Annotated in this window: 44 protein-coding genes and 1 pseudogene; 21 read left to right on the forward strand and 24 right to left on the reverse strand. The window is 59.9% G+C overall.

Annotated elements, in window-relative coordinates; all coding sequences use genetic code 11:
- Positions 1-48 precede the first annotated feature (48 nt).
- Genes E4P00_RS13455 through hmgA form a run of 4 tightly spaced genes read right to left on the reverse strand, consistent with a single transcriptional unit; the run spans position 49 to position 4681 of the window.
- A complete protein-coding gene (locus E4P00_RS13455) occupies positions 49-1410 on the reverse strand; it encodes an aromatic acid/H+ symport family MFS transporter (RefSeq protein WP_248131719.1) in 1362 nt (453 codons plus the stop codon).
- A 22-nt stretch (positions 1411-1432) separates the two neighbouring features.
- Positions 1433-2095 (reverse strand): maleylacetoacetate isomerase, encoded by a 663-nt coding sequence (gene maiA, locus E4P00_RS13460; RefSeq protein WP_216090783.1) that lies wholly within the window; start codon positions 2093-2095, stop codon positions 1433-1435.
- Positions 2096-2107: 12 nt separating this feature from the next.
- Positions 2108-3394, reverse strand: coding sequence for a fumarylacetoacetase (fahA, locus tag E4P00_RS13465; protein ID WP_078820349.1), 1287 nt, complete (start codon positions 3392-3394; stop codon positions 2108-2110).
- A 3-nt stretch (positions 3395-3397) separates the two neighbouring features.
- Positions 3398-4681: a homogentisate 1,2-dioxygenase gene (hmgA, locus tag E4P00_RS13470; protein ID WP_216090782.1), complete on the reverse strand. Its 1284-nt coding sequence runs from the start codon at positions 4679-4681 to the stop codon at positions 3398-3400.
- Positions 4682-4801: 120 nt separating this feature from the next.
- On the opposite strand from hmgA, the gene E4P00_RS13475 reads away from it, so the two are divergent.
- A complete protein-coding gene (locus E4P00_RS13475; RefSeq protein ID WP_248131721.1) occupies positions 4802-5581 on the forward strand; it encodes an IclR family transcriptional regulator in 780 nt (259 codons plus the stop codon).
- A 1-nt stretch (position 5582) separates the two neighbouring features.
- Here E4P00_RS13475 and dacB read toward each other — a convergent pair whose 3' ends face one another.
- The 6 genes from dacB to E4P00_RS13505 all read right to left on the reverse strand — a co-directional run bounded on the left by dacB (position 5583) and on the right by E4P00_RS13505 (position 12259).
- Complete coding sequence (gene dacB, locus E4P00_RS13480; RefSeq protein ID WP_248131723.1) at positions 5583-7040, reverse strand: D-alanyl-D-alanine carboxypeptidase/D-alanyl-D-alanine-endopeptidase; 1458 nt, start codon at positions 7038-7040, stop codon at positions 5583-5585.
- A gap of 168 nt (positions 7041-7208) precedes the next feature.
- Positions 7209-9623, reverse strand: coding sequence for a TonB-dependent receptor (locus E4P00_RS13485; RefSeq protein ID WP_248131725.1), 2415 nt, complete (start codon positions 9621-9623; stop codon positions 7209-7211).
- Positions 9624-9732: 109 nt separating this feature from the next.
- The gene (locus tag E4P00_RS13490) at positions 9733-10005 is read right to left on the reverse strand and encodes a GIY-YIG nuclease family protein (RefSeq protein WP_032877650.1); all 273 of its coding nucleotides are present in this window, start codon (positions 10003-10005) and stop codon (positions 9733-9735) included.
- Between the two features lie 37 nt (positions 10006-10042).
- The gene (locus E4P00_RS13495) at positions 10043-10513 is read right to left on the reverse strand and encodes a nuclear transport factor 2 family protein (protein ID WP_032877651.1); all 471 of its coding nucleotides are present in this window, start codon (positions 10511-10513) and stop codon (positions 10043-10045) included.
- Positions 10514-10604: 91 nt separating this feature from the next.
- A complete protein-coding gene (locus E4P00_RS13500; RefSeq protein WP_032877653.1) occupies positions 10605-11240 on the reverse strand; it encodes a response regulator transcription factor in 636 nt (211 codons plus the stop codon).
- A 200-nt stretch (positions 11241-11440) separates the two neighbouring features.
- Positions 11441-12259 (reverse strand): response regulator, encoded by an 819-nt coding sequence (locus tag E4P00_RS13505; protein WP_248131727.1) that lies wholly within the window; start codon positions 12257-12259, stop codon positions 11441-11443.
- A 382-nt stretch (positions 12260-12641) separates the two neighbouring features.
- On the opposite strand from E4P00_RS13505, the gene E4P00_RS13510 reads away from it, so the two are divergent.
- The 9 genes from E4P00_RS13510 (at position 12642) to E4P00_RS13550 (ending at position 20992) form a co-directional block, all read left to right on the forward strand.
- Positions 12642-13265 (forward strand): DUF1120 domain-containing protein, encoded by a 624-nt coding sequence (locus E4P00_RS13510; RefSeq protein ID WP_248131729.1) that lies wholly within the window; start codon positions 12642-12644, stop codon positions 13263-13265.
- 15 nt (positions 13266-13280) lie between these two features.
- Complete coding sequence (locus E4P00_RS13515) at positions 13281-13904, forward strand: DUF1120 domain-containing protein (protein WP_248131731.1); 624 nt, start codon at positions 13281-13283, stop codon at positions 13902-13904.
- Positions 13905-13932: 28 nt separating this feature from the next.
- On the forward strand, positions 13933-14553 hold the full coding sequence (locus tag E4P00_RS13520; RefSeq protein ID WP_078820341.1) for a DUF1120 domain-containing protein: 621 nt from the start codon (positions 13933-13935) through the stop codon (positions 14551-14553).
- 15 nt (positions 14554-14568) lie between these two features.
- Positions 14569-15189, forward strand: a complete 621-nt coding sequence (locus tag E4P00_RS13525) for a DUF1120 domain-containing protein (protein WP_078820340.1) — start codon at positions 14569-14571, stop codon at positions 15187-15189.
- 3 nt (positions 15190-15192) lie between these two features.
- Positions 15193-15876 (forward strand): DUF1120 domain-containing protein, encoded by a 684-nt coding sequence (locus E4P00_RS13530; RefSeq protein ID WP_078820339.1) that lies wholly within the window; start codon positions 15193-15195, stop codon positions 15874-15876.
- A gap of 32 nt (positions 15877-15908) precedes the next feature.
- Positions 15909-16613 carry a fimbria/pilus chaperone family protein gene (locus E4P00_RS13535; RefSeq protein ID WP_032877660.1) on the forward strand — a complete coding sequence of 235 codons (705 nt, stop codon included), beginning with the start codon at positions 15909-15911 and terminating at the stop codon, positions 16611-16613.
- A gap of 120 nt (positions 16614-16733) precedes the next feature.
- Complete coding sequence (locus E4P00_RS13540; protein ID WP_248131734.1) at positions 16734-19172, forward strand: fimbria/pilus outer membrane usher protein; 2439 nt, start codon at positions 16734-16736, stop codon at positions 19170-19172.
- A gap of 10 nt (positions 19173-19182) precedes the next feature.
- Positions 19183-20322 (forward strand): DUF1120 domain-containing protein, encoded by a 1140-nt coding sequence (locus E4P00_RS13545; protein WP_248131736.1) that lies wholly within the window; start codon positions 19183-19185, stop codon positions 20320-20322.
- A gap of 25 nt (positions 20323-20347) precedes the next feature.
- Entirely contained in the window at positions 20348-20992 is a 645-nt protein-coding gene (locus tag E4P00_RS13550) for a DUF1120 domain-containing protein (RefSeq protein WP_223017610.1), read from the forward strand.
- On the opposite strand, the gene E4P00_RS13555 is transcribed toward E4P00_RS13550, so the two are convergent.
- The 6 genes and pseudogenes from E4P00_RS13555 to E4P00_RS13580 all read right to left on the reverse strand — a co-directional run bounded on the left by E4P00_RS13555 (position 20989) and on the right by E4P00_RS13580 (position 26754).
- A complete protein-coding gene (locus E4P00_RS13555; RefSeq protein WP_248131739.1) occupies positions 20989-22254 on the reverse strand; it encodes a CynX/NimT family MFS transporter in 1266 nt (421 codons plus the stop codon). The genes E4P00_RS13550 and E4P00_RS13555 overlap by 4 nt on opposite strands.
- A pseudogene (locus E4P00_RS13560) lies at positions 22244-22399 on the reverse strand (GntR family transcriptional regulator); the annotation flags it as partial. The gene E4P00_RS13555 and the pseudogene E4P00_RS13560, both read right to left, overlap by 11 nt.
- 185 nt (positions 22400-22584) lie before the next feature.
- Complete coding sequence (locus E4P00_RS13565) at positions 22585-23349, reverse strand: amino acid ABC transporter ATP-binding protein (protein ID WP_005785051.1); 765 nt, start codon at positions 23347-23349, stop codon at positions 22585-22587.
- A gap of 11 nt (positions 23350-23360) precedes the next feature.
- Positions 23361-24458 carry an amino acid ABC transporter permease gene (locus E4P00_RS13570; RefSeq protein ID WP_032877666.1) on the reverse strand — a complete coding sequence of 366 codons (1098 nt, stop codon included), beginning with the start codon at positions 24456-24458 and terminating at the stop codon, positions 23361-23363.
- 10 nt (positions 24459-24468) lie between these two features.
- On the reverse strand, positions 24469-25650 hold the full coding sequence (locus tag E4P00_RS13575; RefSeq protein ID WP_005785047.1) for an amino acid ABC transporter permease: 1182 nt from the start codon (positions 25648-25650) through the stop codon (positions 24469-24471).
- Between the two features lie 72 nt (positions 25651-25722).
- Positions 25723-26754, reverse strand: coding sequence for an amino acid ABC transporter substrate-binding protein (locus E4P00_RS13580; RefSeq protein WP_032877669.1), 1032 nt, complete (start codon positions 26752-26754; stop codon positions 25723-25725).
- A 347-nt stretch (positions 26755-27101) separates the two neighbouring features.
- Between E4P00_RS13580 and E4P00_RS13585 the strand changes: the two genes are divergently transcribed.
- Positions 27102-27758, forward strand: a complete 657-nt coding sequence (locus E4P00_RS13585) for an alpha/beta hydrolase (RefSeq protein ID WP_078820336.1) — start codon at positions 27102-27104, stop codon at positions 27756-27758.
- 95 nt (positions 27759-27853) lie between these two features.
- A complete protein-coding gene (gene rhlB, locus E4P00_RS13590; RefSeq protein WP_078820335.1) occupies positions 27854-29320 on the forward strand; it encodes an ATP-dependent RNA helicase RhlB in 1467 nt (488 codons plus the stop codon).
- A 65-nt stretch (positions 29321-29385) separates the two neighbouring features.
- Here the strand turns inward: rhlB and E4P00_RS13595 are convergent, their stop codons facing one another.
- From E4P00_RS13595 to E4P00_RS13630, 8 genes are all read right to left on the reverse strand, one after another.
- On the reverse strand, positions 29386-34116 hold the full coding sequence (locus E4P00_RS13595; protein ID WP_248131741.1) for an RHS repeat-associated core domain-containing protein: 4731 nt from the start codon (positions 34114-34116) through the stop codon (positions 29386-29388).
- A 60-nt stretch (positions 34117-34176) separates the two neighbouring features.
- Positions 34177-36192, reverse strand: coding sequence for a hypothetical protein (locus tag E4P00_RS13600; protein WP_248131743.1), 2016 nt, complete (start codon positions 36190-36192; stop codon positions 34177-34179).
- A 129-nt stretch (positions 36193-36321) separates the two neighbouring features.
- Positions 36322-36774 carry a molybdopterin synthase catalytic subunit MoaE gene (gene moaE, locus E4P00_RS13605; protein WP_078820332.1) on the reverse strand — a complete coding sequence of 151 codons (453 nt, stop codon included), beginning with the start codon at positions 36772-36774 and terminating at the stop codon, positions 36322-36324.
- Between the two features lie 2 nt (positions 36775-36776).
- A complete protein-coding gene (gene moaD / locus E4P00_RS13610) occupies positions 36777-37019 on the reverse strand; it encodes a molybdopterin converting factor subunit 1 (RefSeq protein WP_032877676.1) in 243 nt (80 codons plus the stop codon).
- The gene (gene moaC / locus E4P00_RS13615) at positions 37016-37489 is read right to left on the reverse strand and encodes a cyclic pyranopterin monophosphate synthase MoaC (RefSeq protein ID WP_078820331.1); all 474 of its coding nucleotides are present in this window, start codon (positions 37487-37489) and stop codon (positions 37016-37018) included. Before moaC ends, moaD begins: the two co-directional genes overlap by 4 nt.
- A gap of 124 nt (positions 37490-37613) precedes the next feature.
- Positions 37614-41342 (reverse strand): autotransporter serine protease, encoded by a 3729-nt coding sequence (locus E4P00_RS13620; protein WP_248131746.1) that lies wholly within the window; start codon positions 41340-41342, stop codon positions 37614-37616.
- Between the two features lie 290 nt (positions 41343-41632).
- Complete coding sequence (locus E4P00_RS13625) at positions 41633-43027, reverse strand: PhoH family protein (RefSeq protein ID WP_032877681.1); 1395 nt, start codon at positions 43025-43027, stop codon at positions 41633-41635.
- Between the two features lie 340 nt (positions 43028-43367).
- On the reverse strand, positions 43368-44492 hold the full coding sequence (locus E4P00_RS13630) for a polysaccharide deacetylase family protein (RefSeq protein ID WP_078820329.1): 1125 nt from the start codon (positions 44490-44492) through the stop codon (positions 43368-43370).
- A gap of 120 nt (positions 44493-44612) precedes the next feature.
- On the opposite strand from E4P00_RS13630, the gene yaaA reads away from it, so the two are divergent.
- The 9 genes from yaaA to E4P00_RS13675 all read left to right on the forward strand — a co-directional run bounded on the left by yaaA (position 44613) and on the right by E4P00_RS13675 (position 57515).
- Entirely contained in the window at positions 44613-45392 is a 780-nt protein-coding gene (gene yaaA / locus E4P00_RS13635) for a peroxide stress protein YaaA (RefSeq protein WP_248131748.1), read from the forward strand.
- 877 nt (positions 45393-46269) lie between these two features.
- Positions 46270-47586, forward strand: a complete 1317-nt coding sequence (locus E4P00_RS13640; protein ID WP_248131750.1) for a nucleotide sugar dehydrogenase — start codon at positions 46270-46272, stop codon at positions 47584-47586.
- 81 nt (positions 47587-47667) lie between these two features.
- On the forward strand, positions 47668-49149 hold the full coding sequence (gene alg8 / locus E4P00_RS13645; RefSeq protein WP_164699511.1) for a mannuronan synthase: 1482 nt from the start codon (positions 47668-47670) through the stop codon (positions 49147-49149).
- A gap of 37 nt (positions 49150-49186) precedes the next feature.
- Complete coding sequence (locus E4P00_RS13650; protein WP_005785015.1) at positions 49187-50353, forward strand: alginate biosynthesis protein Alg44; 1167 nt, start codon at positions 49187-49189, stop codon at positions 50351-50353.
- 83 nt (positions 50354-50436) lie between these two features.
- The gene (algK, locus tag E4P00_RS13655) at positions 50437-51885 is read left to right on the forward strand and encodes an alginate biosynthesis TPR repeat lipoprotein AlgK (protein ID WP_248091233.1); all 1449 of its coding nucleotides are present in this window, start codon (positions 50437-50439) and stop codon (positions 51883-51885) included.
- Complete coding sequence (locus E4P00_RS13660) at positions 51882-53369, forward strand: alginate export family protein (RefSeq protein ID WP_032877688.1); 1488 nt, start codon at positions 51882-51884, stop codon at positions 53367-53369. The genes algK and E4P00_RS13660 overlap by 4 nt, the downstream gene beginning before the upstream one ends.
- Complete coding sequence (algG, locus tag E4P00_RS13665) at positions 53369-54937, forward strand: mannuronan 5-epimerase AlgG (RefSeq protein ID WP_078820327.1); 1569 nt, start codon at positions 53369-53371, stop codon at positions 54935-54937. Before E4P00_RS13660 ends, algG begins: the two co-directional genes overlap by 1 nt.
- 11 nt (positions 54938-54948) lie before the next feature.
- A complete protein-coding gene (locus tag E4P00_RS13670) occupies positions 54949-56397 on the forward strand; it encodes an alginate O-acetyltransferase (protein ID WP_032881093.1) in 1449 nt (482 codons plus the stop codon).
- Positions 56398-56405: 8 nt separating this feature from the next.
- Positions 56406-57515: a mannuronate-specific alginate lyase gene (locus tag E4P00_RS13675; protein ID WP_005785006.1), complete on the forward strand. Its 1110-nt coding sequence runs from the start codon at positions 56406-56408 to the stop codon at positions 57513-57515.
- The last annotated feature ends 156 nt before the right edge of the window (positions 57516-57671 follow it).

The following is a 57671-nucleotide window of genomic DNA, read 5'->3' on the forward strand; positions in this document are numbered from 1 at the left end:
GCACAACAGCAGACCCGGCGCGACGGGGAAACTAATTGAGAACGCCCCCTAGGTGCGATTGAGAATATCGCCAGGCACTGGCGTTTTTAGCGTAGTGGAGCCCGGCGCCCGCACCTGAATAATCAACAGCGCCGCAATCACCGCCGGAATCGCACAGAAGAAGAAAATCTGCTCCACCGGTATATGCATCGCCAGCAACATACTGCCGAACAGCGGCCCCAGGATTGATCCAAAACGCCCTACCCCCAACGCCCAGCCTGTGCCGGTGGCGCGCACCTGCGCCGGGTAGAAATTGCTCGCAAAGGCATTGAGGGTCAGTTGCCCGCCGATGATGCAGAACCCGGCGGCGAACACGCAGGCCACCAGGTAACGGGGATTGTCGTGGTTCAAGCCCAGCAGGATAGTGCACAACGCAGCCACCGCCAGCACCCCGGACAACAGTCGCACCTTGCTTTTCAGGCGGTCGGCAAACCAGGCCATGAGGATGGCGCCCAAGGTGCCGGCAAACAGGAACATGGACGTGACCAGGTTGGCTTCGTTCAGCGCCAGGCCGCTTTCGAGCAACAGCGATGGCAACCAGCTGATCATGAAATACAGCAAAATCAAGCTGACAAAAAAAGTCGCCCAGATCAGCAGCGTCGGGCGCGCGTAGCCGTTGCGAAACAGCTCCACCACCGTCAGTTTGCTGCCTTGTTCCTGCAGGTTTTCAGCTTCGGTCGCGGGCGGCGGTTGCCAGTCGGGCAGCATCCGCGCCGTGACTTTGCGCAAACGCAGATACGGCGGCGCATCGCGCAACAGGCGTGGCAAGGATTCGGGCAACAGCCACACCAGGAACGGGAACAGCAGCAACGGCGTTACCCCACCAGCCAGGAACACCGCCTGCCAACCAAAGCTGTCGATAAACCCGGCCGCCACAAAGCCGCCTGCCGCGCCGCCGAACGAAAAGCCGCAGGCCGCCAGGGTCACCATCAAGGTGCGCATGCGCGGCGGCGAATATTCAGACATCAATGCCATGGCACTGGGCATTGCGCCTCCCATGCCGATGCCACAGATAAACCGCGCCGCCATCAGTGTGGTGAGGGAATTGGCAAACACCATCAGTACGGTCAGGCTGGCGTAGATCAGCACACAGGCCAACAGGATGCGCCGCACGCCGAAACGATCCGCCAGCGGTGTCACCAGCAGCGAGCCGAGGGTCAACCCGAGCAGGTTGGCGCTGAACACCGGCCCAAACGCAGCTTTTTCCAGGCCCCAATCCTGAGCCAGCGCCGGCACTACATAGCCCAGCACCTGGGCGTCGTAGCCATCGGTGACCAGCAGCAACGCCAGCAACACGAGAATCAACCACTGGTAGCGCGACACCGGACGGGCGTCGAGTGCCGCGCGAAAGCTGGCAATCTGATTGTGCATCGCAAGGTACCTTTATTTTTTATTAGGTTGGCACGATCAAAGGTGGGAGGGGCGGTGTGTCAGGTTGATTGGCGGGGTGGGCCTGTACGAAGGCCGGATGCTGCGCCGCCAACGCTGCCACTCGCCCAATGCGCGGGTAAGCCACCAGCGGCACCTTGAAACGTTCGGCCGCATACAGCTGTGGAATCAGAAATGCATCCGCCATGCCTGGCTGCTCGCCAAAGCAGAAGCCCTTATCTCCAATCAACTGCTCCACCGCACCCAGCCCCTGGCTGACCCAATGGGCGATCCATTCAAGCAACTGCGCTTCATCGTGCCCCCACTGACGCAACAGGTTCTGCGTGCTGGAGTTGTGCAGCGGGTGGATATCGCAGGCGATGATCGACGCTACCGCCCGTTCATGGGCACGGGCTGCCGGATCGCTGGAGAGCAGTGGCACCTGTGGATAACGCTCCTCCAGGTATTCGATGATCGCCTGCGACTGGATCAACGTCTCCCCTTGATCAGTACGCAACGCCGGCACACGTCCTTGAGGGTTGATCGCCAAGTACTCGGGCTGGTGATTGGCGCCGCCTGCCGGGACCAGCAGGTTGACTGGCAGCGCGGTGAAATCCAGGCCCTTGAGCGCCAGGGCAATACGTACCCGATACGACGCGGTGGAACGGTAGTAAGTATAGAGTTCCATGACCCTGCCCTCTTAACGTGCCGCAACCACAGTACCGCGGCATTCACCGAAGCCGATGCTGGCAAAACCTTCGCGGCGGCAACGGCCACGCAGGATGATTTCGTCGCCGTCTTCAAGGAATTTACGTACCTCGCCCGAGGCCAATTCAATCGGCTTCTTGCCGCCTTCGGTAATTTCCAACAGGCTGCCGAACTGCCCCGGCTGCGGCCCGGACAAGGTGCCTGAACCAAACAGGTCGCCGGCCTGCAACTGGCAACCGTTGACGCTGTGGTGCGCAACCATTTGCGCCACTGTCCAGTACATATGCTCGGTATTGCTCAAGGTCAGGCGATGGGCGGGCAGGTTCTGCTCGCGCATTGAGGCGGTGGTGAGCAGCACTTCCAGCTCGATATCAAAGGCGCCGGCGTTCTGATCACGTTTATCCAGCAGATACGGCAGCGGTTGCGGGTCGCCCTCGGGCCGCGCCGGTTGCGCTTTGCGAAAGGGCTCCAGCGCTTCGGCGGTCACCACCCATGGCGAAATACTGGTGATAAAGCTTTTCGACAGGAACGGGCCCAGCGGCTGGTATTCCCAGGCCTGGATATCTCGCGCCGACCAGTCATTGAGCAGGCAGAAACCGGCGATATGCTCGGCCGCATCGCCGATGGCAATCGCTTCGCCCATGGCATTGCCCTGGCCGATCCAGATGCCCAGCTCCAGTTCGTAGTCCAGGCGTGCGCAGGGGCCGAACGTCGGTTCGGACTGGCCGGCCGGCAGTGTCTGGCCTTTGGGGCGCCGGACCTGCGTGCCCGACGGGCGAATGGTCGACGCACGGCCGTGGTAACCAATCGGCACGTACTTGTAGTTGGGCAACAGGGGGTTATCCGGGCGAAACAGTTTGCCGACGTTCTGCGCGTGCTCGATGCCGACGTAGAAGTCGGTGTAGTCATTGATCTTCGCCGGCAAGTGCATCTGGCAATCGGCGGCGCGGTGCAGCACCTGCGCTTCGCGCTGTTGCAGCTGGCTGCCTTCGGCCAGCAGCTCCAGCAGGCGCTCGCGTAACGCCACGCGTGGCCCACGGCCAAGTTCAAAAAAAGCGTTCAATTGGCCACCCGCTGTTGCCTCAACGGCACGCCGGGCATCACCGTCAAATTCATCCAGCGCGGCGTGCAGGTCGAGGACCATGTCGCCGATCGCCACGCCACAGCGCGGGGCCGAGCCGTTGATACTGAACACGCCCAGGGGCAGGTTCTGCAGGGGGAAATCCGCGTGACCGTTGGCCGAGGCCACCCAGCTGCGGGTCTGCGTTGGTTGCGTCATGGGTTATCTCCGATTCGGGTTGAAGGTGGCGGGCAGTGAGGCCCAGCACGCGTCGTAAGCAGGTTGCAGCTGCGGGCACTCCAGGGCGAACTGGGTCGGGCGCAGCACTTGGCTGGTTTCGAACATGAAGGCCATGGTGTTATCGATCTTGTGCGGCGCCAGGTCCGCATTGATGGCCTTGGTGCAGGTCTCGCCATCCGGGCCATGGGCGCTCATGCAGCTGTGCAGCGACGCGCCGCCGGGCAGGAAGCCTTCGGCCTTGGCATCGTAGGCGCCCTGGATCAGGCCCATGTATTCGTTCATCAGGTTGCGATGGAACCATGGCGGACGGAAGGTATTCTCGGCCACCATCCAGCGCGGCGGGAAGATCACGAAGTCGAGGTTGGCCAGGCCATGCACGCTGGTAGGTGAGGTCAGCACGGTGAAGATCGACGGATCCGGATGATCGAAACTCACCGTGCCGATAGTGTTGAAACGACGCAGGTCGTATTTGTACGGCACGTTGTTGCCGTGCCAGGCGACCACGTTGAACGGTGAATGGTCCAGCTCACAGCCCCACAGCTCACCGAGGAATTTCTGTACCAGCGTGGTCGGTTGCTTGAGGTCTTCGTAGCGGGCCACCGGCGTGAGGAAGTCACGCGGGTTGGCCAGGCCATTACTGCCGATGGGGCCCAGGTCGGGCAGGCGCAGCGGGGCGCCGTGGTTCTCGGCAACATAACCGCGTGCGTGTGCATCCAACAGTTCGATACGGAATTTGAGGCCACGGGGCAGCACGACAATTTCCAGCGGCTCGACGTCCAGCACGCCCAGTTCGGTGGCGATGCGCAGGCGGCCCTGCTCCGGCACAATCAGCAGTTCACCGTCGGCATTGAAGAACACGCGCTCCATGGAACGATTGGCGCGGTAGGTGTAGATGCTGATGCCCGAAGGTTTTTCCGACCCCGAGTTGGCCACCATGCCGACCAGTCCATCGATAAAGTCCGTCGGCTCACTCGGAATGTCCAGCGGGTTCCAGCGCAGACGATTGGGCGTCACTGCGCCCAAGGGTCCACCGGCTAATTGCTGCGCAAGTTTGATGAACGCCGGGTGATTGGCCGACGGCTGGATGCGGTACAGCCAGGTGCGCCGGGCTTCGCTGCGCGACATGGTGAAGGCCGTGCCGGAAAACAGTTCGGTATATAGCCCGTAGGGGGCCTTCTGCGGCGAGTTCTGGCCGACGGGCAATGCGCCAGGCAAGGCTTCGCTGGCGAATTCGTTGCCGAAACCCGAAAGGTATTCGAGGGTCATGGATCATCCTCTGTGGGTCAGTTGTATTTATCGTAATCCAGTTACGCATAACGTAATTTGATCACTGTTGACCGTCAAGCTATAAAGACGCCCATTCATCTTTCGGATTCTCGCCCTTCCATGGAAAAGCCCCGCGACACCGGTAAACAGAAAGTCCGTTCGGCGGAAGTCGGCACCGATATTCTCAAGGCTCTGGCCGAATTGTCCCCGGCCACCTCGCTGTCACGTCTGGCCGAACATGTGCAGATGCCGGCGAGCAAGGTCCACCGCTATTTGCAGGCGCTGATTGCCTCCGGATTTGCCGAGCAGAACACCGCCACCAACCATTACGGCCTGGGCCGGGAGGCGTTGCGCGTGGGGCTGGCGGCGCTGGGCAGCATGGATGTGTTGAAAGTCGGCGCCATGCCCCTGGCCGAGCTGCGCGATGAATTGAATGAAACCTGCTTTCTGGCGGTGTGGGGCAACCAGGGCGCGACCGTGGTACAGATCGAGCCGGCAGTGCGCGCCGTTACTGTGGTGACGCAGTTGGGCTCAGTGCTGCCGCTGCTCAGTTCGTCCACCGGGCTGGTGTTCAGCGCTTACCTGCCGTCACGGGAAACGGTGGAACTGCGCGAACGCGAGATTCAAGCCGGCACCGCTCATACCTTGGCAGACGATCAGGCCTATGCCAGCGTGTGCGAACAAATCCGCAGCCGTGGCCTGCACTTTGTGCATGGCCTGCTGATGCCCGGCGTGGATGCGTTGTCGGCGCCGGTGTTCAATGCGGTCGGGCAAGTGGCGGCAGTGATGACCGTGGTCGGCCCGACCTCACTGTTCCATGCCGATGAAGATGGCCCGGCGGCGCAGCACCTGCTGGCGGCGACCCGGGCCGTGAGTTGGCGCATGGGCTATCAGCCCTGAATCAATCGTCGTTGCGTGACAGCGCCACTGCCACGCGGTCCTCCAGCGCCTTGACCTGCGCGCCGGCCACCACGTAGTTGTTGGTCAGCATCGCGAACACCAGCTTGCGCCCGCCGGCGTCGGTGATGTAACCACTCAATGACGACACGCCGCCCATGGAGCCGGTCTTGGCGTGCAGGTTGTTCTGCGCCTGCGTGTCGCGCAGACGGTAGCGCAGGCTGCCGCCGGTCATGCGGTCGGTGTTGCCGGCAATCGGCAGCGCGTTGTACCAGGTGTCGAACCACGGCTGTTTGCTGGCGGCCAGGAGCAGGTCGGTGAGGGTTTGCGACGACACCAGATTGCGCCGCGAGAGGCCGGAGCCGTCGACCTGACTGAACGTGCTGGTGTCCAGCCCCTGACGCTTGAGAAACCCGGCCACCGCCACGGCGCCCGCCGCTGCCGTGCCGCTATTGGCGGTCTGGCGCCCCATGGCCTTGAGCAAGGCTTCGGACATGTTGTTGTTCGAGAGCTTGAGCAACGGCGTGATCAACTCCTGTAACGGTGCCGATTGGTGCTCGGCCAGCACCGTCACTGCAGCCGGGCTTGCCCCACCCATCACTCGACGCCCCAATACGGTGATGCCCTGTTGCGCCAAGGCCTGTTCGAACAGATTGGCCACCAGTTGCGTTGGCTCCCAGACGCTGACCAATTGCTGGCTCTGCCGCCCCGGCGCCACTGCGCCGCTGAGCTGCAACAGGTTGGTGCCATGGCGACGGTTGATCCCATAGCTGTTGCCCGGCCCACTGATGGCGCGGTTGCTCAGTTGCAGGTAATCGGTGGGCGGAAAAATCTCGACACTTACCGGCGAGCCGGCCCGCAGCGCAGCCTTCGCGGTGACCAGTACGCTGCCTGCATCGAAATCCGAATCAGGCGACACGGTCAGCGCTGAAATCTGCGCGCCGTAGTAGGTGGTTTCGTCATCGTGAGACCAGTCGACACCCAGCCGCTCAGCGTCGAACCAGGTGTCATCGAACACCAGGTCGCCCTGCACCTGGCGCACGCCCTGGCTGGCCAATTGCGCGGCCAGGGCCTGGTAATCGGCAAACTGAACGGTCGGGTCGCCGAGGCCACGCAGGTACAGGTTGCCGGTCAAGCGGTCGCCCTGGCGTATGCCATTGCTCAGCAGTTGGGTGGCGAAGCGGTATTGCGGCCCCAACACATCCATCGCCGCGGCGGTGGTCAGCAACTTGAGGTTGGACGCGGGCACCAGCCGGGTGCGAGGGTTGTGCTGATAGAGCGTGGCGCCACTGCGAGCATCGCGCACCATCAGCGACACCGTAGCGCCGTGCAGCGCCGGGTCGCTCAACAGTTTATCCAGGGTTGCCGGCGTGGAAGTTTGGGAGACGCTGGCGCAGCCGCCCAGTAAAAAACTCAAACCGACCAGCAGGGTGCCGGTGCGTAACCATTTTACAAAGTGCATCGTTGCGTTTTCCATAAGCATGCAATGGCGGCAACGCTAACAGCTCGCTATCAATGTGGCGACCGCTTTCCTGTGGGAGCTGGCTTGCCTGCGATGCAGACAACTCGGTGTATCAGGCAAACCCAGTCGATGCCATCGCAGGCAAGCCAGCTCCCACAGATAAATGAATCAGAAGGTCAAGGTGCTGGACACCGACACCTGCCGCGCATCGCCAACCGACACAAACTGCGTATTCACCGATGAGGTGTAGTAAGTACGATCGAACAGGTTCTTCACATTGAGCTGGAACTTGACCTTCTGCCCTTCAAGCCGGGTGTCATAGCTGGCGAACACATCGGCCACGGTGTAGCTGGGCAGTTCGAAACTGTTGGCCGCGTCCCCTGCCCGCTCGCCGACATAACGCGCCCCGGCGCCGACACGCAGTTGATCGCCGCCCAGGACACTGCCGAAGTCATACACCGCCGACAACGAGCCGGTGCTTTTTGCCACATTCTGCAGGCGATTGCCTTTGAGCTTAGGGTCTTCGGTAACCTCGGCATCGGTATAGGCATAGCTGCCAATCAGGCTCCACTTATCCGTCAGTTGGCCGCTGGCATCCAGCTCCAGACCGCGAGAGCGCACCTTGCCGGCCACGCTGTACTCCGAGGTCAGGCCCTCGCCTACCTGCACCAACACGTTGCGTTTATCGATCGTGAACAGCGCGGCACTGGCGGTGATGCGCCCCGGCAGGTCGAACTTGGTACCCAGCTCCCAGGCTTTGGATTCTTCCGGCTGCAAACTGCCATTCAACACGGTTTTATTGGCCAGCGGCGCGATGGTGGAGTTGGGTTTGAACGACTCGGTATAACTGCCGTAGAACGACAATTGATCAGTGTAGCGATACACCAGCCCGGCCCGTGGTACCCACTTCTGGCCATTGCCGTCGGTGTTGGCGGTGAACGGCACGCCTTTGCCGGCGTATTGATCGTACATCTGGTAGCGCGCACCGCCGACCAGGATCCATTGATCGTTGAGGTGGATGGCATCCTGGAAGAACAGCGAATCGCTGCGCAGCAGATCGGTCTGGTTGCTGTCCGGCGCGCTGACTTTGGAACCGGCGACTTCATTGCCGTATACCGGGTTGTTGTAATCGAAGGTGCCTCGCGGCGCCTGGCGGATCAGGTCGGCACGGTAGATCTTGCGGTACTCATCGTCCAGGCCGAACACCAGATCGTGCTGCATACCTGCAACATCGACCCTGCCTTCGAGGCTGGCGGTGGCGAAGCGGTCGGTGGTCAACGCGCCCTGGGTACCGTCCATGTTACGGGTCAGGGTGCCGTTGGTGTTGACCTTGACCACGCGCACCTGGCTGGCGTCATAGGTTTCGCGATTCCAGCTGTAGCCGAAGTGAGCTTTCCAGTCGTCGTTCAGATCATGATCGACGGTCAGGCGGTACAGATCGGAGCGACCTTCCATGTTGTTGAACGGTTCATCCAGACGCCGGGTGGCGGGGATGTTCAGCGGGTGGTTGGTCTTGGGATCGATGGCGGTGCCACGGTCGAACGGCGCGAGAAATTCGCGGTGTTCATAGGCCAGCACCACTTGGGTGGTATCGCCGTACCAGGCCAGGGACGGCGCCACCAGGGTCTCGCGATGGGTGCCGTAGTTACGCCAGTAATCTTCGTCTTCATGATCGACAATCAGGCGATAAGCCAGGCCGCTGTCGCCGAGGGGGCCGGTGGTGTCGAGGTTGCCGCCGCTGCCGTTCTTGCCGCTGCCGAAGGTCGAGCCGCGCGCGGTCAGGGAGGTGGACTGCATCAGCTCAGGCTTTTTGCTGACGATATTGACCACGCCGCCCGGGTCCTGGATGCCATACAACAGCGAGGATGGGCCCTTGAGCACTTCAATACGCTCGGCGGTAGCGTTCATGGCACGGCCCTGCACCACCGGCATACCGTCCTTCATGATCGAGCCGTTACGGTTGTCGCCAAAACCACGCAACATCACCGCGTCCTGAGTACTGCCGAGGGTGTTGGACTGGGTGATGCCGCTGATATTGCCCAGGGCGTCATCCAGGTTGCGCGGTTGCTGGTCGCGCAGCACCTGGGCCGGCACCACGTTGACGGTTTGCGGGGTTTCCAGCAGCAACCCATGGGAGCGCATCACCGAACTGGTGGGCGGCGGCTGATAGCTGGTGCTGTCCTGCGTCGGGTTGGCCGCGCTGATAGTGGTGGCGCCAAGGTTGACCGCGCCGTCGCTGGGCAGCGGCTCCAGGGCCAGGGTGCGGGCGTCGATCTGGCGGAAGGTGAAACCTGTATTGCTCAGCAGACGTTGCAGGGCCTGGGTCGCGCTCATCTGCCCACTGAGCGCCGGGGCATTGAGGCCATAAGGCGCTTCATCGGTGTAGATCACACTGATGCCTGTGACACGGCTGAACTCGCTCAGGGCCTGGGGCAGTGGTTTGGCTGCCAGGGCAAAATTGAACTGGGCGCTTTGCTGCTCATGCGCACGCGCAACGCTCAAAGGCAGCAACGCCAGCCCTGACACCGCCAAGACCGAGGCTCCCAGCCACTGTTTTACCCAACCACCCGCCGTTGACTTCATGCTGTGAGAACCCGTGTAGAAAACGCTGTTAATGCGAATAGATCGCAGTTTCATGCACTACACGGATGGGCCGAGGATTTACCTCACATGAATCAGTAAATAATTTCGATCATTGCTTGCCACTCGTCGCGAGACACTCCTTGGCACTCTTCTTCAGCTTCTTGATCAGCCGCTCCTGGCGCAACGCCTCACCCTTGCTCGCGCATTGTTCGGTGTACACCAACGCCACCGCCGGGCTGGACAAGAAAAACCGCGCGCCCTTGCCGCTTTGGTGGCAGGCAAAGCGGCGCACCGGGTCATTGCTGATGCCGCAATACAACGAGCCATTGGCGGCACGCACCAGGTAGACGAACCAGGGTTTGGGTTCTACAGGATCAGTCACAGGGCAATTTCGGCAAACCAGAGGAGCGCCAATCTTATCAACGACCGGCCTGGAATGCCTTCAAGCCTTTAAGCGCCTGGGCCCGCACCGCATTTTTCAGCGCCGGCGACCAGCCCAACAGCAGCCCTTTCAAGCCCAGCGCCTGGCGCGACCAGCGCCACAGGTCGAAGTGATCGTGGTGCTCGCAGATCTTGCCGTCGCGAAACACAAAGCGCGCACCGATGTCGTTAACCACCGTATTGCCCGTGGCACTGAACAGGTACGTCGCCACCCAGTGCGCGCTGCCTGTGCTGTCATCACTGCGCACGTGGTCGAAGGTCAGGGAGAAATCCTTGGCCCGCGTGGTGAGCATTCGCCACATATCCCCCGCGTCGCGCCCGCGCAACTCGCCGAAGGCCGGGTCGCTGAACACCACGTCTTCGGTGTAGCAGGCGGCCATGGCTTCGGCATCCAGGCGCTGGAAGGCACTGTAGAACGCGGTGATCAGGGCGTTATGGGCATCACTCATGGGCAGGCTCCGCAGGTTTCGAAAGAATAAGCGCACGATAGGCTGCCCACACCGCGCTGGCTACTGACATTCGCCAGGCAAATGCAGGAGCCTACGGCACCATCCCAGTGCTGCGAGCGTAGGCGAACAGGTCTACATCGGTTGAGATACTCAGCCGCTGCATAGCCGTGCTTTTCTGCTTACTGATGGTAGAGATACTGCGGTTGACCTGTGCCGCAATCTGGCTGACGGTCATGCCGCTGGCCAACATGCGCACCACCTCGCGCTCCTTGCAGGACAATTGCGGCACCTGGGACTGATCGCCCGTACCCGCCTCTACCATTTGCATCCGCAGGGATTCACTGGCGAACGTCTGGCCGGCACACACAGCCTTGATCGCCTGGGGCAGCTCCTTGGCCGAAGCACTTTTGGCCACCACGGCCTTGGCACCATGGGCGAAGGAAGCACGCAGGGTGGCGACGCTGGCGAACATGGTCACCAGAATCACCGGCAACTGCGGGTATTGGCGGTGCAACAGGCTCAACAGCCCGTAGCCGTCGGCCTGCTGGCCGCCTGGCATGGCAAAGTCTGTGACGAGCACGTCACACGGGGTTGTCCTCAACAGTTCGAGCAACTGATCGGGGCCGTCGGCTTCCGCGACCACTTTGCACCGGCCATGCGCCTCAATCACCACTTTCTGCCCGATACGCACAATAGGGTGATCGTCAGCAATAATTACTCGAAGCATAGATTCCCACGAATGATGGCAAACTGAATCCGCGCAAAATACCCCCGCTGGCGCTCATCAACAACCGCTAACAAAGTGCTGCTGGCAGCCACGCTCAATGTTCAGTAGCTCACAATTTTTTGCCTACAAAACAATAAGAAAATACCTACAGCAAAGACAAGATCAACGGATTGCAAAACGCTCTGCGCCAACACTACCTCTCAGACTTCAGAGAGGTACTCGAGATAGACGAACAAGCGCGCCAGGAACAACTCCAATTGCACCTTGTGCGCAGCAACACCCTGGGACTGGACCTGTTCGATCAGCTTCACGGCGCTGGCTTCAAGGCCAGTACCGCCCAAAAACACCAGGCTGCCCACCAATCGATGGAGGCGCTCAGCCGTCAGTGACGAGTTCAACGTCAAGCAGGCATGGCGCAACACGCGGTGGTCTTCCCAAGCCTCGAACAACAGGGTTTCCAACAATTGATCGACGATACGCTCGCTGCCAAACATGGCGACCAACGTGGCACGGGTTGGCCAGCCGGCGAGCGGCGCAACAGCCTTCTGGACGACATACGCGTCATCCACGCCCGGCAGCCAGCGTGCCAACACGGCGTGCAGCTGTTCAAGGGTCAATGGCTTGAGCAGCCAGGCATCCATGCCGGCGTCGCGGCAACGCCGGGGGCTGTCGTTTTGCAGGTTGGCGGTCAAGGCAATGATCGGCACTCGCCTCTGCCCGTTGTCGCGCTCATGCTGGCGAATAGCGCGAGCCATGCTGTAGCCGTCCATGAACGGCATCTGGCAATCACTGATCACCAAGTCGAAGGGCCGGCTGGCAAAGGCCGCCAGCCCGACGTACCCATCGTCGGCCAATTCGTATCCCAACCCCAGTTTTTGCAGCAAACAACCCAGCAACAGGCGGTAGGCTGAATGGTCTTCCACCACCAGCACGCTCAACTGCTGCCAATGAAGCGGGGGGGCACCTTGTGGCTTCAATTTGCGGTTCGCTCCTGCTGTTGAACCTACCAGCGAACCCATCAGTACCTCTATCGTGACTATTGATCCGGCAGTAATCTCCGGCACTGGTGCAATAGCCCTCGATACCTCTCATGTAGCAAATACCCATTCAGGGGGTATCTATAATCTTTTGAGTCAGACCGAGTCGATACAACAACTACGAAAAGCACCACCGCCCCCCCTCTCCCGGCACGTCCTTCGTCCCCCCGCCAATGTCGTATTAGTTGTATTTCCCCCGCGCGCCCCCCTCGCTAGATTGTGCCCACCCCAAAGAGGGACGACTTGCCACTCCCCGGCAAGCGCCAAAAAATCGAGATCGCCTCCAGGCAACCACCCGCCCACACAAGACCGGGCGTTGCCCTGGCGTGCCTCAATCTGCCAGCTTGTAATGGAACAATTTGAAATGAAGACCTCTGTATCCCTACTGAGCAGTGCCCTGCTGCTCGCCATAACGTCATCCGCTTTCGCCGCCAGCAGCGTCGACCTGACTGTCAAAGGGTTGATCACGCCCAGCGCCTGCACACCCAACCTGCCGGGTGACGTCGATCTTGGAAAAATCGCCGCAAAAGATCTGAATCAAGACAGCTATACGCCGCTTGAGAAAAAGACCCTGCAACTGAGCGTCAATTGCGACGCGGCGACGCTGTTTGCAATCCATCCCGTCGACAATCGAGCCGGTTCCGCCGCGTCCGGCGGCGCCTTTGGCCTGGGCTTGATCAACGAAACCCAGAAGCTCGGCCTGTATCAGTTGACGTTCAGCAACCCCGTCACTGAAACACCATCCACCCTGATTGCAATGTACAACTCCGAGGGCCGATGGACAGACCTCCTTACGGATGAGGTCATTGCCCCCAACGATCTGGTGGCGCTGGGCAGCCGCGGTGAGAACGGTTGGGCCCCCCACCCGATCAAAGACGCGCTCATGGACATGACGCTGCACACCTTGATTGCACCTGCAAGAAACCTGACCTTGACTAGCGAAGTGGCAATCGACGGCTCCGCGACCTTTGAAGTGAAGTACCTGTAAATGGACGTTTCCCAGATGAAGACCCGCCTGCCCCTGTGGAGCAGCGCCCTGCTGCTCACCATGACGTCATCGGCTTTCGCCGCCAGCAGCGTCGACCTGACCGTCAAAGGGTTGATCACGCCCAGCGCCTGTGCAGCCAGCCTGCCGGGCAATGTCGATTTTGGAAAGATCGCGGCAAAAGACCTGAATCTCGATACCCCTACACAGCTTGAACGCAAAACCCTGCAACTGAGCGTGAATTGCGAAGCGGCGACACTGTTCGCCATCGACCTCATCGATAACCGAGCGGGCTCTCCCATATATAGCTACGCGTTTGGCCTGGGGCTGACCAACGAAAACCAGAAGCTCGGCCAATATAGCTTCACATTCAACAATCCCGTCGCCGAAACACCCTCCACCCTGCTGGCGATGTACAACGACGATGGTCAGTGGAGAGACATCTATCCGGACGACGCTGTTGGGCCAGGTGAGTTTGTCGCACTGGGCAGCCGCGGCGATAACGGTTGGGCGCCGCATCCGATCAAGGACGCGACGATGGACATTACCCTGTACGGCTCCATTGCGGCAGCAAAGGACCTTACATTAACTAACGAAGTGGCAATCGACGGTTCGGCGACCTTTGAAGTGAAGTACCTGTAAACCACCATTCATTCACAGGATGTGACCCATGGCCAGCCCTCTCACTACCCTCACTGCGACACTGTTGCTGTTTGGCGCCGGCTCAGTCTTCGCCGCCAGCAGCCTGGACCTCACCGTCAAAGGCATCATCACGCCAAGCGCCTGCGCGCCAGAGGTCTCCGGCGGTGGCAATGTCGACTTCGGCAAGGTGTCGGTCAAGGATCTCAATAGCGACACCTACACCGACCTGCCCCGAGAAACCATGCTCTTGAGCGTGCATTGCGAAGGGCCGACGTTTTTTACCCTGAACACCATCGACAACCGCGCCGGCACCACCGCCAGCCACTTCAGCTGGCACGGCCTGGGCATGACCCCCAACGATGAAAAAGTCGGTGATGCCGGGCTTGGCCTCTACCAGCCGGTGGCCGACGACGTGCCGGTACGCACCATCGTCTCAAGGGATGGCGGCGCAACCTGGATGCCCTCCGTGATGCTCAGCCACACCGTGCTGACAGCGGTCGCCAACAACGACGGCGTGGTACCGATTGCGATCCAGAAGCTGGAGGCCGAGATCCGCCTGATCACTCACATCGCGCCCGCCAGCAACCTGACACTGACCGACGATGTGCCTATCGACGGTCACGCCACCGTGCAAGTCAACTACCTCTAAGGATAAGGAGACCCGATGAACATTCGATTGACCACGCTGGCCGCCAGCGTACTTCTGCTCTGCTCAACCACTGCCTTCGCTGCCTCCAGCGTCGACCTGACCGTCAAGGGGCTGATCGTGCCCAGCGCCTGTATACCCACCCTTTCCGGTGGCGGTGTGATCGACCATGGCAAGGTGTCCGCCAAGGACCTGAACCCCGATAGAGGAACGGCGATTGGCAGGCATACCCTATTGATGACCGTCGATTGTGACGCGCCAATCCAGTTTGCCCTGCACCCCATTGATAATCGTGCAGGCTCAGGCCTCTCGACAGACTTTGGCCTGGGCTTTATCAACGAGAACCAAAAGCTCGGTCATTTCTCCCTCACCTGGCGTAACGCAGTGGCTGAAGACGGCGTTGCCGTCCAACCTATCGCATCGATGGATCAGGGTAACTCCTGGTACCCCGAAAAATTCTGGGAACCGAGCATGTACATGGCAGCGGCCTCAATGGATGACGACACCCAGCCAATGCCAATCAAGAATCTGCGCGTAGACCTGGAAGTGCTCACGATCATCAACCGCACCGACGGGCTGGACCTCAGTAATGAAGTCACCATCGACGGTTCCGCCACCCTCGAAGTGAAGTACCTGTAACCCATGGCCGCCCATCCCTTGAAAACTGCCGGGCATGGGCTGCGCCTACCTGTGCCGGTACTGGACACAGTTGGCCGTTACGTGGCTGCGCTGCTCTGCCTGGCCACCTTAGTCGATACCCACGCAGCCTCGACCGTCGACCTCACGGTGACCGGCCGGGTGACACCGGATGCCTGCCACATCGAGCTGATGAATGACGGCATCATCGAGCATGACAAGATCCCCGCACATAGCCTCAACGCAGACGAGTTCACCGTGCTGCCCAGCCAGCTACTCGAACTGCATGTGCTCTGCGCCAGGCCCATGCTGTTTGCCTTGGTAGGCATCGACAATCGCGCCGACTCCTCGCTGGCCCCCGACTTTTTCTACGGACTGGGCAGAAACATCCACGCCCCCGAGGAGCGGCTCGGCTCCGTAGCGTTGTCCTATCGCAACGTAGTGGGCGATGCGCAGCCCATGCAGGTATTGGCCTCCACCAACAACGGGGAAACCTGGTCACCGGACCCCAACGCCTATCCAAGATCCTATATGGCCTTTGCACTGCTGGGCGACCGTCAACCGGACTTCATCAGCCAACTGACCGCGGAGCTTCAGGTGGTCACCGCCATCAATTTTTCGCAGTACCTGACGCTGGACCAGGAAGTCCCCCTCGACGGCTCCATCGTCCTGGATTTGCGTTACCTCTGACCGATGCCTTTTGGCCTAATGGAAAACCCGTCATGACGACGACATTCTCAAACACCGCTGTCGGCCTTATCGCCCTGCTGCTGATACTCGGCAATCAAGTCAAAGCCGACGGGATGGTACCGGACACCTCCGTGGTGATCGTGTTCGAAGCCGAAGGCGAAGCGGCAGTGTCGGTGACCAACACCGACAGCCAACTCGCGCTGCTGCATGTGACCTTGCAGGATATTCCGGAAGACACCGAGCCGCTGCTGGTGGTGACACCGCCGCTGTCACGGGTCGAGGCGTCTAAATCCCAGTTGGTGCGCTTCATCCTGCAAAACCGGAAGCCGTTGCTCACCCAACGGCTTAAACGCGCAGTGTTCGAAGGCATGCCCCAAGGCCGTGCCGCGACCGCCGCCGGGCATGCCCGCGTGGGCGTGACCGTGCGCCAGAACTTGCCGGTGATCGTGCATCCCAGAGGCCTTGCCCCCAACCGCACGCCTTGGACCGACCTGACCTGGACCTTGCGCGACGGCCAGTTGCAAGTGCGTAACGACACGCCCTATGTAGTGCGCCTGGCGCAGGAACTGCTGCTGTTGCCCGGCAACGGCAGGGCGATGCTGCCGCGCACTTACGTGCTGCCCGGCGAAGCCTTGAGCGTGCCGGCCAGCGGCGGGCAGGCCAACACGGTCAGGTTACAGCCGGCCACTGTGTACGGCTTTGCGGTGAAAGCCTACGACGCACCGATCACCCTCTGACTGAAAACCGCAGGCGTCGCCCCCCTGACCGCCGCCTGAATAACGAAGTGACGGCTCATTGACCGTCACCAGAACGCCTGGGCACACGGGGCCCGCGCGTTCACTACTCGAGTACCTTGCGTGAAAACAGTATTGAGTTACCGTGACGGCGAAGCCGTGCCCGACATCCCTGCCAACTCGACCTTGCCGCTGGTGTTGCTGCTGCTGTGCGCGCTGATGCCCGCCAAGGCATGGGCCGAAAACTCCAGCGCCTCCAGCTTCGACGCCCAGACCTTGCATCAACGCGGCATTGATCCACAGCTGGCCAGCCTGCTGCTGGCAGCACCGCGCTTCGCCACCGGGCAACACACGGTCAATCTGCGGGTCAATGGTCAGCGACGCGGCCGGCTGGATGTGACCTTCGATCAGCAAGGCAACCCGTGCTTCGACCGCGCATTGCTGGACGCCGCCAACCTGGTGATCCCGAATGAAACGGCAGGTTGTCACGATTTTCTTGCGCAATATCCGCAAACCCTGGTTGAACCGGACCCGGCGACGCTGACGGTGTCACTGGTGGTACCCACCGAGGCGCTGCGCCCCATACAGCAGGATATCTCGGGGTACGAAACCGGCGGGTTTGCCGGGCTGCTCAACTACGACCTCAGTGGTTTCTACAACCGCTTCGGCGATGACGCCAGCCGCTTTGGCTCGGCCAACACCGAGGTGGGGTTCAATGCCGGCGATTGGATCGTGCGCAGTCGCCAAGTACAGACCTGGCAGGATGGCCTGTCACGCAGCACCCACTTGCAAGCCTATGCCCAGCGCACCTTCGCCAGCCACCAGGCGGTGCTGCAGGCTGGGCAAATCAACCTGTATAACCCGGTACTGTCCGGCGCGCAGATTACCGGGGTGCAGGTGCTTACCGAGCAAGCCCTTCAAGAACAGGGCCAGGGTGCGCTGATCCAGGGCATTGCCAACAGCCCTGCCCAGGTGGAGGTGCGACAGAACGGTGCGTTGATTCACTCCACCGTCGTGCCCGCAGGCCCCTTTACCCTGCCCGATGTACGTCGCTTGAATACGCGCTCGGACGTCGAGGTCACGGTCAAGGAAAGCGCCGGGGGTGAGCGGCGCTTCACCGTACCGGCGGCCATGCTCGGCCTTGGGTTGCCCGCACCGGGTTACTCCGTGGCCGCGGGCCGGGTGCGGAATGTGGGCGACGCCAAAGGCGATGATCCGTGGGTGGTCAGTGGCGGCTGGACCGGTGCGCTGCACCCGCAGTTGACCTTGGGCACTGGTGTACTGGCAGCCAGCGAATACCGCTCGGTGGGCGCCAGCCTGGGCTGGTTGCCGTGGGTGGACAGCCAGATCCAACTGTCCACACAGCTGTCCAACACCCAGGCGTGGGAAAAGGTTTCGGGCGTACAGACCGACCTTTCCTGGTCCCAGCGCCTGGGCGAGCAGTGGTCGATCAGCGCCGCCAATTCCTGGCGCAGCATCGGCTATCGCGAACTTGAAGAAAGCACGTATGAGCGTGATGACAGCAACCGCGACGCCCGTTATCGCGACCAACAAAGCCTCAACCTGGGCTGGTCGCATCCGCTGCTGGGTGCGTTCAGCGCCGGGGTTGCGCGCTCGGCCAACTTCGCTGGCGACAGCAGCAGCCGTGCGCTGGCCTCTTGGGGCACGAGCATCGGCGCTGTGTCACTGTCGGCCAGTGCCGAGTGGCAAATGGGCGGTAGCCAGCAACAGGACAACGCGGTGTACCTCAATATCAGCGTGCCGTTGGGCGAAAGTCGCCGGCTACGTAGCTGGGTGCGCAATTCCGGCGGTGAGAACCGCACCGGCCTGGGCCTCACCGAACAGATCGACGACCAACTCAGCTATCGCGTCAGCGCCGAACACGACAGCAGCGACCATCAAGTGGAAACCACGCTGGGCGTCTCGGTACTGCCGCGTTACAGCCAGCTCGATTTCAGCTACAGCCGCGCTGATGCCGAACGCTCCAGTTATCAAGGCGGCGCTCGCGGCGGTGTGGTGATACATGGCGACGGCGTGACTTTTTCACCCTACCCGGTGCGCGACACCTTTGCCCTGGTGTCGGTCGGCGATATGAGTGGCATCAAGCTAAGTACCCCCAGCGGCGCGGTGTGGACCGACTGGCAAGGCCAGGCCGTGGTGCCGCAAGTCGCCGCCTACGGGCGCAGCCCAGTGGAAGTGCAGACACGTTCACTGCCGCGCAATGCCGACATCAACAATGGCCTGGCGATGATCTCGGCCGGACGCGGCGCCGTTGACCGAGTCGAATTTGGCATCAGCTTGACCCGTCGCATATTGCTCACCGTCAGCACCGACCAGGGTACACCTCTGCCTGCCGGAGCCTCAGTCAGCAGCGCCAGCGGCGAGTTCGTCACCTTGGTGCAGGACGCCAGCCAGGTGTTTCTACCCAACGTGCTGGACCAATCGACGCTGTGGATAACCACACCCGATGGCGGTCGATGCGAATTGCGTTACTCCCTGCCGGAAAAAGCCGACCCCACGGTGTACTTCGAAACTGCTCCCGCGCGTTGCCACGCGCCTTGAGGATCCCGTCATGCCCTTCGCAACATGTATGCGCCAACTGTGCCTGTGGTTATTGATCGGCGGGGCCGGCACCGCCCACGCCTTGGAAGAATGCCAACTGAATGTCAGCGAATCCCTGATCGATTTCGGCTTGATGAGCCGCCTGGCACAAAGCGACAGTGCGCTGGAGCGCTTGCTTGGCGAGCGGCGCCTGAGCGTGACCATCAACTGTCCGCAAGCGCAAGATTTGAGCCTGTTCTATCGCGCACTGGCCGCTAGCCCGCAGCGCCTGCAATTTACCCCGCATGGCAGCTATGCCATCGAAGCCGGCAACGCCGTGCTCGATGGTCGCGCCGTAGAGTTGGGGCTGCTACCTGCTGCGGGCCAGGCGCCCGTGGCCAATGGCGCGGTGCTGGAATGGCGTTCCGGCCATGGCATCGCGCCGGTCGCACACGGTGCGGTGCTCAGGGGCAACACCCTGTCGTTGCAACTGACGCTGCGCGCCTGGGCCGACCCCGCTGCCACTCAAGTGCGCGACAACACCACCTGGGAAGTTTCCGGGATGTTGTACAGCGCACAAAACGGACGCTACCGGGAACTGGCCGTGCGCGCGCACTTTGCGCCCATCGCCTGCCTGCCGACATTATCCGACCAGGGCGTAGTGGACTACGGCACCCTGTATGCCAAAGACCTAAATGCCACCACTGAAACACCGCTGCCCATTCGCACACTGCGCCTGAGTGTGACCTGCGATGCGCCGATCCGCTTTGCTCTGCGCATGAAAGACAACCGCGACGGTTCGGCCACGGGCGGTACCGATGAAACCGCTTATGGATTGGACCTGGATGCCAGTCGCAACAAAATCGGGCGATTTTACCTGACTATCGACCCGGCCGAATTCAGCGCCGACACCTTGCCCGCGCTGTACCGCACCGACTCCACCAGCAACGGCGTGGCGTGGAGCAGTTCCACCGCGCGGCAAATCCCCATGGCCGCCAACAGCCTGCTGGGGTTTACCGACACGACGGGCGTCACCACCGGCCCGGTGGCCATCCAGACCCTGACCGGCACGATGCGTCTCAAGTCTTACCTTGCCCCCATGCAAAGCCTGGATCTTCGCGAGGTGGTGCATATCAATGGTTCCGGCACTATCGAAATCGTCTACCCCTGACCCGTCACTGTGAGGAACTCGTCCCGTGAAAACCCGCCTCTTTACCAGTCTGTTGCTGTTGACCAGCACGCCCTCTGTGCTAGCCGCCTCGGCGGTGGACCTGAGTGTCAAAGGCTTGATCACTCCCTCCGCCTGCTTGCCGCAGTTCCCCGGCGGCGCCCTGATTGACTACGGCAAGATTGCCCAACAGGACTTGCACCTGGCGACCGCCACGCGCCTGCCCGTCAAGACCCTGACCGTCGGCATCGCCTGCACGGGCACGGTTCGCTTTGCCCTGCGCATGCGCGACAACCGCGACGGCTCGGCCATGGTCGACAGCGAGATTTACTACGGCCTGGGGTTCGATATCAGCGGCAATCGCCTGGGGGTCTACTCCATGACCTTCGACCCACGACAGACCCAGGCCGGCAACATTGCGCAGATCTACGGCACCGAGTCCACTACCGGGGGCCTGGCGTGGCGCACGTCCAACCTCAACCCCATCGACATCGGCTCCAGGAGCTACCTGGGCTTTACCGATGTGGAGGGCAGTGTCAGCGGGCCCGCGGCCATCGGTTTAATGCTGAGCACCGTCACCGTGCAGACGGTGATCAATGCTCGACAAAACCTGGACCTGAGCGTGGACACCCCGCTCGATGGTTCGGCCACTCTGGAAGTGGTTTACCTCTAGAGCTTCTCGCTGGTGACCTGTACGTAGCGCTCACGACCGGCGCCCAGACCCGCGACAATCGCACCCAGGCCGATCACCGCGAAGATCCAGCCGATAGCCGCCCAGCCGCCGGTCCAGTCATGTACCAGGCCAACCGCAAACGGACCCATTGACGCCAGGGTGTAACCGATACCCTGGGCCATGCTCGACAGGTTGGCGGCGACGTGAGCGTCACGCGAGCGCAGCACGATCAAAGTCAGCGCCAGGCTGAAGGTGCCGCCCTGCCCCAGGCCGAGCAGAATCGCCCAGCCCCATAAACCGTCCAGCGGCGCATACAGGCAACCGAACAGGCCACCGAGGGTCAGCAGCATCACCACCACAATCGCCAGGCGCTGGTCCTTGCCTCGGGTGGCCAACCACGGTGCGGCCAGGGAACTGAGCAGTTGCACGATGATGGAGCCTGAGAGCGCCAACCCGGCTTCGGTAGCACTCAGGCCACGTCCGATCAGGATTGACGGTAACCAGCCAAACACAATGTAGGCCAGGGACGATTGCAGGCCCATGTACAAAGTCACCTGCCAGGCGAGCGGGTCACGCAGCAAGCCTCTGACCCGGTAAGCCACCTGATGGGCACCGTGCTTTTGCCCCACTTGCGGCAACCAGAACAAGGCCGCCAGCAACGCCGGAATAACCCAAAACCCCAGACCGATGGCCCAGCTGTCTGCGAAATATTGGCTCAGGGGCACCGTGGCTCCCGCAGCCAACGCAGCCCCTAGACACAACGCCATGGTGTAGACGCCGGTCATGGCGCCCGCCTGCCGGGCAAAATCGCGCTTGACGATGCCCGGCAGCAACACGCCAATGATGCCAATACTCGCACCGGCAATCAGGCTGCCGGCGAACAGCCCCACTTCACCGAACGAACTGCGCAGGATAATCCCCGCGGCCAGGGTCAGCAGAATGCCCAGCACCACGCGCTCGGCGCCAAAACGTCTGGCCAGGATCGGCGCAGTGGGCGCGAACAGGCCCAGGCACAAGACCGGCAAAGTGGTCAGCAACCCGGCCTTGGCCGCAGATAACCCAAGGCTGCTGGAGACTTCAGCCAGCAGTGGCGACATGCTCGACAGCGCCGGCCGCAGGTTCAACGCCACCAGTACCAGGCCCAGTAGCAGGAGCCACGGGCGAACCACCCGCGGATGGGCCTGCTGGACGGCCTCGTCATCGGATTCGGCGTCGATCAACAGTTCTTCGAGTTCAGTCGTACGTTTGGCTTCAAGGTTCATTGATCAACTGCCGGCAGAGGGATTTGGCACGTTCGGGGTCTTGATTTTCTGCCGCGTCGAGCAAGGCGATATGCAGCTCGAATACAGCCTGGCGATGCGGTGAGATGTTCAGGGCCTGACGTAACTGGGCGCCGACGAGGCTATTCGCAGTTGCCTGCAAAGGCAACGCACCAGAGTGCCTGGGTAGCAAAAGAAGCAGCAGAGTGGCTATGCCAAGGTATTTGCGCGGTCTCACTCATATCGTCAACACGAAGCCAGAGGCGCTCGCGGCTCCCTGGCCGACAAACAATAAACCCGGCACCAGGCCGGGTTTATGTGTTCAACCATTGATCAATGCAGTATCTGGCTCAAGAACAACTTGGTCCGGTCATTCTGCGGGTTGTCGAAGAAGTCATTCGGCGCCGCCTGCTCCACGATCTCGCCCTTGTCCATGAAGATCACGCGGTTGGCCACGGTGCGCGCAAAGCCCATTTCGTGAGTCACGCACAACATGGTCATGCCGTCTTCGGCCAGGCCAATCATGGTGTCCAGAACCTCTTTCACCATTTCCGGGTCGAGTGCCGAGGTCGGCTCGTCGAACAGCATGATTTTCGGTTTCATGCACAAGGCACGGGCGATGGCCACACGCTGTTGCTGGCCGCCGGACAGTTGCCCCGGAAACTTGTGGGCCTGCTCTGGAATGCGTACACGTTCAAGGTAGTGCATGGCAATTTCCTCGGCCTTGCGCTTGGGCATCTTGCGCACCCACATCGGCGCCAGCGTGCAGTTTTGCAGGATGGTCAGGTGTGGGAACAGATTGAAGTGCTGGAACACCATGCCCACTTCACGGCGGATCGCTTCGATCTGCTTGAGGTCGTTGGTCAACTCCACGCCATCGACCACGATGCGGCCTTGCTGGTGCTCTTCCAGGCGGTTGAGGCAGCGAATGGTGGTGGACTTGCCCGAGCCCGACGGCCCGCACAGCACAATGCGCTCGCCCTGCTTGACGTTGAGGTTGATGTCTTTCAACACGTGGAACTGGCCGTACCACTTGTTGACGCCCTGCATCTGAATAATGCCTTCAGGGCTCACCGGCTGTTTGATTGCTTGGCTCATTAAAACAACTCCTAACGCTTGTGGCCGGTGTCGAGCTTGCGTTCCAGATGCATGGAATAGCGCGACATACCAAAACAGAAAATCCAGAAAACCAGGGCGGCAAACACGTAGCCTTCAGTGGCCATGCCCAGCCATTTGGGGTCGGCGGCGGCTTGCTTGACGCTGTTGAGCAGGTCGAACAGGCCGATGATGATCACAAGGCTGGTGTCCTTGAACAGTGCGATGAACGTATTGACGATGCCCGGTATCACCATCTTCAAGGCTTGCGGCAAGATCACCAGGCCCATGCTGCGCCAGTAACCCAGGCCCATCGCCGCAGCCGCTTCGTATTGCCCCTTGGGGATCGCCTGCAAGCCACCGCGCACCACTTCAGCCACATAGGCCGACTGAAACAGAATCACGCCGATCAGGGCACGCAACAGCTTGTCGAAGTTCATGCCCTCGGGCAGAAACAACGGCAACATCACCGATGACATGAACAGCACCGTGATCAACGGCACGCCGCGCCAGAACTCGATGAAGGTCACGCAAACCACCCGAATCGCCGGCATGTTCGAACGCCGTCCCAACGCCAGTACAATGCCCAACGGCAAGGCGCCGGCGATGCCCACCGTGGCGATCACCAGGGTCAGCATCAAGCCGCCCCATTGGCTGGTCGCCACGTTGCTCAGCCCGAACACGCCGCCATGCAGCAAGCAATAGGCAATGATCGGGTACAGCAGCAAAAAGCCCAGGCCGTAGATCGCCTTGCGTGGAAAACGCGAGATGAACAACGGCGCCACGCCAATGATGGCCAGCCATACCGTCATGTCCACGCGCCAGCGCAGGTCCACGGGGTAATAGCCATACATGAACTGCCCGAAGCGCTGCTGGATGAACACCCAGCAGGCGCCCTCTTTGGTGCAATCGGCGCGCGTGGTGCCGACCCAGTTGGCGTCCAGAATCGCCCAATGCAGGATCGGCGGCACCACCAGGTACACCAGGTAGATCGCCAGCAAAGTCAGCAGCGTGTTAAGCCAGCTTGAGAACAGATTGGCGCGCATCCAGGCCACCGGCCCGAAGACTTTGTCCGGGGGTGGCATATCAGGTTTGAACGTATGCGTAGTCATTGGCGTTTCCTCACCGCTCGATCAGCGCAATGCGCTTGTTGTACCAGTTCATCAGCAGGGAAATGCTGATGCTGATCGCCAGGTACACGCTCATGGTGATGGCAATGACTTCGATGGCCTGGCCGGTCTGATTGAGCACCGTGCCGGCAAACAGCGAAACCATTTCCGGGTAGCCGATACCGGCGGCCAACGAGGAGTTCTTCGCCAGGTTCAGGTATTGGCTGGTCAACGGGGGAATGATCACGCGCAAGGCTTGCGGGATGATGACCTTGCGTAGCGTAGGCCCCGGGCGCAGGCCCAGCGAGCGTGCCGCTTCAGTCTGGCCATGGCTGACGGACTTGATGCCCGAACGTACGATCTCCGCAATGAAGGCCGCCGTGTACACGGTCAGGGCCAGGGTCAACGCCAGCAGTTCCGGAATCAGTACCCAGCCGCCGACGAAGTTGAAGCCGGCAAGCCTGGGCATTTCCCAATGCAGCGGTGCGCCGAAGGTCAACCCGCACAACGTCGGGATCACAATCAATAGCGCCAGGCCCGTCCAGAATTTATGGAACGGTACGCCTGTCGCTTCAAAGCGCTTGTTGGCCCAGCGGGTCATCAGCACGATAGCCACGATAGCGACCACCACGCTGGCGACAAACGGCCAGAACCCATCGGCCGCCAGCGCCGCCGGCATGTTCAGGCCACGGCTGCTGACGAAGAACATGTCACCAAAGTTATGGCTGTTGCGCGGCCCCGGCATGGTCAGGAACACCGCGAAATACCAGAACAGAATCTGCAGCAGCGGCGGAATGTTGCGGAAGACTTCAACATAGACCGTCGCCAGCTTGTTGATCATCCAGTTGGGCGACAGGCGCGCCACGCCGATGATGAAACCGAGCAGGGTTGCCAGCACCACACCAATGACCGTCACCAGCAAGGTATTGAGCAAGCCGATCACAAACACCCGGGCGTAGCTGTCCGATTCGGTGTAGTCGATCAAATGCTGCGCGATGCCAAAGCCGGCACTGCGCTCAAGAAAGTCGAAGCCGGAGGTGATGCCCCGGTGTTGCAGGTTGGTCTGGGTGTTGTGAAACAGGTACCAGCCCAGCGAGACCACCGCCACAATGGTGATGATCTGGAAGAGCCACGCGCGCACTTTGGGATCGCTGAAGCTGAGCTTCTGCTTGGGTGCGCCGATGAGATTTTGCATGGAATGCCCCGCAAGGAATGGAACAGAACATCACCCGGCGGTTGGCCCACCGGGTGATAGAACCATCAGCGATCAGCGCACAGGAGGTGCGTACTGGATACCGCCGTTGTTCCACAGCGCGTTCAGGCCACGGTCGATTTCCAGCGGGGTGCTCTTGCCCAGGTTGCGCTCGAACATTTCGCCGTAGTTACCCACTTGCTTGACGATCTGTACGACCCAATCCTTCTTCACTTTCAGGTCTTTGCCGTATTCGCCGTCGGCACCGAGCAGACGCGCAACGTCGGGGTTCTTGGTGGACTTGGCCTCAGCTTCAACGTTCTTCGACGTCACACCGGCCTCTTCGGCGTTGAGCATGGCGTAGCCCACCCAGCGCACGATGGCCAGCCACTCGTCGTCACCGTTACGCACCACCGGACCCAGTGGCTCCTTGGAAATGGTTTCCGGCAGCACCACATAGTCTTTCGGCGCAGCCAGCTTGCTGCGCTGGGCGAACAGTTGCGACTTGTCGGAAGTCAGCACGTCGCAACGCCCGGATTCCAGCGACTTGGCGCTTTCATCAGACGTGTCGAAGGTGATCGGGGTGTACTTGAGGTTGTTGGCGCGGAAGTAGTCGGAAACGTTCAGCTCAGTGGTAGTACCCGCCTGGATGCAGATGGTTGCACCGTCCAGTTCCTTGGCACTTTTCACGCCGAGCTTGTTGTTGACCAGAAAGCCGATGCCGTCGTAGTAGGTGATGAAGCCCGGGAATTTCAGGCCCATGCCCGCATCGCGGGAACTGGTCATGGTGGTGTTGCGCGACAGGATGTCGACTTCGCCCGATTGCAGCGCGGTGAAACGCTCCTTGGCGTTCAACTGGCTGAACTTGACCTTGGTGGCGTCACCAAAAACCGCAGCGGCCACGGCACGGCAGTAGTCAGCGTCAATCCCGAGGATCTTGCCGCTGGCATCCGGCACCGAGAAACCCGGCAAGCCGTCACTTACGCCGCATTGCACAAAGCCTTTTTTCTGCACGGCATCCAGGGTGGCACCCGCCTGGGCTAAACCACTGACACCCAGTACAGCCGCCGCTGTGACGATGGCCAGGGTGGACTTCAATACCTTCATTACATACCTCCAGTTGCTCTTGTTGTGTCCAAGCTCCAACCTCAGCGCACCCTTATGAGGCGATATCGACCCGTGTTGGCTTTTTTTGGGGTCAAGCAGCATGAGGTTTTTGCGGTAATTCCAGTTGCTTTCCCACCGGCGGCAGTCACTGATAGTGTTACCGCCCTGGGAGAGTTCTGACATCGACCTATCACATAGCAAGGCGCGTACCAGAGTGCTGGCCGAGTCGCTGCCCGTCCTGTTCAGTGGTAAAAGATTCAACCTGGCGACATTCTCTTAACAGATCAACCTGTCGCGCACCGTCCCGATGCCCCCAATCCAAGCGTGCGCACATATATGGAGCAGACATGACCGACCCCTTGATTCTTCAGCCCGCCAAGCCCGCAGACGCCTGCGTTATCTGGTTGCATGGCCTGGGTGCCGATCGCTACGACTTCCTGCCGGTGGCCGAGGCGCTGCAGGAAAGCTTGCTGACCACCCGCTTCGTTTTGCCCCAGGCGCCGATGCGCCCGGTGACCATCAACGGCGGTTATGAGATGCCGAGCTGGTACGACATCAAGGCCATGAGCCCGGCACGTTCGATCAGCCTGGAAGAACTGGAAACCTCGGCCAACATGGTCACGGATTTGATCGAGGCACAAAAGAGAACCGGAATAGACGCTTCGCGAATTTTTCTCGCGGGTTTCTCCCAGGGTGGCGCAGTGGTTTTCCACACGGCGTTCAAACACTGGGAAGGTCCATTGGGTGGCGTAATTGCCCTCTCCACGTATGCACCGACCTTTGACGATGAGCTGGAGTTGTCCGCCAGCCAGCAACGCATTCCCGCCCTCTGCCTGCATGGCCAGTACGACGACGTCGTCCAGAACGCCATGGGTCGTAGCGCCTACGAGCATTTAAAGAGCCGTGGTGTCACCGTGACATGGCAGGAATACCCAATGGGCCACGAAGTGTTACCCGAAGAGATACGCGATATCGGCACCTGGCTGGCTGAACGCCTGCGCTGAAACCCGCGTTTATGTAGCCGTATGACAGACGCACTACGCCGCGCCCGATTCTTGCATTACACTGGCCGGCGTACATTCCTTAACCAATTAATGAGATGACCGTGCTCAAAGCACTCAAGAAGATGTTCGGCAAAAGCGAGGCTGAGCCGCTCGCGCCTGCTCCCAGTGCTCCTGCCCCCAAGCCCGGCAACCGCAATGACGGTCCACAGCCTGGCCGGACTACGCCTGCCGCCTCACCGAAAAAACCCACGGTGACGCCGCCTGAACAGGTAACGCCTGCCGAGGCCGCCCCAGCACCTGCGGCTAAACCTCGTCGCGAACGCGCGCCCAAGCCGCCGGTGACCCCGTGGAAACTCGAAGACTTCGTCGTCGAGCCCCAGGAAGGCAAAACCCGCTTCCACGACTTCAAGCTGGCCCCGGAACTGATGCACGCCATCCAGGACCTGGGCTTCCCGTACTGCACGCCGATCCAGGCGCAGGTGCTGGGCTTCACCCTGGCGGGCAAAGACGCCATCGGCCGCGCCCAGACCGGTACCGGCAAGACCGCCGCATTCCTGATCTCGATCATCACCCAGCTGCTGCAGACGCCGCCGCCCAAGGAACGCTACATGGGTGAACCGCGCGCGCTGATCATCGCCCCGACCCGCGAGCTGGTGGTGCAGATCGCCAAGGACGCCGCCGACCTGACCAAGTACACCGGTCTCAACGTGATGACCTTTGTCGGCGGCATGGACTTCGACAAGCAACTCAAGCACCTCGAAGCCCGTCACTGCGACATCCTGGTCGCCACTCCAGGCCGCCTGCTGGACTTCAACCAGCGCGGCGACGTGCATCTGGATATGGTCGAAGTGATGGTGCTGGACGAAGCCGACCGGATGCTCGACATGGGCTTTATCCCGCAAGTACGCCAGATCATTCGCCAGACCCCGCCGAAAACCGAGCGCCAGACCCTGCTGTTCTCCGCAACCTTCACCGAAGACGTGATGAACCTCGCCAAGCAGTGGACCACCGACCCGTCCATCGTCGAGATCGAGGCGCTGAACGTCGCCAGCGAAAACGTCGAGCAACACATCTACGCCGTGGCCGGTGCCGACAAGTACAAGCTGCTCTACAACCTGGTCAACGACAATGGCTGGGAGCGGGTGATGGTCTTTGCCAACCGCAAGGACGAAGTGCGCCGCATCGAAGAACGCCTGGTGCGCGACGGCGTCAATGCTGCGCAACTGTCGGGCGACGTGCCGCAGCACAAGCGCATCAAGACCCTGGAAGGCTTCCGCGAAGGCAAGATCCGAGTGTTGGTGGCTACCGATGTAGCTGGTCGCGGTATTCATATCGACGGCATCAGCCACGTGATCAACTTCACCTTGCCGGAAGTGCCGGACGACTATGTGCACCGCATCGGGCGTACCGGTCGCGCAGGCGCGGCGGGTGTGTCGATCAGCTTTGCCGGGGAGGATGACTCGTATCAGTTGCCGTCAATCGAGACGCTGCTGGGGCGCAAGATCAGCTGTGAGACACCGCCGACGCACTTGCTGCGAGCTGTAGAACGCAAACGGCCGTAAGGTGGAACCAATGCCAGTCATCGAGCCTGACTGGCATTTTTTATGCGCCCACTGTCTTGTCCTGATCAGTCACTATCGCCCAGGTCACTCCAGACAGGCTGACGAATACGCATAGTCTCTTTTCGAAATTCCCCATAGAACTGAAAACTGCTCCCCGGCATGTCTGCCAGCCCCAGGCTTATGGGGCGCGGCTGTGGCTGCTGCTGGCGCTGTGACTGCTCGTCGTCGGCCGATGGCTGAGCTTGCAGGCTCTTGATTCGCGCATCCAAGCCACGACCGAAGTTAGTCCACCTGAGTACCGAGCGGGCACCGCCGAAAAGTTGACTGGCAGTGGTTATCTTGGCGGGGACAGCGAGCGAGTAAGACAACCCCGTCGCGTTTTTGCCTGCCGCAACGAGCCCGCTGCCGAGGGGGCTGGAGAAGAATCCAATGGTCTTTTCAGATGACCTGCCCGCTGCGGCTGCAAAAGCTTTAGCCCCCAATGTGACAGAAAGGCCGACACTGGCAACAACGCCAACACTGGAGAACCCGAAAGACGCCCATCCAAGGTTCTTGATGTGCTGCGAACGATCCCACCCCATTTGCTTGTCGACGGCCTCGATACTCAGCCCTGTAATCCCCAGCGTGCCGCCTACCGAGCTAGAGCCCGTAGCGATGACGCCCAGAATATTTGCCGCCTTTACCCCCCCTTTAGCGAGCGCCGCCGCCATCCCGACCACTGCAACCTTGAACGCCACCACCGATAAGGCCAGCGCAACCCCGGTCAGCACCCAAGCCAGCCACTTTGGAAAAAGCCCACTCGGGTCGATGAGGTTGATCGGGTTACCAGCGCAGTAGGCGTAGCTGTTAATCCCACCCTCAGCAAAAGGCGCCAATGGATCAGCCGAAAGAAATACCATCAAGCGCGGGTCATAGGCACGCGCGCCCAAATGGTAAAGGCCGACCGCCGCATCCAGACGCTCGCCGTTAAACGCCGGCAGTTGCAGATCCGCCATCGATCGCACATTGCCGTCCTGCGGCACAACCTGGCCCTCGCCATACGGAGCGTAATGACGCTGTACAGACGCTTGCCCAGGCGCCACCACGCCGCGCACGGTACCGGCACCGTCATTCAGATGCAGCTGCGGCCCCTCGACGCCGCCGGTACGCGCCTGCACTTGGCCCCCGGCATTGAAGTAACGCAGTTTTCTACTGCCCTGCACCAACCTATCCAGATGATCCGCCGCATAGACCATGGCCACCGGTGATTCATTGTCACGGGTCGCCACGACTTGTCGAGACTCGGCATCGTACTCGTAGCTGCACTGCTGGGAACCTTCCTGCACGCAGGTCAACTGGTCATAGCCGTTATAGGTGTACGTTCGCCCTGCTGGCCCCCCGGTCAAGTTACCCGCCGCATCATAGGTCAGGGCATCATCCTGCAACGGGTTGGAGTGGGTCACACGGGTCAGGCGCGTGGGGTCTGCGTCGGTGAAAAACCGCTCGCTGATGTCCTGCGTGCCGTCAGCGAAAGTTGTCACGACGCCTGTGATGTTATCCAGGCTGTCGAAGCTGAATTGCTGCCCAACGATGTCGCGCCCCAACCAATCCCGGGGATGTTCACGCCCCTCGCAGCCATAATCCTTGAGCCGCAGGAAGGCGTCATAGGTAAAGGTCTCCCCCATCACCAATTCAGAGGCTGCGTCACGCACAATGCGACTGGCCAGCAGGCTGTTGGGATGATAAGTGCTGCTCATGACGTGTAGCAGCACGCCATTGTGCAAAAAGCGCCGCTGCGCCTCCCGCCCCAAGGTGTCGTAACTCACCTGTGTGACCACCTCAGTATCGGCGTAGCGAGTGGTCAGTACATCTGGTCGCGCAAACATGTCATAGCGCTGTTCAATGACTACCGTCCCAGCAGTCATCGTGCAAACCCTGCCCAGGGAGTCATATTCAAAGTCGCTACGCTGCCCATCATCCGTGGTGTGTTGCAACATACGCCCGCCGATTGAATAACCATACTGCGTGGTCTGCGGCCTACCGAGGACCGTCTGTATCTCTTTTTCCGGGTAGCCGTTCACATCATGGAATAACTCATGTTTGAGCGCGCCGCTTTCTGAATAGGTCGGCTGACCACTGACCGGATCATGCCGGTACTGCCTATCCGTGTGCCCCGCCATTTTGACCGTGCCTGGTGTGCTCAACTGCTTGTCGTAGGTCCATTGCTGACGGTGCCCACTGCCCGAGACCACGGCGACAGGTTCGGTCCAGTTTGTCTCATAGTGCCAAGTGGTGGCGGGTGCCGTGCCCCTGGACTGAGCAGTCAAACGCCCCAGGCTGTCGTAGGTGCGCGATCCCACCTGCTTGCCATCGATACTGATTGAACTGGGCAGCGACTCGCTGGTTCCATGCGCATAGGCCACCGTGCGCAGCCGTGCAGGGCTGCCATCCGAGGGCGTGTGGAGGGTGGTCAACACGCGGTCGAACAGGTCATAGGTGTAAACGGTGCGATGCTTGTCCACGTCCACCCGTGACAGGCAGCGCCCCAGGCCGTCATAGAGGCATGACTCCACTTCAGTGACCTGCCCCAGGGCGTCCACCCGGTTTACCAGGAACGGCTGATGGTGAGCATTCAGATAGGCTTCCAGGAGCTCGCCGCCCTCGACCCCCGTTACACGCAGGTGCAGTCTTGGGTCATATTCATCGATCGCCACGCTGCCATCGGCGCGGCTTACACGGCAGGCGTTGCCCCACGCGTTATAAGCGTAGCCGGTGGTCAATACACGCTCGCCATCCGGCAGATAATCAATATGAGTCCGTTCCACCGTTTGCCCAAGGGCATCGTAGCGCCAGGTCCCGAGGGGCTGCTCCTTTGCGCCATTCTCCAGTAACAATGCCTCGGCAACTGGCCGTCCTGCCCCGTCGAAGTAAGTGACGGTACTGCGGCCTTGCGCATCAGTCATCACCAAATGAGCGCGTTTCCCTGACGCTGCATAGTGATAAACAAAACAACGGCTGGCCTCCTGCGGCTCACCTGGCGAGGCTGTCTGCGCCGTCAATCGTCCTGCGACATCGTACGCGGTGACCAGCGTTGCCCCTCCGTCCCGGCTCATCAACAGTAAGCGCCTGTCGACCAGAGAGTGCGTGCGCACTGACTCCAGCCAGTGGCCCTCACGCCCCAATAGCCGGCGAGTTTCGCTCAGCGTGTCGCCGGTGACGGTGTAATCGTAATTGCTGACTAATTGCAGGCCATCAATGGTAGACGTGGTGCTTTTCAACCGGCCAACCAGCTCGGCTGGCGTGTCGTAGTAGGTTTGCTGTGTGCTGAATACACCAGCCTGAGTGACCGACTCCTGCACGACAAAGTAGCTGCTACCCATATGTGGCACACGGGTATGGGTGTACTCGGTGAGTCGGGCGGCAGGCGTGCCTTCCGCGGGGATAAGGCGCTCTTGCTTGACGTAACGCTGAAACAAATCATGAGGGTCGGCCGGGCATTTACCCGCCTCGCCTTTGATCGGGTAATAGCTGTATTCAATGCGAACCCCGGAGGCCTCAGTACGGCTTAGCTCGTTACCGTAGTCGTCAGTCTCACTCTCGAGCTTGACCACCCGTTCCGCACCACCCGCCACCAACGCGTAACACGTGGTGAGAATTTTTGGCAGCTGGAGGTTGGGAGGCTGGTCCGGGAAGAGCCCTGGGCTCACGTTATATTCAATGGTCCTGGTAGTCAGGGTGCCTTCGCGCAGGACCTGTTCCTCGGCCAGCAGGTGGAATTTGTTGTAGGTGGTACGCGTAACGCTCAGCGGTGCCTCATGGGTTGTGTTATCGATGCGGGTCTCTTCCGTCCAATAGTCATACTTACTGCCTATCAGGTACAAGTTGTCTTCGCCCTCACGAAAACCGCCTGAAAAGGGATAGCCAGTGAAATTCCTGCTTGGGCTGTAACTATAGGTACGTGACATGCCGGGCTGACCGGCAGCGGGTGTATGGACCCAACTGGTGACGCGAGGGATGTATTGACCATTGGCATACTGATGGCCGTTTTCGGCGTAGTTGATCAACTCGTCACCACCCATCGGTGAGCGCACCCGACGGATAGCAATCATGCCGTTGCGAAAGGCTTGTCCGTACTCCAATACATAGCCTGCGCCGGGAGGAGATTCGCGACTGTCATAAGGAGCGGTGAAACCGGTCACCCGAGCGTTCGATTGGGTGAAGGTGATACGCGCATAACGTCCTCCGTCGACTCGCGTATCACTGCGTACCAAGCGCCCATTGGAATAGGTCAACAACAGCAGCACTTGCTGATCATGATCCAGAATACGTTCAAGAGAACCACCCGGCGCGTACTCCCATTTCAGACGCTCACCGTTTTCAAACTGGATAGCATCAATACGATAGGACGTGGTGCTGCCCGTACGCTTCAAAATCTCGACGGTACCGTCCTTGTAAATCACATGAAGCGTCGTGGCATCGGGCCGCTGGACCACCAGGTCGGCAAGCTTGCGATCCTTGATCACCAGTGTTCCGCCCGCAGAGGGCAGGCTCTGGGTTTTGAATTGCTCGCCGGTAAGCAGCGTGAGCATAGAACGAGCGCTATCAAACTCGGTATTGCTGATCCGCCAGCCAGTCCCATAAACACCCGACTCGATGTTCATCATGGAGAATGACAGCGCGATCGTTCTACTGACCTCCAGCGGGCCTTGCGGGTATAAGGTGGCCAACTGAATTCGACAACCGTATTGGCCGGTGCGTGGGTCTACTCCGCCTCCGAAGTAAGAGCGGAAATTAAAGGCTTGAGAGTAAACATCCATATCTGACTCCGATACTTAACGTAGAATCCAGAATGAGAGAAACCAAAAACCCACAACACTCTAAACATCCGTCAAACCAAGCTTATCTCCGTCACATAACTGCTCAATTCTAAAAACATGTTCGCATCCGTAATTATCCCACAAGCGCCAAACACTATTATTATCTCTGCTACCGGTTATATTATATTCCCCACAAAAACGAACAGCTCGCATTATTGTCGATCGCCGATTGAACCTGACAGAGCCGCCGGATGGATTGGGATGTCCGCTAAAAACATCCCCTATCAAAACTGAAGCATTAACAGTATCTTTATTAATCACCACTCCGCCCTTTGTAAATGAACTTTGCTTGTTTCTTGTAAAATAGGAGGTGCGAAAATTCCATCCTTCAGCAGGAATTGACGCAGGGGAGTCAAGACCTCTATTTACAAGAAATCGCAAACCCGCCGGGGGTGTCCAATAATAAACATCGACATCACACAGATTATCACTATAAGCATCATTATCGACATACTCGACAAGCTGGCTCGTTGACAACGCATAGGGTAGTGTTGCGCGAATCGTTACATACGAGTCAAATGCAACATCACCCTCACTGTAGTTAGTCGTGTAAGTCACACCACTTATCTCGATAGACGCCATGAATCTGCGCTCGTCGATGGGCACACTCGGATCCACACGTAAATAGCGATCTACGATCTCGACTTGTCGCTGAGCGTGCCCGGCCACGGCCTCTGGTTTTTGATCCGGCCTTACCTCATCGATACGTGTACGCCAGAGACCCGTATCGTAAATGTTTTTCTCCCTATCACAGCTCCAACCTTCTGGAAGCGGCTCATTGACATTTGGCGAGTAGAGCGTAACGGTCAAGCCATTACGCTCCGCTTCCGAAAGCCTGACAGGCAGCCAATACCCATCGGTTTGTCGCTGTTCAATAGCAACCTCAACAACCACCTTGCATTGATGACGACTATTGGCATACAGCTCATCGGTAAAAGTCCCGCCACCGGGCAACATGATTTTAAAATGAGTGACCCTCAGCGTCCGAACGATCTCACCGGTCAATTTAAAAAATGGAACGCCAGGCAGGTTCATTGAATCTATCTGTTTCACTAAAAACTTTTGCTCATTGCCATAGTTATCCAATACCCGCCAAAAACTCTTGGTGTCGCGACTCGCAGGCACCAGCGCAGACTTCAACCTGATCGCACGCAGCACAGTCGGTCTTTTGTTAAACGGTATCAAGGGGTTGGGCGATGGCGCAGGAAGCCCTGCATCAATCTCATGCAGATGAAGTGTCGAGTCCAACTCGTCCTTATTTATAAATGTTCCCACCCTACTCGAAGAAGTGTTATCAAGAGGTGAATGCCACGATAAAACGCTCTGAAAATCCTTACCCTCCCCAGGCAAACTCAGCGGACTATCAAAGCCCATGTTTTTTACCACCCACAAGCCGCCTGGAGGTGTCCAGTAGTAAACATCCACCGACGTGCGATAAGGCGGTGCACTGGCGTAGGCAAGATAATCTACATAGAGATCCATATCGTCTGCATCCCAGCTCATGGGACGGACCGGGCTAAGGGTGACAAAAGACTCAAGAGCAGCTTCATCTCTGAAGCTGTAAGTTGTGTAAATACAACTTTCAATCGTCACACACGCCATAAATACTGCTGGCCCGATGGGTGCGCCCGGGTCGCAACGCAAGTAGCGCTTGATAGGAGCTTCTGAGGAACGCTCAACACACTCTACCAAGTCGTTGATCGGTTCCTGCTGCTGTGATTTGTCCCGCCAAAGTCCAAGAGTGAATTGATTTTTTTCTACATCGCAGCTCCACCCGGGAGCGAGCGTTTGATTGCCATGTTCTGACCATTCAACAAGGGTGACACTGGCGCGCTCCTCATCAGTTAAGCGCACACGGACCCACTCGTCGCCAGCGCCACTGACTTCTTTAATAACGTCAATGAGGACTTCACACTGATGGCGTCCGTTGGCATAGAGCCCATTCGCCGCCTCCGTATTGGCAGGACGACTGATGCTGAACCTCGACAAACGGCACTTGCTTGGTTGCGCGACCATGTCCCACCCCTTCATTAAGTTAGCCCTGATACCATCAGAACCTGCAGAGGGGGGGCGAAACAACTGTCAGATCTGACAGTTCGATAGATCCATTTTTAATATCGCTATCGGTTAGCAGCCCTGTATAAGCTATGGCTTCCAGCGATCCGCCGCCGCATGATCACTGTGCCGCCCTTCCACCCAACGCGGGCCGTCCGGGGTATTTTCCTTCTTCCAAAACGGCGCCCGCGTCTTCAGGTAATCCATCACAAACGCACACGCATCAAAGGCCGCCTGCCGATGCGCACTGGCCGCAGCGACAAACACAATCGGCTCTCCCGGCTCCAGCGTGCCGATGCGATGCAGCACCTCCAACTTGAGCAACGGCCAACGCTGCTCGGCTTCCAAGACGATCTTGGTCAGGGCTTTTTCGGTCATGCCGGGGTAGTGTTCAAGAAACATCCCCGACACCTCGCGCCCGTCATTGAAGTCACGCACATAACCGACAAAACTCACCACCGCGCCTACGCCCACATTGGCCGCGTGCATGGCGTTGACTTCGGCGCCAGGATCAAAGGCTTCGACCTGCACACGAATGGCCATGCTCAGCCTCCGGTTACGGGTGGGAAAAACGCGACTTCGTCACCCGCTTGCACCGGTTCATCAAGGCCGCACAGTTCTTCATTGCGTGCGCACATCAGGCTGCTCTCGTTGAGCACTGCAAACTCCGGGTCAGCGGCCAGCGCCAGGCGCACAGCATCGACGGTGGCGAAATCGCCCTCCATCTCCAGAGAGTCAAAGCCTACCGCTTCGGCGTAACGGGCAAAAAACAGCACGTTGATACTCATACAGGGTCCACCTTGAAATGCCCGCTTTTACCGCCAAGCTTTTCCAGCAGGCGAATGCTTTCGATGGTCATGCCACGGTCCACGGCCTTGCACATGTCGTAGATCGTCAGTGCCGCGACGCTGGCGGCAGTCAATGCCTCCATCTCCACGCCGGTCTGGCCTGAGAGTTTGCAGCGCGCCAGGATATGCACGGCATCCACGCCATCGGCGCGCAGTTCGACCTTGACCCCGGTGAGCATCAGCGGGTGGCACAGGGGGATCAAGTCACTGGTTTTTTTCGCCGCCTGGATCCCGGCAATGCGGGCCACGGCAAATACGTCGCCCTTGGGGTGGGCGCCGTCGACAATCATTGTCAGGGTTTCGGGCAACATGCGCACCCGCGCTTCGGCCACGGCCTCACGGAACGTCACGGCTTTGTCGGTGACGTCGACCATATGGGCGCGACCTTGGGAATCGAGATGAGTCAGCACAGCGATACTCCTGATCAGGAGCAACGATTGTAAACCTGTGGGTCAAATTTGCGCAGGGCTGTTTATTCCATAGATGACTGTGGCGCGGGAGCAAGCTCCCTCGCCACAGGGCACCAGTGCAGGGTTAGAAACGGAAGGTAAACCCGGCGTTGATCCCGTTGTTGTTACCGCGGTTGGACAGCAAGCCGCTGTAGTTCAGCGACACCAGGGTGTCTTTGGTCAAGGCCATTTCCGCACTGGCCTTGATCACCGCGCCATCCCGGGCGACGGGCACGCTATTAACAGCAAAAGCAGTGTCGCTGCCGGCAAACTTCAGCGAGGCTTCGCGATCGGTATCACCGAACTGATGCTCCCAACCCAGCTCACCGCGCAACGTCACTGCCGAGGTGGAGCTGAGCGGCAACTGCGTATGCGCACGCAGGCCCACCGTAGATAGCGTCGCGTCCTGGCTTTGCTTGCTGGCGTGCAAAGCAGCGGCGCCGCCTTTTTCCTTGAACGAGTCGCTCTGGTAGTTCAGGTACGTGAGGTTGGCGAAGGGTTCGAATTGGTTCCATTGGGTGTAGCCGATCTCGGCAAACACTTGGTCGGTGCGCGCATTGTAATCGGCCTTGGCATAGTCCGACTGGTTGGCGTAAGCAACCCGCCGCGAAGTATCCAGACGGTGCCAGGTGGTAGCGCCGCCCAGGCGTAAGGCAATCGCCTCGAAGCGCTTACCGCCATACACCGACAGGTGATAGTTGTCGCTGTCCGCCGAAGCCGACTGGCCATTCAGGTGGCTCTGGGTATAACCGGTCGCCGCCCCCACGCGCCAGCCGTCGCTGACCTCGGTATCCAGCCCCAGCAACACCCCACTGGTGGACGAGGAATAGCCACTGGCGTTGTTGTCACCGCTGACGTTATTGCGCCCACCGAGCAGCTGCACCCAGCCGCCGTTGTCACGGCTATCGATCTGCGCGCTGGAATCCAGTGCCTGGGCCTGTTGCAAACGAGCATTGACCGCTTCTCGAAGGTATCGACTGTCGGCCATTTGCGCCGCTGCAACATCAGAATGCAGCTGCCCCGACAATCGCTTGAATGCATCCCGAGCCTGGGCAGCGGAATCGGAAGCCAACAGGCTTTCGTAAACCGAACTGCCGGCGCCCAGCTTCTCGGCCGCCGTCGCCACAGCCCGTTCGTTGCGGGTTTGCGCGACGCTGGCGAAGGTGGTCTGGTTGCGCGCTATCGCAAGGGTCAGTTGGTTCGGTTGGTAAGCGAGTTGCGTGCCGATGAACAGGTAGTTGGGCGCGAACGCCGCAAACTGGCCATTGATACCCTGGCTGGCGCTGAGGATGTTGAACTGCTGGCCCAACAAGCTACGCGCCTCAGTGGCGGACAGCAGGTTTGGGCTGTTCTCTAAAGACACGGTCACCACACCGCCATTGAGGGTTGCAACACCGCTGCTCTGGATTTGGTCGCTGCGGCCACTGGTACCGACTTCGACGGCATACACCGAGCCAGGATTGAAGGCCACGTCGCCAGTACGCAGTGTGCCAATCGAATGCCCTGGTGCCACGCGCCCGCCATTGTTGACGGTTAAGGCGCCCACCGTGCCGGTGCCGGCCAGGGTGCCGCCCACTGTGGTCATTACGCCATTGTCCACATTACGCGTGCCCACGGCACTACCATCCACCGTCACGGCAGAGGTCAACGCACCGTCCACCGACAATTTGCCACCGCGAACCCAGGTGCTGCCTGAATAGGTGTTCTGGCCTTCCAACACCAACTCGCCGTCACCGGACTTGACCAAGCTACCGACGTAAGTGGTGCCGGTGAGCAGGTCCTGGCCACGGGTGAGCGTCGCCTGCTCCCGTGCATGACCTATCTCGTATTCGAACTGATCATCGGCGGAGGCATTGGCGGGCAGGCCATTGAGCCAGCCTTTTTGCTGCTTGGTAGCCGCCCAGGTGGCCTGCTCGGCTGTATCCTCTACGCGGCGGGCGCGAATGGCTTCATCGGAAATCGGGTTGGCCCAGATATCGCGGGTACCAGTAGGCAAGGCCACCGCCACGGCACCCAGGAACTGCCCCGGCCCTTGCATCGCTTTTTGCAGATTGGGCAAGCCCCATCCGCTGACCACACCCGGCACTTGCGGCGTTCCCGGCGCTGCATCATGCACCGGTTGCAGGTAGTCGTAGGTGCGCCCGCCCCTCAGCTCGCCCACGGGCGTGTCCGCACCGTCCGGCGCCTGCAGGCTGGAGGTGGTGAGCAACACATCCCGCGCCTGGCTGGCGGTCATGTAGGGAAAGCGCTGGATCACCAAGGCCAAGGCTCCGGAAACGCTCGGCGCCGCCGCGGAGGTACCATTGGCATTCGGGATGATTTCGCCCTCAGGCCCGGCAGACGGGATGCCCGATACGCCCATTACACACCACCACTTCGAGGTGCCGCAGCGGTTGTAGACCTGGGCGCTGGTCTCGTCATAGCCGGTGATCGCGAGGAACTTGCCTTCGATATCCGGCTTGAAAAATGGCAGGTTGGCGTTGGTGTCCGGGTTGGCACCGTGGCTGTCGTTGCCCGCCGAGATGATCTGGATAAAGGTGTTCTGGCGGGCCGCGTCGGCCATGGCGTCCATCCAGGTTTTGTGCCCGGCGTGGGCCTTGTCCCAGAACGGGCGATAGGCCGCGGTCATGTCACGCAGGTTTTGCGCAGCGCTGTCGCCGACATTGCCAAAGTGGTTCTCCACGTCATCGCGCGAGCTTTGCCCCCAGCTCTGGTTGACGATCGAGACGTTCTTGGCCGCCAGGGCGTTGTAGCTGGCCATGAACGCGTTGTAGTCGAGGTCGTTGGAGCCTTGGTAGCGGTCGTTGTCGCTGCCGCCGGTGTTGGCGACAAAGATATTCGCATCGAAGGCGATGCCGTGCATGCCGGTGCCGTTGCGATTGGCGCCGAGCACACCGGACATTTCCGTACCGTGGCCATCGTTGAACGCCGGGTCGTATTCCCCGGAAATACTGAAATGTTCACCCTGCTTGAACTCGCCGCTGGGCACTTCAAGACGGTAACGCGGATGGGTGGCGTAGTACTCGCCAGTGGATGTCACCGCCTGTACCCGGTCCTGGCCCAGGGCATTCTTGCCCTGGAATTCGAAGTGCCTGGTAAGGATGCCCGAGTCGAGCACGCCGACATTCACACCCTTGCCGGTGATGCCCAGGGCATAGGCGTAGTACGCGTTGGTGCGGTCCAGGCCAGAGTTGACCTGGGCCTCCGGGGTTTTCCAGGTTTGCGCGTTGGCGCTCCAGTCACGGGTTGCGCCGGCCCAGGATTGCCCGGCGTTCAGTTGCCCACTGAGGTTGCTGCTCATGCCCGGCTCTACGTAGGTATAGGGCTTGGCGGCCGGCAGGTTGGCGATGATCGCCTTGGAGAACTCCAGAATATTGGTGGTGAAACGGCTGTTGTTGCTGAACAGTCGACCGCGGTAGTGATCCAGGAGCGAGGCGTAGTCCAGCGGCCGCCGGGTATCGCCGAGCATGGCGCCGATAGTGAGGTTTTCGGGTTGCAGTTCGTAGTTTTGCTTGAGGGCCGAATCGAACTTGCCAGACTGAGCAGCGAAATCCTTGGCCGCCAGGTCGACGATATCCGCGTAGCGAAACAACAGGTTCTTGTACACGCTGCTGTTGGGGCCGAATGACGCAACCGCTTTGCGGAACGCCGACTCCAGTACCTGAGGCGTGTAAGGATTGTCGTCGGCCCAGGCCATGGAACCCTGGCCCAGCCAAAGGGCCAGGCCGAGTGCGATGGGTGTCAGGGGTATCGGCTTGAAACGAGTGGCGTGTTTGCGTTGCGACAAAGTGAAGCCATTACCTGCTACGTCCATTTTCCATTCTCTTTGTATGTGTGCGTCATCAATGAGCGATGTCTCGGGCTTTTGTAATAGGCAGGGTCACGGTGAAAACCCTAAGGCAGGTCTTCTAAACATTCGTCGAATCAAGGAGGTGGTATTCCGACGGGTCACGCAGCTTTCTTATTTTTTACCACGTAAAAAATGTAACAATATAACAACAAAAACCACAAGCCCCCCGGGCGCGTTATCGCAGGCAAATGTCGCACACAACAAAAACCCCGGATTTCGTGAAAAACCCGGGGTGGTTTGTGGCATTTGGGTGGTTACAGGTGGGACTCGGCGTATTCAGCCAGGATCGAACGAGGCACCCCTTGCAGCGCAATATGCACGCCGTTCGGGAAGTCCTTAAAGCGTTCCGTCAGGTAGGTCAGCCCGGAGCTGGTCGCGGACAGGTAAGGGGTATCGATCTGTGCCAGGTTACCCAGGCACACCACTTTGGAACCGGCGCCGGCACGGGTGATGATGGTTTTCATCTGGTGCGGGGTTAAGTTCTGGCACTCATCGATCAGAATCAGGCTTTGCTGGAAGCTGCGGCCCCGGATGTAGTTGAGGGATTTGAACTGCAACGGCACTTTGCTGAGGATGTAGTCGACGCTGCCATGGGTGTTTTCGTCATCCATGTGCAAGGCTTCGAGGTTGTCGGTAATCGCCCCCAGCCACGGCTCCATTTTTTCCGCCTCGGTACCGGGCAGGAAACCGATTTCCTGATCCAGGCCCTGCACGCTGCGCGTGGCGATGATGCGGCGGTAGCGCTTGGTCACCATGGTCTGTTCGATGGCAGCGGCCAGGGCGAGGATGGTTTTGCCCGAGCCTGCGGCGCCGGTCAGGTTGACCAGGTGGATGTCCGGGTCGAGCAGCGCGTACAGCGCCAGGCTCTGGTAGATATCACGCGGTTTCAGGCCCCAGGCTTCCTGGTGCAACAGGGGTTCCTGATGCAGGTCGAGAATCAGCAGCTTGTCGACCTGGATCTCTTTGATCCAGCCCACGAAGCCTTGTTCATCGACGATGAATTCATTGATATGCACGGCCGGCAGGTTGTCGATCAGCTGTACCTGGTGCCAGGTGCGGCCATGGTCCTGACGGGTCTCGACCTTGCTGACACGGTCCCAGAACGAACCGGTCATCATGTGATAACCCCGCGACAGCATCGACACGTCGTCGACTAGCTGGTCGGTGCTGTAGTCCTCGGCAGCGATCCCACACGCTCGTGCCTTGAGGCGCATATTGATGTCTTTGGTCACCAGCACTACGCGCAGGTCCTTGTCGCGAGCGTGCAGGTCGATCAATTGGTTGATGATTTTGTTGTCGTTCAGGTTTTCCGGCAGCAGGCTGTTGGGCTCGCTGCGCTTGCTCATCAGGATCGACAGCAAGCCCTTGGGCCCGCTTTTGCCACGCTGGATCGGCACACCGACCTCAACGTCCTCGGGCGAGGCTTCGCCCAGGGTCTTGTCGATCAGACGGATGGCCTGGCGGCATTCGGCGGCGACGCTGTGGTGGCCGCTTTTGAGTTTGTCGAGCTCCTCAAGCACGATCATCGGGATGGCGACGTGGTGTTCTTCAAAGTTAAGCAATGCGTTTGGATCGTGGATCAATACGTTGGTATCAAGCACGTAAAGGATTGGCTGGTCGGAAGAAGGGGTACGTCCATGATCATCCATACTCGGTCACCTTTGTGGGAGCCAGTCGACGCAATACCTGGGCGGTGCTGCGCCTCGATTCGACCACCGACCACACCTGAGTGACGTCAAGTGCAGTGCCCACATGAGGAGTCTTGGAAGACGCCACCTGTGTTGCAGGGTTCGGCGGTCTGACTTCGTAATACCGCAAAACCCATGACAGGAAAAAGCACTTTGACGCTTTTTTGAAGTTTATTTTTCAGGATGACGAATAGCACTAGCCGAGTGCCAGCCACCCCGTTAAAGTCGGAAGTCCGCCTGCATCGAAATGTCGCAGCAAATCACCCCAGAAATGCCTCATCCCCAACGGGGCCGGGGATTTTCAGCGAAATGCCTCGCGACACTCCTGCCAACCCAAACCACTCTGCGCCGTTGCCTGCAACACTATCGGTATTGCCACCCGCGCCTTGTCCTGGGTGTCGTGAAACGCAATTACGCCTTTGCGCCACAGCAGCATCAGCGTCAGCACCCGCTGCGCCGATTCCTCGGCCTTGAGTTTGCCCGGATCGTCCTGGGAGTCGATGTCCCACAACGCCACCTGCAAACCCTGCTGCTGGAAGAACCCCTGGCTGTCCGCACGACGCTGCCCATAAGGCGGTCGGAACAGCGGCACATAGTTTTCCGGCATCAGGTTCTGTACCAGCGCGGCACTGCGGGTGATGGAGCTTTGCCAGTCGACCCAATGGCTATGGGAACGGTATTGCCAACCCTGGATACCTACGCACTGCCCTTGGTACAGCGCCTGCACATCCGCGACAGAACTGCGCTCCACACGGCTTTGCAAACTGCTGCCGAGGGCGAAGAACGTGGCGTTCATCTTCTGCTTGCGCAGGTAGTCGGTGAGCCAGTCGGTATTACCGCCCACCAACGCCGGGCCGCCGTCGAAGGTCAGCAGGAACATGCGATCGTTGAGCTCGTCGCCATTGCGCTCATGGTCGCCGAAACGCGCCACTTCGCTGCTGATCTGCGGGAACAGCGCAGCCTTGCGCAGCAGCTCATCCAGATAGCGCTCATGAAAGTGCCGGCTGGGTGCGGCCCAGCCTATATAGAACGAGTTGTCACTGACCTCGAACTTGCCGGCCTGCTCGCGCAGGTCGTCCATGTTTTCCACCAGGTAGCAGAACGAAGCATCTTCCTCGCAGCTTTGCTGGGCGAAGCTGTAGTTCTCCAACAGCCGTTGCCAGAGCTGGCGGCGCAGGTCGTCGATGGCCGCCAGGTTGATGATCTTCAGCCCCAGGCGTTGCTTGAGCGCGCTTTCGTCCAAGGCTTCGCTGGCAAGCAGGCCGTGGGCAAACATCAGGATTTCTGCCCGCGAAGCCACATCGAACAGCGCCGGGCTGCTGAGTTTTTCCGGCCAGGTGCTACGGTCTAGGCTGGCGACATCCACCGGCGCCGCTTGGGCGGTGACGCACAGCAGGCAAGCCGACAATAAAAGCGCTAATCGCACACGGGGTCTTCCTTTCCAGAGTTACCGCCCATCATAGCGGATCGCATCTATCGCCATCATAGGTGGAGTCCAAACGCCCCAACCCCTAGAATCTCGCCCACGATTCCAGGAGCCAACTTCATGCTGATGGTGATTTCCCCCGCCAAAACCCTCGATTTCGAGTCCAAGCCGGTCACTGCGCGCTTTACCCAACCGCAATACCTGGACCATTCCCAGGAGCTTATAGAACAGCTGCGCGAACTGAGTCCGGCGCAAATCAGCGAGTTGATGCACGTCTCCGACAAGATCGGTGGCCTCAACGCCGCCCGCTTCGGCAGTTGGACGCCCGCCTTCACCCCGGCCAATGCCAAGCAGGCGCTGCTGGCTTTCAAGGGCGATGTGTACACCGGTCTCAACGCAGAGACCTTCAGCGATGCCGATTTCAGCTATGCCCAGGACCACCTGCGTATGCTCTCAGGCCTGTACGGCCTGCTGCGCCCGCTGGACCTGATGATGCCGTATCGCCTGGAGATGGGCACCAAGCTGGCCAACGCCCGGGGCAAGGACCTTTACGCGTTCTGGGGCACCCGCATCAGCGAATGGTTGAATGAGGCCCTGGCCGCACAGGGCGACGATGTGCTGCTCAACCTGGCGTCCAATGAGTACTTCTCGGCGGTCAAGCGCACGGCCCTGAACGCGCGGATCATCAACACCGAGTTCAAGGACCTGAAGAACGGCCAGTACAAGATCATCAGCTTCTACGCGAAAAAGGCCCGGGGCATGATGAGCCGCTTTGTGATTGAAGAACGCATCAACGATCCGGCCAAGCTCAAGCAGTTCGATGTGCAGGGCTATCGCTTCAATGCGGAGCAGTCCAAGCCGGATAACCTGGTGTTTTTGCGCAATCACGCACCGGAGTAAGGCCTGTACAGCCACCAAAATCAAATGTGGGAGCTGGCTTGCCTGCGATAGCGTAGGGTCAGCCGGCTCATATGTTTCTGATAGACAGCTATCGCAGGCAAGCCAGCTCCCACATTTTTTGCCTGCATTTCACCTCAAGAATCGTCATTTATTTGGCGCCAGAAAAACATCCAGACACAACCCTAACGATTTATTCACTCGACACTCGTCGGTTTTTTTCGTAGTGGCACCACTTTTTTTAATCAGTAGTGGCACAAAACTATCTACGCGTACCAACTCCCCATAACTACTGGCCTAAATAGCAAGTGCTATCACTATAGTGCCAGTGCCATCTTTTCTAATATTTCAAGAAATTTCCGGAAACAGGATGAGCGGCCAGGAACTTCGTCCTGATGCACCGCTCATACCACCGGTAACGAAATTCTCTGCTTACGTAAGAGATGACTTACATAACGACCAACGGAAGTAGCCAAGTTGTCATAAAACACTTTGGCTCTATGGTCATAACATCAACTGATCGAGTTAAGGGTGGCGATAAGTACGCATTGCTATCCCCCGCAGGCCAAGGCAGCGCTGACCTAAATGAGCCCGTGCACACACACAAGGCATTGATAAAAAGGCATTTTGCCTTCATCAAAACCTTGCCGCACCGGCGCCGGAGCCTTCCTCCAAGGAAGCACGGCTGCATTTCAGGGCAAGCCCCAATAATAAGGCCTCGTTGCGCACAACTTGAGTGCAATAGTTAGTCACTCGTTATTCAACATGCCTGCACGCGGTAAGTCGGCGTCTATTCGCCTAACTTTCGCGGCATCAGTGACGCTTGCAAACATGAACTCCGGCCATTTAATGGCATGAATTAAACAAAGAGGTAATTGCGATGCGCATCAGCATATTTGGTTTGGGTTACGTTGGCGCCGTGTGTGCCGGTTGCCTGTCTGCCCGTGGCCACGAAGTGGTCGGCGTAGACATCTCCAAGGAAAAGATCGACCTGATCAATGCGGGTAAATCGCCGATTGTCGAGCCGGGTCTGGGCGAGCTGTTGAGCCAGGGTATCCAGACCGGCCGACTGCGTGGCACTACCAACTTCGCCGAGGCGATTCGCGATACCGACCTGTCGATGATTTGCGTCGGCACGCCCAGCAAGAAGAACGGCGACCTGGAACTGAACTACATCGAGTCGGTATGCCGCGAGATCGGTTTTGTCCTGCGTGACAAGACCACCCGCCACACCATCGTGGTGCGCAGCACCGTCCTCCCGGGCACTGTCGCCAACGTAGTGATTCCAATCCTCGAAGACTGCTCCGGCAAGAAAGCCGGCGTCGACTTCGGCGTTGCGGTCAACCCGGAATTCCTGCGTGAGTCCACCGCCATTGCCGACTACGACCTGCCACCGATGACCGTCATCGGCGAGTTCGATAAAGCTTCCGGCGATGTCCTGCAATCGCTGTACGAAGAACTCGACGCGCCGATCATCCGCAAGGACATCGCCGTCGCCGAAATGATCAAGTACACCTGCAACGTGTGGCACGCCACCAAGGTCACCTTCGCCAACGAGATCGGCAACATCGCCAAGGCCGTCGGCGTCGATGGTCGTGAAGTGATGGAAGTGGTCTGCCAGGACAAGACCCTCAACCTGTCCCAGTACTATATGCGTCCAGGCTTCGCCTTCGGCGGTTCGTGCCTGCCAAAAGACGTGCGTGCCCTGACCTACCGCGCCGGTTCCCTGGACGTGGAAGCACCACTGCTCAACTCGCTGATGCGCAGCAACGAGTCCCAGGTACAGAACGCCTTCGACATCGTTTCCGGCCACGACAAGCGCAAAGTCGCCCTGCTGGGCCTGAGCTTCAAGGCCGGTACCGATGACCTGCGTGAAAGCCCATTGGTAGAACTGGCGGAAATGCTGATCGGCAAGGGCTACGACCTGAGCATCTACGACAGCAACGTCGAGTACGCCCGTGTGCACGGCGCGAACAAGGACTACATCGAAGGCAAGATCCCGCACGTATCGTCCCTGCTCAACTCGGATTTCGATGATGTGATCAACAACTCCGACGTGATCATTCTCGGTAACCGTGACGAGAAGTTCCGTGCCCTGGCGCATAACGCTCCGGAAGGCAAGCAAGTGGTCGACCTGGTGGGCTTCATGTCCAAGGCCACCAGCGTGAGTGGCCGTACTGAAGGTATTTGCTGGTAACAGCAACGGCAAGTTTCAGGCTGCCAGTGGCTTACCCCAGCACTTGCAGCCTGAAGCCTCCTCCCCTTCCGGATGACGCTTATGTCCAAGTTAAAACATGTATTTCTGCAATCGGCCGGCTGGCTGTTATTCCTCAGCCTGTTGATGGGTCTCGCCCTGCTGTTGCCGGCGAGTACTTTCGATTCGCAATCGAAGAATTTTATTTTCCTGATTGGCGCCGTGGGTATCTGGCGCTACTCGATGGGTGCGACGCATTTCTTTCGCGGCATGCTGTTTCTCTACGTGGTGTACCCGCACCTGCGCCGCAAAGTGCGCAAGCTGGGCAAGGCCGCCGACCCGTCCCACGTGTTCCTGATGGTCACCAGTTTTCGTATCGATGCGCTGACCACCGCCCAGGTCTACAGCTCGGTGATTCGCGAAGCCATCGAATGCGGCTTCCCCACCACCGTGGTCTGCTCGCTGGTGGAAATGTCCGATGAGCTGCTGGTGAAAAGCCTCTGGGAAAAGATGAACCCGCCGGCTCACGTCAAGCTCGACTTCGTGCGCATCGCCGGTACCGGCAAGCGTGACGGTTTGGCCTTCGGTTTTCGCGCCATCTCGCGCCACCTGCCGGATGACCGTGCCGTGGTAGCTGTGATCGATGGCGACACCGTGCTCGCCGAAGGCGTGGTCCGCAAGACCGTCCCCTGGTTCCAGCTGTTCGGCAATGTCGGTGGCCTGACCACCAACGAATTCTGCGAAGTGCGCGGCGGCTACATCATGAGCGAGTGGCACAAGCTGCGCTTCGCCCAGCGCCACATCAACATGTGCTCCATGGCTCTGTCCAAGCGCGTGCTGACCATGACCGGGCGCATGTCGGTGTTCCGCGCCAGCGTAGTGACTGACCCGGGCTTTATCGCCGACGTGGAAAGCGACTCGCTGCAACACTGGCGCCTGGGGCGCTTCAAGTTCCTTACCGGCGATGACAAGTCCAGCTGGTTCAGCCTGATGCGCCTGGGCTACGACACCTTCTACGTACCGGACGCCGCGATCAACACCGTGGAACACCCGCCGGAAAAGAGCTTTATCAAAGCCAGCCGCAAACTGATGTTCCGCTGGTACGGCAACAACCTGCGCCAGAACTCCCGTGCCCTCGGGCTGGGCGTGCGTCGCCTCGGCCTGTTCACCAGCGTGGTGCTGTTCGACCAGCGCGTGTCGATGTGGACCTCCCTGCTCGGCCTGACCGTGGCGATGATCGCCACGTTCAAGTATGGCGGCGCGTTCATCCTCGCGTACCTGCTGTGGATCGGTATCACCCGCCTGATCCTGACCCTGTTGCTGTCGTGCTCGGGCCACAAGATCGGCCCGGCCTACCCGCTGATTCTCTATTACAACCAGATCATGGGCGCGTTGGTGAAGATCTACGTGTTCTTCCGCCTTGATCAACAGTCCTGGACCCGCCAGGACACCAAACTGACCCGCGATTTGGCCAGCTTTCAACGTTGGTTCAACACCTGGTCGTCTCGGACCATGACCTTCTCCGCCGGCAGCATCTTCGTTGCCGTGTTGCTGATGATGGTCTGACCCTGCCAAGCCTGAATTAACTAGGAAATCGAATACTATGAACAGCCAAGTAAACGCCAACGTTGTCCACGAATCCGAAGCCCAGCGCCAGCACGCCCGGGTCAAAATCCCGGCCAAGCTGCGCTTCTTCAACAGCGACCGCACGCCAACTGAAGCACGCGTGATCGACCTGTCCGCCGGTGGCCTGGCCTTTACCGCCACCCAGCCGCTCACCGTCGGCCAAGTGCACAAGGGCCGCCTGCAGTTCGTGATCGACAACCTCGGCCTGGCCATGGACGTGGAGCTGCAAATCCGCTCCTACGACCGCCAGACCGGCCGCACCGGCTGCCAGTTCCAGAACCTCGATGCCCAGGATATTTCCACCCTGCGCCACCTGATCACCTCGCACTTGTCCGGCGACATTGTGACCATGGGCGACGTGCTGGCGACGCTGCAACGCGACAACTTCACCAAGGCGCGCAAGGTCAAGGACGGCGGCAGTGGCATGACCGCGTTCGGTCGCCTGCGTGCAGTGACGTTCAGCCTGGCGATTTTCCTGGTTGGCCTGGCCGCCTTCGGTTTTGTCTTCAAATCGCTGTACGGCATGTACTTCGTCAGCCACGCCCAGGCCGGCCTTGTGAGCGTACCGGGCATGAACGTGACCATGCCGCGTGACGGCACCGTGCAGAGCCTGCTCAAAGGTGACTCGGTAGCGGCCAAGGGCGCGCCACTGGCGACGTTCAGCACCAGTATGCTCGACGTGCTCAAGGGCCACCTGGACGAAGACCAACTGCAACCGGCCAAGGTTGAAGAGCTGTTCGGCAAGCAAATGACCGGCACCCTCACCTCGCCATGCGATTGCGTGGTCGCCCAGCAACTGGTCGCCGACGGCCAGTACGCCAGCAAGGGCGATGTGATCTTCCAACTGGTGCCGCGTGGCAGCCAGGCTAACGTCGAAGCCCGCTTCACCTACCGCCAGTTTGGCGATGTGCGTCCAGGTACGCCGGTGAGCTTCCAGGTCGCCGACGAAGAACAGGTTCGCACCGGCACCATCGTCAGCAGCACCAGCCTGAACAGCGCCGACCTGTCCTCTGACATCCGTGTGCAGATCAAGCCCGACGCACCGCTGGACAGCACCTATGCCGGTCGCCCGGTGGAAGTCACCAGTGACCGTGGCCCATCGCTGAACTGGCTGATCGACAAAGCCATGGCTCACGGTCTGTAAGCGAGGACATGCCTGTGAACCCTATTCCAACAACACCGCTGACCTCTGTGGGAGCCGGGCTTGCCCGCGATGCAGGCGACTCGGTGCATCAGTTGCGCCGCAGCGATGCCATCGCAGGCAAGCCAGCTCCCACACAGAGCAGATTTCACTTGGCCTCTGCGTACTGCGCGCTGGCACTGGCCGTGAGCCTGGCCGGTTGCGCCGGCCTGCCCGACCAACGCCTGGCCAATGAAGCCCTCAAGCGCGGCGACACCGTCACCGCGCAGCAGAATTACCAGCAACTGGCAGACCTGGGCTACAGCGAGGCCCAGGTGGGCCTGGCCGATATCCAGGTAGGCACCCGCGATCCGGCGCAAATCAAGCAGGCCGAAGCCACTTACCGTGCAGCGGCAGACACCTCGCCGCGTGCCCAGGCACGCCTGGGTCGCCTGCTGGCGGCCAAGCCTGGCGCCACTGAGGCCGAGCACCATGAAGCCGAAAGCCTGCTGAAAAAAGCCTTCGCCAATGGCGAAGGCAACACCCTGATCCCGCTGGCGATGCTGTACCTGCAATACCCGCACAGCTTCCCCAACGTGAATGCCCAGCAGCAGATCAGCAAATGGCAAGCGGCCGGTTACCCGGAAGCCGGCCTGGCCCAGGTGCTGCTGTATCGCACCCAAGACACTTACGACCAGCACCTGGATGATATCGAGCGCATCTGCAAGGCCGCGTTGAACACCACCGATATCTGCTATGTCGAGCTGGCCACGGTCTACCAGAAAAAAGCCCAGCCGGAACAACAGGCCGAACTGCTCAAGCAAATGGAAGCCGGCTACAGCCGTGGCACAGTCACCGCCCAGCGCGTCGACAGCGTCGCCCGCGTACTCGGTGATGCCAGCCTCGGCACGCCGGACGAAAAAACCGCTCAGGCATTGCTTGAAAAAATCGCCCCCGGCTACCCGGCGTCCTGGGTCAGCCTGGCGCAGCTGCTCTACGACTTCCCCGAACTGGGCGATGTCGAGCAGATGATGAAGTACCTGGACAACGGCCGCGCCGCCGACCAGCCGCGCGCCGAATTGCTGCTGGGCAAGCTCTACTACGAAGGCAAGTGGGTGCCGGCCGACGCCAAGGCCGCCGAGGCGCATTTCGAAAAAGCCGTGGGCCGTGAAGTGGCCGCCGATTACTACCTCGGCCAGATCTACCGCCGTGGCTACCTGGGCAAGGTCTACCCGCAAAAGGCCCTGGACCACTTGCTGACCGCTGCGCGCAACGGCCAGAACAGCGCCGACTTTGCCATTGCCCAACTGTTTTCCCAAGGCAAGGGCACCAAGCCCGACCCATTGAACGCCTATGTCTTCAGCCAGTTGGCCAAGGCCCAGGACACGCCAGAGGCCAATGACCTGGCCACCCAGCTCGAAGCGCCGTTGACCCCTGAGCAACGCGCCGAGGGCCAACGCCTGGTGCAACAGGAACTGGCCGCCCGCGGCACCCTGGCCCAAAGCACGCTGCAACTGCACGCCCTGCAAGAAGAAGACGGCGAGGAATCCCTATGAAGCTCAACCCATTCGTCAAGGCCGGTATCGGCCTGTCCTTCGCCCTGCTGTGGTCGTGCCCGACCCTGGCCGCGCTGACCGAAGCCAAGAACTTCGGCCTGGAAGTCAAAGCCACCGCGCAGTCCGAAGACGACCGCGACCTGGGCACCCAGAAAGGCGGCGACGTCAACGGTATCGGCCTTGACCTGCGCCCCTGGATCTACGGCGAAAGCGGCGCGTGGAGCGCCTATGCCATGGGCCAGGCGGTCGTGTCCAGCGACATCATCGAGACCGACACCCTGCAACAGTCGGCCGATGACACCACCGAACAATCGAGCAACGACGACCGCAAGGCCAAGAAAAACTACCTGGCCCTGCGCGAGTTCTGGGTCGGCTACAGCGGCTTCACGCCCTACCCCGGCGAGATCCTCAAGTTCGGTCGCCAGCGCCTGCGCAATGACGACGGCCAATGGCGCGACACCAACATCGAAGCGCTGAACTGGACCTTCGATACCACCTTGCTCAAGGCCAATGTCGGCGCCGCCGAACGTTTCAGCGAATACCGCACCGACCTCAAGGAACTCTCGCCGGTCGACAAAGACCGCCAGCACTTCTACGCCGACGCCGCCTACCAGTGGACGCCGGGCCAGTGGATCGGCCTGCGCGGCCACCACACTCATGACGACGGCAAGCTCGATTACGCCGAACCGGGTGTGGCCAGTGACCCGTTGGACAAGCGCGAAAACGGCGACCTGACCTGGCTCGGCATCGAAGCCAACAGCGATGCTTATAACTGGCGCAATACCAACACCGTCAACTACTGGGCCAGCATCACCGGTATGCGCGGGGACCGCGACAAGGTCAACGCCTTGAACGCCGACGGCACGCGCCCCACCAGCGCCAAGCGCAGCGATGACCTCAGCGGCTGGGCCACCGACATCGGTGTGCGCCTGCGCCTTGACCCGCAGTGGCAAGTGGGTGCGGCCTATTCCCGTGCCAGCGCCGAATACGAACAGAACGGCCTGCAAAGCAACCGTTCGAACTGGACCGGCACCCAGTCGCGCGTACACCGCTTCGGTGAAGCGTTTCGCGGCGAGATGAACAACATGCAGTCCATGAGCCTGTTCGGTTCCTGGCAGCTGCGCGAGGACTACGACGCCAGCCTGGTGTACCACAAGTTCTGGCGCGTGGACGGCAACAAGCCGGTGGGCAGCAACGGTATCGATGCGGTGCAGAACAACACCGATGACGTCACCGGCGCGATCCTCTCCAGCACCTCCCTGCCGCTGGAAGATGGCAAGAAGGACCTCGGCCAGGAGATGGACCTGGTGGTCACCAAGTACTTCAAGAAAGGCTTGCTGCCCGCCGCGCTGAGCCAGTCGATCGACGAGCCATCGGCCCTGGTGCGCTTGCGTGCCGGCGTGTTCAAGCCGGGCGACGCCTATGGCAGCCAGGTCGACTCCTACATGCACCGCGCGTTTGTCGACGTGGTCTGGAAATTCTGATGGGAGCCTGCGCCATGAATGCTCAAAGCCTACTCGTCGCGGCAATGCTGATGGCCAGCGCCACAGCGTTTGCCGATACGGCGGCCAAGGCGCCGATCATCGCCAAGGAACTGCAACAGGCCAAGACCTACACCATTTCCAGCCCGCCCACCGCGCCGCTGGAAATGGCCAAGCCGGCGCTGCCCGATCTGTCGGGCTACACCGCCGCGGCCATGGAAAAGAAGATCATCAAGACCAAGGCGGGCAAGATCAGCATCCGCCGCATGATGCAGGAAGACGCGCTCAAGGACTTTATCGGTGGCGATAACAAGATGGCCGAGTGGGTGGTGCGCCAGCATGGCATTCCTCAGGCAATCTTTGTCGACGACGGCTACATGAACCTCAAGGACCTGCTGGGCAAGGTGCCAAAGCAGTACTTCAGCGAGACTTCGCCAGGAGTGTTCCTGGCCAAGTTGCCGATTGTGGTGGGCCGCAAAGGCATCCTCGATATCGACAAGAACACCCAGGAATTGCGCCTGTCCCAGCAAGCCGGCTCGTTTTTGATCAACGACGGCCAGTTGTTCGTACGTGACACCAAGGTCACCGGCTGGGATGAAAAAACCAACGGCCCTGCCCTGTTCAAGTCGCCCAAGGAATTCCGCCCGTTCCTGCTGGCCTGGGGCGGCACTGAGACCTATATCTCCAAGACCAAGATGGCCAGCTTCGGCTACGCCAATAGTAAGTCCTACGGGGTGAGTATTTCCCAGTACACGCCGAACATGGCCAAGGTGCTCAAGCGTCCTGAGCCGACCGGTTGGATCATCGACTCCGAGTTCTCGGACATGTGGTACGGCTTCTACTGCTACGAGACCACGGGCTTTGTGATCAAGGGCAATACCTACAAAGACAACATCGTCTACGGCATTGACCCCCATGACCGTTCCCACGGCCTGATCATCGCCGACAACACCGTATACGGCACCAAGAAGAAGCACGGCATCATCATTTCCCGGGAAGTGAACGACAGCTTCATCTTCAATAACCGCAGCTACGACAACAAGCTCTCGGGCCTGGTGATCGACCGTAACAGCGTCAACAACCTGATCGCCGACAACGAGATCTACCGCAACCACACCGACGGCATCACCCTCTATGAGAGCGGAGACAACCTGCTGTGGGGCAACAAGGTGATCAGCAACCGTCGCCACGGTATCCGCGTGCGTAACAGCGTGAACATCAAGCTCTACGAAAATACCTCGATGGCCAACGGGCTGACCGGCGTGTACGGCCACATCAAGGACTTGACCGACACCGACCGCGACATCGCCCTCGACCCATTCGATGCCAAGGTCTCGCTGATCGTGGTGGGTGGTGAACTGGCGGGTAACGGCAGCGGGCCGCTGTCCATCGATTCGCCGTTGAGTATCGAGTTGTATCGCGTGTCGATGCTGGCGCCGACCAAATCCAGCGGTATCAGCTTCAACGGCATTCTTGGCGAGCGCCAGGAAGAAATTCTCGACTTGCTGGTGCGCCAGCAGAAAGCCGTGCTGATCGACCCTGTCGAACGCCAGACCGAAATGCAGGACTGAGGATGACCCTTATGCACCCACACATGATCAAACTGTTGAGCCTCTCGGGTCTGACCCTCGGCCTGCTGGCGGCCAGCCAGGGCGTGCGCGCCGATGAAGTGAAAGCACCGACCTTCACTGCCGAGCCGTGCTGCAGCCTGTGCCCGGCCGCCCATGATGCGAAGAACTACACCACGCGTTACCAGCAGAACTTCACCACCCTGGTACAAGCCCAGGGCGACTGGCTGTTCCGTACCCAGGAAGACCTGCGCACCGAATTCGACACCACACCGGCCGGCTACAAACGCATGCAGCAGTTGCACGATGCGTTCAAGGCCAAGGGCGTGGAACTGGTGGTGGTCTACCAGCCGACCCGTGGCCTGGTGAACCGCAACAAGCTCAACCCTGAAGAAAAAGCCAAGTTCGACTTCGACAAGGCGCTGACCAACTACAAGACCATGCTTGGCCGTTTCGCCAAGATGGGCTACGTGGTGCCGGACCTGTCGCCGCTGACCAACGAGCAGTTGCCGGACGAGCTGCCGGCTCACGACTTCTACTTCCGCGGCGACCAGCACTGGACCCCCTACGGCGCCCAGCGCACGGCGAAGATCGTCGCCGCCAAGGTCAAGCAGATGCCGGAGTACGCCGAGATTCCCAAGCGCGAATTCGAGACCAAGCGCTCGGGCCGCATGGGCAAGACCGGCACCCTGCACAACATGGCCGGGCAACTGTGCGGCACCAGCTATGCGATCCAGTACATGGACCAGTTCACCACCGAGCCCAAGGGCGAAGCCGGTGACGGTGACCTGTTCAGTGATTCGGGCAACCCGCAGATCACCCTGGTGGGCACCAGCCACAGCGGCAAGAACTACAACTTCGCCGGTTTCCTCGAAGAAGAAATCGGTGCCGACATCCTCAACGTCGCCTTCCCCGGCGGTGGCCTGGAAGGCTCGATGTTGCAGTACCTGGGCAGCGACGAGTTCCAGAAGACCCCACCGAAGATCCTGATCTGGGAATTCTCGCCGCTGTACCGTCTCGACCAGGAAACCATCTACCGCCAGATGATGGCGCTGCTGGACAACGGTTGCGAAGGCAAGCCTGCACAGATGTCCGCCAGCACCACCCTCAAACCCGGCAAGAACGAACTGATGGTCAACAGCGCGAACAAAGACCTGCGCAACGCCAACCATCAGGTCGATATCCGCTTCGCCGATCCATCGGTAAAAACCTTGCAAGCCACCCTCTGGTACATGAACGGTCGCCACGAGGATATCAAGATCGAGAAACCCGAGACATCCGATACAGACGGGCGTTTCGCCTTTGAACTGCGCACCGATGAAGACTGGGCCTCGCAGAACTTGCTGGCCGTGGAAGTGCAGGGCCCGGAAAAGGGTGCTGCCGCGCAGAAAGTCGAAGCGAAAATTTGCACACGCAACGTATTCCCAAGCGGTGGTCAGCAGACCGCTTCAACTGGGCAATGAGGTTACTTATGCAGAAGCTATTGATTCCATCGTTACTGGGCCTGGCGATCTTCGCCGGGGCAGCCAACGCCGCCGCGCCGCTGCGCCCGCCCCAGGGCTATTTCGCACCGATCGAAGCGTTCAAGACCGGCGACTTCAAGGAAAACTGCGACACCATGCCGACGCCCTACACCGGGCCGTTGCAGTTTCGCAGCAAGTACGAAGGTTCGGACAAGGCGCGCTCCACGCTGAACGTGCAGTCGGAAAAAGCCTTCCGCGATAGCACCGCCGACATCACCAAGCTGGAAAAAGACACCAGCAAGCGCGTGATGCAGTTCATGCGCGACGGTCGCCCGCAGCAGCTCGAATGCACCCTGAACTGGCTGGTCTCGTGGGCCAAGGCCGACGCACTGATGTCCAAGGACTTCAACCACACCGGCAAGTCCATGCGCAAATGGGCACTGGGCAGCATGGCCTCGGCCTATGTGCGCCTGAAGTTCTCCGAGTCGCACCCGCTGGCCAACCACCAGCAGGAATCCCAGCAGATCGAAGCCTGGTTCAACAAGCTGGCCGATCAGGTGGTGAGCGACTGGGACAACCTGCCGCTGGAAAAAACCAACAACCACTCCTACTGGGCCGCCTGGTCGGTGATGGCAACCTCCATCGCCACCAACCGTCGCGACCTGTTCGATTGGGCCGTCAAGGAATACAAGGTCGGTGTGAACCAGGTCGATGACCAGGGCTTCCTGCCGAACGAATTGAAGCGTCAGCAACGCGCCTTGTCGTACCACAACTACGCCCTGCCGCCGCTGTCGATGATCGCCAGTTTTGCCCTGGTCAACGGTGTGGACCTGCGCCAGGAAAACAACAGCGCGCTCAAACGCCTGGGCGACAAGGTGCTGGCCGGGGTGAAAGATCCGGACATCTTCGAGCAGAAGAACGGTAAAGAGCAGGACATGAAGGACTTGAAGCAGGACATGAAATTCGCCTGGCTTGAACCCTTCTGCACCCTCTACACCTGCGCGCCGGATGTGATCGAACGCAAGCACGGGATGCAACCCTTCAAGACGTTCCGCCTGGGTGGCGACCTGACCAAGGTGTACGACCCGGCGCACGAAAAAGGCAACAAAGGCAGCTGATACATAGCTCCCGGTTGGACTCGGTCCAACTGTGGGAGCTGGCTTGCCTGCGATAGGGGTCTGACATTCAACATTGATGTCGACTGATACACCGCCATCGCAGGCAAGCCAGCTCCCACCGTTAACCCGGTTCTTTCAGTGAAATTGCAATACAAC

Origin of the sequence: Pseudomonas sp. B329 (assembly GCF_023127835.1) — a bacterium.
Lineage (GTDB): Bacteria > Pseudomonadota > Gammaproteobacteria > Pseudomonadales > Pseudomonadaceae > Aquipseudomonas > Aquipseudomonas synxantha_A.

Bases quoted from the DNA above. Each gene is read 5' to 3' on its own strand.
- E4P00_RS13585 (WP_078820336.1), top strand. From the start codon at position 27,102: ATGACCGACCCCTTGATTCTTCAGCCCGCCAAGCCCGCAGACGCCTGC.
- E4P00_RS13675 (WP_005785006.1), top strand. From the start codon at position 56,406: ATGCAGAAGCTATTGATTCCATCGTTACTGGGCCTGGCGATCTTCGCC.
- E4P00_RS13505 (WP_248131727.1), bottom strand. From the start codon at position 12,259: ATGGGTTCGCTGGTAGGTTCAACAGCAGGAGCGAACCGCAAATTGAAG.
- alg8 (WP_164699511.1), top strand. From the start codon at position 47,668: ATGTCCAAGTTAAAACATGTATTTCTGCAATCGGCCGGCTGGCTGTTA.
- E4P00_RS13640 (WP_248131750.1), top strand. From the start codon at position 46,270: ATGCGCATCAGCATATTTGGTTTGGGTTACGTTGGCGCCGTGTGTGCC.
- rhlB (WP_078820335.1), top strand. From the start codon at position 27,854: ATGACCGTGCTCAAAGCACTCAAGAAGATGTTCGGCAAAAGCGAGGCT.
- E4P00_RS13570 (WP_032877666.1), bottom strand. From the start codon at position 24,458: ATGACTACGCATACGTTCAAACCTGATATGCCACCCCCGGACAAAGTC.
- E4P00_RS13580 (WP_032877669.1), bottom strand. From the start codon at position 26,754: ATGAAGGTATTGAAGTCCACCCTGGCCATCGTCACAGCGGCGGCTGTA.
- E4P00_RS13520 (WP_078820341.1), top strand. From the start codon at position 13,933: ATGGCCAGCCCTCTCACTACCCTCACTGCGACACTGTTGCTGTTTGGC.
- E4P00_RS13510 (WP_248131729.1), top strand. From the start codon at position 12,642: ATGAAGACCTCTGTATCCCTACTGAGCAGTGCCCTGCTGCTCGCCATA.
- E4P00_RS13650 (WP_005785015.1), top strand. From the start codon at position 49,187: ATGAACAGCCAAGTAAACGCCAACGTTGTCCACGAATCCGAAGCCCAG.
- E4P00_RS13595 (WP_248131741.1), bottom strand. From the start codon at position 34,116: ATGGATGTTTACTCTCAAGCCTTTAATTTCCGCTCTTACTTCGGAGGC.
- E4P00_RS13515 (WP_248131731.1), top strand. From the start codon at position 13,281: ATGAAGACCCGCCTGCCCCTGTGGAGCAGCGCCCTGCTGCTCACCATG.
- E4P00_RS13600 (WP_248131743.1), bottom strand. From the start codon at position 36,192: ATGGTCGCGCAACCAAGCAAGTGCCGTTTGTCGAGGTTCAGCATCAGT.
- E4P00_RS13555 (WP_248131739.1), bottom strand. From the start codon at position 22,254: ATGAACCTTGAAGCCAAACGTACGACTGAACTCGAAGAACTGTTGATC.
- E4P00_RS13495 (WP_032877651.1), bottom strand. From the start codon at position 10,513: ATGAGTGATGCCCATAACGCCCTGATCACCGCGTTCTACAGTGCCTTC.
- maiA (WP_216090783.1), bottom strand. From the start codon at position 2,095: ATGGAACTCTATACTTACTACCGTTCCACCGCGTCGTATCGGGTACGT.
- E4P00_RS13475 (WP_248131721.1), top strand. From the start codon at position 4,802: ATGGAAAAGCCCCGCGACACCGGTAAACAGAAAGTCCGTTCGGCGGAA.
- yaaA (WP_248131748.1), top strand. From the start codon at position 44,613: ATGCTGATGGTGATTTCCCCCGCCAAAACCCTCGATTTCGAGTCCAAG.
- moaD (WP_032877676.1), bottom strand. From the start codon at position 37,019: ATGAGTATCAACGTGCTGTTTTTTGCCCGTTACGCCGAAGCGGTAGGC.
- E4P00_RS13525 (WP_078820340.1), top strand. From the start codon at position 14,569: ATGAACATTCGATTGACCACGCTGGCCGCCAGCGTACTTCTGCTCTGC.
- E4P00_RS13670 (WP_032881093.1), top strand. From the start codon at position 54,949: ATGCACCCACACATGATCAAACTGTTGAGCCTCTCGGGTCTGACCCTC.
- E4P00_RS13565 (WP_005785051.1), bottom strand. From the start codon at position 23,349: ATGAGCCAAGCAATCAAACAGCCGGTGAGCCCTGAAGGCATTATTCAG.
- E4P00_RS13625 (WP_032877681.1), bottom strand. From the start codon at position 43,027: ATGGATGATCATGGACGTACCCCTTCTTCCGACCAGCCAATCCTTTAC.
- dacB (WP_248131723.1), bottom strand. From the start codon at position 7,040: ATGCACTTTGTAAAATGGTTACGCACCGGCACCCTGCTGGTCGGTTTG.
- E4P00_RS13535 (WP_032877660.1), top strand. From the start codon at position 15,909: ATGACGACGACATTCTCAAACACCGCTGTCGGCCTTATCGCCCTGCTG.
- E4P00_RS13500 (WP_032877653.1), bottom strand. From the start codon at position 11,240: ATGCTTCGAGTAATTATTGCTGACGATCACCCTATTGTGCGTATCGGG.
- E4P00_RS13545 (WP_248131736.1), top strand. From the start codon at position 19,183: ATGCCCTTCGCAACATGTATGCGCCAACTGTGCCTGTGGTTATTGATC.
- algG (WP_078820327.1), top strand. From the start codon at position 53,369: ATGGGAGCCTGCGCCATGAATGCTCAAAGCCTACTCGTCGCGGCAATG.
- E4P00_RS13575 (WP_005785047.1), bottom strand. From the start codon at position 25,650: ATGCAAAATCTCATCGGCGCACCCAAGCAGAAGCTCAGCTTCAGCGAT.
- hmgA (WP_216090782.1), bottom strand. From the start codon at position 4,681: ATGACCCTCGAATACCTTTCGGGTTTCGGCAACGAATTCGCCAGCGAA.
- moaE (WP_078820332.1), bottom strand. From the start codon at position 36,774: ATGGCCATTCGTGTGCAGGTCGAAGCCTTTGATCCTGGCGCCGAAGTC.
- E4P00_RS13530 (WP_078820339.1), top strand. From the start codon at position 15,193: ATGGCCGCCCATCCCTTGAAAACTGCCGGGCATGGGCTGCGCCTACCT.
- E4P00_RS13660 (WP_032877688.1), top strand. From the start codon at position 51,882: ATGAAGCTCAACCCATTCGTCAAGGCCGGTATCGGCCTGTCCTTCGCC.
- fahA (WP_078820349.1), bottom strand. From the start codon at position 3,394: ATGACGCAACCAACGCAGACCCGCAGCTGGGTGGCCTCGGCCAACGGT.
- E4P00_RS13620 (WP_248131746.1), bottom strand. From the start codon at position 41,342: ATGGACGTAGCAGGTAATGGCTTCACTTTGTCGCAACGCAAACACGCC.
- E4P00_RS13485 (WP_248131725.1), bottom strand. From the start codon at position 9,623: ATGAAGTCAACGGCGGGTGGTTGGGTAAAACAGTGGCTGGGAGCCTCG.
- E4P00_RS13455 (WP_248131719.1), bottom strand. From the start codon at position 1,410: ATGCACAATCAGATTGCCAGCTTTCGCGCGGCACTCGACGCCCGTCCG.